The following is a 47005-nucleotide window of genomic DNA, read 5'->3' as shown; positions in this document are numbered from 1 at the left end:
GTTTTTGAATATTCACCCCCTCTTTTATATACCGTAAAATTAAATCCACAATTTTTACATTTGTATCTTTGAAGATTCCTGACGATACCGTTTTTTATTTTTTCAGACTCATGACATTTTGGACAATTCATAGGTTTTTTTAGTAAAGATAAAAAAAACTACCCTAATTTAGCAATACCGAAATTTTAATTCCCTATTAAAAGGGATATAATGATAAAAATGGTTTTTCAGGGTCGGTTAGGATAAGAGTAATTAAAAATACAAATCTTTAATAACAAAAACAAAGCTCAATACGATAGGTGATAAAATAAATCTAGTTTCTTTTTACACATTTACATGAAGCCATTACTCTAAGCACTAAATTAAGAGTATGCTGAAATCTAAAATCCTATTAAGTTTTTGTATTTTCGCGTTTTAAATTTACAATCAGCGATGAATTACGTTACTGCAGAAAATCTCACCAAATCTTATGGCGCTAAAATTCTATTTCAAAATATAGGATTTAATATTAATGAGGGGGATAAAATTGCTATTGTGGCTAAAAATGGGAGCGGTAAATCTACCCTTTTAAAAATATTAATGGGGGGCGAAATCCCGGATAGCGGTAACATCGTGATCAATAAAAATATTCAGGTAGTTTTTTTCGATCAGGAAATCACTTTTGATCCTTATGTCAGTATTGAAGAATTTATGATGAGCTTAGAATCTCCTCCGATTTTAGCCTTAAAAAAATACAGGGCTTCTCTCCATTCTACCGATACTCATTTTATAGAAGAAGCGCTGGCAGAAATGGAAGTTCATAAAGCTTGGGATTTAGAAAATGAAATGAAGCAAATTCTTTCTCAGCTTAAAATTACAGATTTAAGTGCTAAAATGGGAACTTTATCAGGAGGGCAGGTAAAGAGAGTAGCATTGGCCAAGTTATTAACAGAAACCAGGGCAGAACATCGCCATACACTTCTTATTATGGATGAGCCAACCAATCATCTTGATGTGGGGATGGTAGAGTGGTTGGAAAACTACCTCAGTAAAGCGAAACTTACACTTCTTTTAGTAACCCACGATAGGTATTTTCTCGATAGTGTATGTGATATGATTTGGGAAATAGAAGATCAAACTTTATATCTCCATCAAGGAGCATATGCGACCTATCTGGAGAATAAAATCTTAAGAGAAGATAATCTGAATGCAAATATCGATAAAGCCAATAATCTATATAGAAAAGAGCTGGAATGGATGAGACGCCAGCCTAAAGCGCGAACGACTAAATCCAAGAGCAGGATAGAGTCTTTTTACGAAACAGAAAAAATAGCCAAAACCGATACCCGAAAGCAATCTTTGGAACTGAATTTTGAAATGAAGCGCCTTGGAAATAAAATTCTTGAATTGAAAAACATTAGCAAGAGTTTTGGAGAAAAAGTAGTGCTTAAAGATTTTAGCTATCAATTTCAGCGCGCTGAAAAAGTTGGTATTGTGGGAGATAATGGTACTGGAAAATCCACCTTACTGAATATTATTCAGGGGTTAGAATTTAAAGATGCGGGTGAGATAGAAACTGGAGAAACCATAAGGTTTGGTTATTTTTCTCAGAAAGGTTTAGAGTTTAAGGAAGACGAACGTGTGATTGATTTTATTAAAAACATTTCTGAAAACTTCCCTTTGGGCAATGGACGTACCTTATCTGCAGCTCAGTTTTTACGACTGTTTTTATTTGATGATCAGACCCAGCATTCACCCATTTCAAAATTGTCGGGAGGTGAAAAAAGAAGGTTGCATTTGATGTATGTGCTTTATCAAAATCCAAATTTTTTAATTTTTGATGAACCTACCAATGATTTGGACCTCCCTACGCTTAGTGTTCTAGAGAATTTTTTATTGAATTTCCAAGGAAGTCTTATTATAGTCTCTCACGATCGCTATTTTATGGACAGAATTGTAGATCATATATTGACATTCGAGGGAGAGGGAAAAGTGAAAGATTTTATCGGAAATTTCTCCGAATACAGAGAGCGAAAAAAAAGTTTATCGGTAAAGCTTAAAAATCAAGAAGAGAAAGAGGGGGTCAAGCTTGAGAACGAATTACCTCCTAAAAAGAATACTCCTCGGAAAAAGCTCTCTTTTAAAGAGCAGCGCGAGTTGGAAATAATAGAAAAAGCCCTTCCCGAGTTAGAGAAGCAAAAAGAGAACTTACTTTTAGAATTGAATAATGAAACCCGTTATGAGTATATATCCAAGCTTTCATTAGAATTAGAAGTGTTATCTAAAACTTTAGAAGATCATGAAATGAGATGGCTGGAGTTGCAGGAAAATAGAGAAAATTAATTCAAGACCAGTCAATAAATACAAAGTCTTTATATTTGCATTAAAAAATCTATTATGAGTGTTCATATCAACGCTAAGAAAGGAGAGATAGCAAAAGTAGTACTACAACCCGGAGATCCATTGCGTGCGCAATATATTGCAGATAATTTTTTAGAAAATGTAAAATTGGTGAGTAAAACTAGAAATATTTTTTACTTTACTGGAGAATATAAGGGGAAAACTATATCGGTGGGGGCCAGTGGAATGGGAGCTCCGAGTATAGGAATTTACTCCTATGAATTATTTACGGAATATGAGGTGGATACCATTATTCGGATCGGAACATGTGGGGCTTACACTACGGATCTCAAGCTTTTTGATCTTCTGAATGTAGAAAGTACAGCCAGTGAAAGTACCTATGCTAAATTTGCGTGGGAGATAGAAGATGAAGTGTTGATCCATCAGGGAAACGCTTTCAATATGATCAATCAAGTAGCTCTAGACCAAGGTGTAGAGGCTAAAACTACCAATGTTCACACCAGTGATATCTTTTATCGTAAGGATCCGGGAGTGCCTGATATAGCGCTAAAATATAAATGTACAGCAGTAGAAATGGAGGCTTTTGCTTTGTTTGCCAATGCTCAGTACCTTGGTAAAAATGCAGCGACTATACTTACGGTTTCAGATATCATTCCTACAAAAGAGGAAATTTCTGCTGACGAAAGAGAAAAAGCTTTAAAACCAATGATTCAACTAGCATTGGAGGCTGGTATTCGATTGTAATTTAAGCTGACCTAAAATACAACAGAAAAGCAGAAGATATCTTCTGCTTTTCTGTTGTATTAATATATATCGGACAAATAAACTGTTATACAGAAACTATAGTGCCCCGTTTCGCACTTTCCAGTGCCTGATCGATTAATTTCATATTAAAAATAATCTCTTCTCCGGGTGAGGGCAGTGGCTGCCCTAAGAGAATGTGTTCATAAATCTTTTGATAGTATACCATATAGTCTCCTGCATGACTTTTTAATAAGAGGCGTTGATCGGTATTGTGATCATCCAGATAGTGAATAATACCATCCTCATTCGAAAGAGGTTTTTGCCAGTGCTGTTGAAACTTAGGTAATGTTCCGGCTAATAATTCGGCTTCTTGATGATCACTCCTTTGTTGTAGTAAACTCCCCCTATCACCGTGAAGTTTGTAGGCGAAAGTGTCTTCCTTTACAAATACCGAGGATTTTAGGCGAACTCTTAAATTCCGTGCATAATATAAAATAATTTCAAAGTAGTCATTTGCAGAAGAAGGACCTTTCATAGAAAATATGTCGGCAAATAACTTCTCCGGAAATCCAAAAAGTTGAATAGCCTGGTCTACAAGGTGAGCTCCTAGATCGTGTAAGGCTCCCGCAGCCGGTATATGTGGGTTTTCTTTATGTTCTTTTCCTTTACTTTCTGTTCTAAATCTGTCAAAACGAATTTCTACTTCTTTTATATTTCCGAGTTTTTTTTCAGATAAAATTTTTTTTACTTGGAGGAAATCCCTGTCGAATCTGCGATTTTGATAAACGCTTAAAAACAACCCCTTATCTTGAGCTATACACACTAGTTTGCGCGCTTCATATGCGTTTACAGTAAAGGGCTTTTCAACAATCACATGTTTTCCAGCTTCCAGGGCTTTTAAGGTGTAATCAAAATGAGTTTGTACAGGAGTATTTACCACCACTAAATCTATATCTGCATGTTCTAACATTTGTTCTACTGAGCGGTAGATAGTAGAATATGGATATTTTTCTTGGGACGCGTGTTTGGTTCTTTCCACGATAGCACTCATATGAAATCCTGGATGTTCATTCAGAAAGGGAGCATGAAATACTCGTCCACTCATTCCAAAAGCGCAAAGTCCTGTTTTTATCAATTGCATCTCTGTTATTTTTTTTCAAATATATTATTATTTAAAGTGATATTGATAAGGTAATCAATAATATGTTATACCTGTTGTGCATTTAGAACAGATTCACTTTTAAGCTGTTTAAACTTCTGTTAAAGACAAAAAAATGGAGGTATTGAATTCTGGTAAAAGCAGTTATTTTTGAAGCTATTCTGGAGGCTAAACCTTGAAATGTTTTTGCAAAATGGATATGAATGGAAAATTGTCCACAGAGTTGAGAAATATTGGTTTCAATTCATTTTCGAATTTTTGCTTTTGTGGTTGAAAACCGGGCAAAATGCTGTTGGTTTTACGCCAAGGCACTGAAAGACTGATGTTGGAATGATGGAATAAATCAACCTGAAGAGTTTTGCTTATTAAGCCCTGTTTCCTATTAACAGGTAGTTTTGGAAAGTTTCCTTTATATCGTGCAGGTCATTTACATCATGAACGTTTGCTGGTGAAAAATCAAACGAATGCAAGATGCCATTTTTATCACAAACTGCATGAAGTTTAAAGCTAAAGTAACCTATTTTCTATGCCACACAATATCCAAATTCGGGCTTTATTGGCTCGGTGTAACAACTTGATGAAGGTTTTGCCCGACTCATTTTACAAATTGCAAAAGGGGGTGGAATCCACTACAAAAATAGCTGTGAACCCTGAAAATTTAGAACTTAGGGTCTCTCTTATTTTCTCTATGTACCAGAAAAGTTTTCTTTTTCTTCTATTATTGTATACACTTCTTTCTATTTTATCTTCCAAATCTGTTCCTGAAATACACCTAAATAGTTGTAATTCACAGTTAATAGACCTATATTCCGCAGTAGTATTAAGAGCTACAAGCTCCAGATCAGACCATTTGGGAATCCTAATTTGCCTAGAGGAATCAATATCTGTACAGATATTGGTTAATTCTTTTAAGATAATTTTGTAGTCTTGAATAAGATTGTTCATATATTTAATATAATGGTAATCAATTAAATATACGATTTTTTAATCGGATGAACAATCTTTTTTTCTTTTTTAATTCCTAAATGCACAACAGGTTATGTTATATAAAATTTATCCTGTTTTACAGTTTAATAGAGCTCAATTATAGACTGATTAAACTTGAAATTTGAATAAAATTTACAGGTTTAAATACAGAAAGAATTGTAATAAAAGTATTTTTATACAGTAAATATTTCTTATTTTTGCCATCTAAAAATTTCAATTAATGAAGATTACGAATAAAAATCACGATGAAGTAAGTGCATTACTTACAGTGACACTAGATAAGTCTGATTATAAAGAAAAGGTGGAAAAGACTTTGCTAAACTATGCGAAAACTGCAAATATTCCAGGCTTTAGAAAAGGTAAGGCGCCTTTAAGCCTTATTCGTAGACAATATGAGGCCGGAGTTGCTTATGAAGAGATCAATAAGCAGGTTTCCGAAGCTTTAAATAATTATATTAATGAAAAGAATCTAAGGTTGGTAGGCCAGCCCGTACCGCAGCCAGTAGAAGAGTTAGATTATCATAAAGAAGAAGTAAGTGTTGCATTTGAAGTAGGCTATGAGCCTAATATTACTATTGATTTAGCAAAATATGAAGCTCCTTACTATAAAGTAGAAGCTTCGGATAAAGAAATAGGGAGGAGCATTGAAAACATGCAGAAAAGATTTTCAGAGCGTATACCTCAGGATAAGATAAGCGAGGATTCTTATATAGCCTTAAAGATTGAACAGGTTGTGGAGGAAGGAGCAGAGGGAGAACATCATCATGCGCCTAAAAATGTTACGATTAACAAGGATAATAAGGAGGCCTATGCTGTCGTAAAAGGTAAAAAAGCGGATGAGAGTATTAGCTTAACCAAAGAAGATCTTCAAAAAGATGAAGCTCTGGCCAAAGAATTAGGATTTTCGCAAGAAGAGGTGGAGCATCTTCACCATGATGAGGTTAAAGTGAGCATTACGGAGATCTATACTTTGGATTTAGCCGAACTTAACCGTGATCTTTTTGATAAAGTCTATGGGGAATCTAAGATTAAGTCTGAGGAGGAACTTAAAAATAAAGTGAAAGAAGAATTAGATGAGTACTTCCAACAAAATGCTGATGTGCATTATGTAAATAAAATGTTAGAGCAAATTGTAGAGAAAGAAGATGTTCTTTTACCTGAGACTTTCTTGATCAAGTGGTTGATGTTCAATAATAAAGATATTCAGACTGAAGAGCAAGCCAAAGAAATTCTAGAGAATGAAAAGCCTCAATTGAAATATCAAATTATTGAAGGTAAATTGATGAACGATCATGACATTAAAATCGATTATTCAGATATATTGGGGCAGGCTGAGCAGTTGGTAAGAAATCAATTGGCCATGTATGGTATTCATCATCTCTCCGATGAAGAAGTTCAGAAATATGCGGTAGAAATGTTAAAGGATCAAGAACAAGTGAAACAGATTTCTTCAGAAGTGGCAATGACTAAGCTCAAAGATGTTATCCTTGAAAAAGGTACTAAGAAAGAGGAGGTGATTTCTCATGATCAATTTATGGAAGAATTGAAAAAATAATTGATATCATTTTTCTATTTATAAAAACTCCACCTTCAGGTGGAGTTTTTTTATTAAGATTAAGAATCAAGATCTTGCTATCTCTCTAAAGAGTCAGAGCGTCTATTAGTCTTTTAATTCTTGTTTCCAGGCTATGGCTGCTTCCGTAAGAGTATTGTAGAAGGCTTCTCCATATTTGCGGATCAAAGGTTTCTTCAGGAACTGGTAAACGCTCACTTTTAATTCATCTCCTAAGCTGCAAGCGTCGCTACATATTTTCCAAACATCGTAATTTAGTGCATCAAATGTAGAATAGGAGGTAATTCTGATCGGATATAAATGACATGAAATAGGTTTCTGATAATCTATAACACCTTCCTCATAAGCTTTTTCAATACCACATTTGGTATAGCCTTTTTCGTCGAATATGACGTATGCACACTCTTTATTTTCGACCAAAGGGGTCACTAAGTCACCGTCTATATCTATCACATGAGTGCCTTGTTCTTCAATAGCTTCTACACCTTCGCTTCGCAGATAACTTTTAATTTTTGGATAAATTTCTGCTAAAATATTAATTTCTGCCTCTTCTAGGGGGGCTCCGGCATCGCCTTCTACACAGCATATACCTTTACATTTAGTCAGGTTGCAAACAAAATTTTCGGCAAACACATCTTCTGAAATAATTTTATCGTCAATTTGAATCATAATCTAATTTTTAAAAATAGTAACCTAACTTAAAGAGAATAGAGGATATGATGATTAACCATAATATAAACTCTTTCGTTTGATCGTTAGGGGTAAAGTGTATTCCTCTACTAGCAATAACACTCACTGGAAGGGCTAGCAGTAAAAGAAATTCATATTGGGTATCCATATAAAATACAAGTGTCAGCAATATGCTTACGGAATAAACTACCAACATGATATAGTTGAAATTACTGGAAGTGCTTTTTGAAAAAAAGTAAATACAGATGCTATAAACCGTAAAAAAAGCTGTAGGTAAAAAAAATATAAGCGGGTCTATACGCGAGATTAACTGATCGGATATATAGGGTATAAGTCTTATAAAACAATTGGGGATGTTCAAGATATAGAAAAAGCATATATAATTGATCAGGAGTAGTATAATTCCAAAAAATAGCCTTAAGATGTTAGCTGCAATATTGTTGGAAGTCGCAAAAATATAGATTAAAACAAATACCACAAGCGGCCATGAAGAGGGCATTATCACAAAAGAAAGGCCCGTGAGACATCCTAGTAGTAAATACGAGCTATCATGATTATGGGTGAGTATCAAAATACAAAGATTAGCAATCAAAATACAGAAAGCTAACGATACACTAAGTTGCCCGAAATAAAAAGTAAAAATTAGCAGGCTGTAAATAAAAAAAGGTAAATGCGTATGGCGGTTAAGTCCTATATGGTTGAAGAGAATATAGCCGAGAGCAATGCCTAAAAAAGCGATTATACTTGATATGATATTCAATGCGCTTAAAGTCAGTACATTAAACAGGGAAACAAACCCCAAAAGAATGCCTAAATAAATAGGGATAGAAAAAATGTTGGTTTGTTTAGAAAGTAATCGGAACATTTTTATTAAATTTGCGGCAAAGTTAATATTAAAATAGAAAAAAAATGACGTCTTTTTGGTTATTCTTGAGCAAAGTTTTCAAATGGTCATTCGGGTTTTACGAAGTCTTTGGCAATGTTCTTAACTGGATTCTATTTTTAGTGGCATGTGCATATTTTGTATATTGGTGCTGGATATTGGTGGGGCCGCTTGGAAATAATAAGGATAAACATTACCATTCGGATACAGAGGACAATAATCCATACTATAGAGAAGATTTATATAAACAAGGATAAATAATTTCCTATATAAAAATAAAAAATGCCAACCCATCAGTTGGTGTTTTTTTTATTTTACTTATGAACTGGGATTACCAGTACTGGTATAGGAGAGTTTTTGGTAATAGATTTGGTGAGACTGCCGATAAACACATCGTACATTCCACTTCTGCCGTGAGAGCCTATGACGATATAATCTGCTTTTTTTTCTTCTGCATGATCTAGAATAATGGACGCAGCTTCGCCTTGTTTTAAAATATGATCGCACTCTATTCCTCGATCCCGAACGCGTTGCTCTAAATGGTTAAGCTGTAAAAGTTCCTCTTTAATTTCCGATTTTTCTACCTCTGGGAAATACTGAAATCCCATGTCCCCAATTGCAAAACCTATGTCTAGGGGAGTGACGTGAATCAGACTTAATCTGGCCTTAACCTCTTGAGCAAACTTTATCGCTTCATCAATCAGATATTCAGATTTTTCAGAAAAATCTATGGGAAGGACAATTGTTTTCATAAGCTTACTTTGTTACTAAGATAATAAATTTAATGGATTTTAAGACTAAATAGTTTTTTATTTTCCATATATGCTTCTAAAAAATCGTTTTCTTTAACCTGGCCTACTCCGGCTGGAGTACCTGTAAAAATTAAGTCGCCTACTCTAAGGGTAAAATATCTTGAGATATAGGAGATGAGTTGATCAATGCTAAAAAGCATATCCTTTGAATTTCCTTTTTGCACACTCTTCTGGTTCTTTATCAGTTCAAAATGAATCTCGTCCATATTAAAGCTTTCAGTGGGTATAAAATCACTTACTACCGCTGAACCATCAAAACCCTTAGCTTTTTCCCAAGGTAAACCTTTTTCTTTTAGTGTTTCCTGCAGATCTCGTGCGGTGAAATCTATACCCAGTCCCATTTGTTCGTAATGTTTTTTGGCATTTTCTGCCTGGATATATTTTCCGCCTTTGGAAATTCTAATCACCAATTCTAGTTCATAATGTATATTATTTGAAAATTCAGGAATATAAAAATCAGACCCTTTTAAAACCGCAGTATCCGGCTTAATAAACAATACAGGTTCTGTCGGTGTTTCATGCTTAAGTTCCTGTATATGATTCCGATAATTTCTGCCGACACAAATAATTTTCACCTCTTTTATTTTATAAGATTAACGATTCAATGATCAGTTCTGATGATGCTTAAAGATATAAAGCTGTAAAATTTAAAATTTACTTTTTAGTTTGATAGCGGTTAATATCTTTTTTGTATAGAGCGGAAAATCAGCATTTTGTATCCAGCCGAAATAACCAGGATCTTTACTGAAAACTTCCAGTACTTTTTTTCCTTTATATTTTCCGAAAGAAAAAATTTTCTCTTCATTCTCATTATAAGTAATAAAGCCTGCCAAGTCTGCATTTTTTTTATGAAAAGAAAAATCGCTTAAAGCTTGTGTATGATTTCCCAAGCTTTCATACTTACCCACTTGTGCATCTAAAACCTCAAAGGTAGCTAAAGTATCCGCTTCGGCTGAATGGGCATGCTCTAAAGATTTCCCACAGTAAAACTGATAGGCTGCAGAGAGATTGCGAGGTTCCATTTTATGGAAAATCGTTTGCACGTCGATCGGTCGGTGTTTGGATAAATCAAAATCAAATCCTGCCCGAAGGAGTTCCTCGGCTAATAGCGGAATATCAAATCTATTCGAGTTAAATCCTGCCAGATCTGAATCTTTAATCATATCAATTATTTTGGGAGCGATATCCTTTAGGCGGGGTTTGTCCGCTACCATTTCATCTGTAATGCCATGTATATCGCTAGATTCTTTAGGTATAGGCATTTCCGGATTAATCAACCAGGTTTTGGACTCTCGTGAAGCATCAGGGAAAACTTTTAAAATGCAGATTTCAACGATGCGATCTTTGGATATATTGATGCCTGTAGTTTCAAGGTCGAAAATACATAAGGGCTTGTGTAGTTTTAAATTCATAGACTAGGTTAAACTTTTTTGAAATAATAAAGAGATCAGTACATAATAGAGAATACACAGGGGGATGCCCGTAATTCCAAGTGAAAAAAGCAAAAGCGCACATCCTAATAGCAATACTATTTTAGGGTAATTGTCCTGAAGCTTCCTGGATTTAAATTTGAAGGCAATCATTTTAATGGGACTCACCAACAGCCACGAACAAATTAATGATAAGACGGTGAGCCAAACTTTATTTTCAAAGATATAGGCAAAGGCATTTTCTTCTTTAAAGGCGTAATATAGCCCAAAAATAAATAGGGTAGTACTGGGGGTATTCAAGCCTTTAAAATAATATTTCTGCTCTTCATCAAGATTGAAAATAGCTAGGCGTATACCAGAAAAAAGGCACACCAGTAGGCCTATATATTTAAGATCAAACGTAAGTGCTAAAGGCAGTTGTATGTTTCCCGAGTCCTCTAAGGCTTTATATAAAGTTAAGCCGGGTAAAAAACCGAAACTCACCATGTCTGCAAGAGAGTCTAGCTGTACGCCCAGATTAGAGTTGGCTTTTAAGGCACGGGCAACAAAACCGTCTAAAAAATCCAATACCAGAGAGCCGATAAGACATAATGCTGTGGTTCGATAATCTCCTAGAATAAGCTGTATTGAGCCCACGCAGCCTAAAAAAAGATTTCCAAGTGTTAACACATTGGCAAGATTGTTCTGCACAAAATTCATAGGGCAAAAATAGCAAAGAAAAGTGGATTTTGATAAAAGCAGTCTATTATTTTATAAAAGACAGAGAAGATGGATATTTAATCTTAAAAAGATAAAAATACATAAAATTAAGTATAGGGGTTGTCTGAATAAGATAAATAACTAACTTTAATAGAAATTATAAAGGCATGAAAAAAATAATTTTTAGTTTTGTTACAGTACTCTTTAGTTTGCTTTCCTATGCTCAAATTGAGGGCAGATGGAAGACCATAGATGATGAAACGGGAAAGCCCAAATCCATTGTTGAAATTTTCAAAAAACCGGATGGGAAATATTATGGAAAAGTGGTTCAACTTTTAATAAAGCCCGAAAACGCCAACTGTGTCGAATGTAAAGATGATCGTAAAAATAAGCCTATTTTAGGTATGGAAGTCATCCGAGGTCTTTCCAAAGAAGGAGATGAGTTTACCAAGGGAAATATTACAGATCCTAAAAATGGTAAAACCTATAAATGTACGATTACAAAGGATGGAGAAGATAAGCTTAAAGTAAGAGGTTATGTGGGCTTTTCTATGCTCGGCAGAACACAGACCTGGTATAAAGCACATTAATCTTTTGATTGTCGAGACATCCTATTAAGCTCGGTTCTTTATTTTACTAGGATCTATTAGGGTATATATTCATACAAAGAGGTTCAAAAAATTATAGACTGAATGTGTTCTATTGTATTCGCGTAGTTTAGTTGTTGTTCAGAAATCTTTAGTAAGGCCACTTTTTTGTTGTCTCTAGCGGAGGTTTGTTTGCTGATAACCTACTAACTCTATATGATGTATACTTTTAAAGAAGAGAGGTATAGACTATTCTCTTAATTGTATATAGGCCTTTCATAAACCCTGCTGACATTAAAGAAGCAACCAAAATAGAATAAAATATGCGTAATAAAATGAAAATGGTTATTTTTGTGTCTTCAAATTAATTAAATTATGGCAGAATATACTTTTCGTGAGGTGATTGCACAGGCAATGAGCGAAGAAATGCGCAAGGATCAATCAATATATTTAATGGGAGAGGAGGTTGCTGAATACAATGGAGCTTATAAAGCCTCCAAAGGTATGTTAGCAGAATTTGGTCCGGATAGGATTATTGATACCCCCATTGCTGAGCTTGGTTTTACGGGTATATCTGTAGGAGCAGCAATGAATGGATGTCGCCCTATTGTAGAGTTTATGACTTTCAATTTTTCACTAGTCGGGATCGATCAGATCATCAACAATGCAGCAAAGATTTATCAAATGAGTGGTGGACAATGGAACTGCCCTATTGTTTTTAGGGGCCCTACGGCGTCTGCAGGTCAATTAGGCGCTACCCACTCTCAGGCCTTAGAAAATTGGTTTGCGAACTGTCCGGGGCTTAAAGTAGTGGTGCCCTCCAATCCTTACGATGCAAAAGGACTATTAAAGACAGCGATTCAAGATAATGATCCTGTTATATTTATGGAATCAGAGCAAATGTACAGTGATAAAATGGAGGTTCCTGAAGAAGAATACTATATTCCATTAGGAAAAGCTGATATTAAGAAAGAAGGATCTGATGTCACTCTGGTTTCTTTTGGGAAAATCATGAAACTTGCTATCCAGGCCGCTGAAGAGTTAGAAAAAGAGGGGATCTCCGTTGAGGTAATTGATCTTAGAACCGTGCGCCCACTAGATTACGCGTGTATTTTGAAATCCGTGCAAAAAACAAATCGCTTGGTAGTTTTAGAAGAAGCTTGGCCATTTGCTTCTGTAGCCTCTGAAATTGCTTATATGGTACAGCAAAAAGCTTTCGACTATTTAGATGCACCGATTAAGAGGATTACAACTCCAGATGCACCAGCTCCATATTCTGCTGCATTATTTGCAGAATGGTTTCCTAAGCTGGAAAAAGTAAAAGCAGAAATTAAAAATGCAATGTATGTTAGACAATAATATACTGTTGAAAAGATATCTAAAACCTTCCCTAAATAAAGGAAGGTTTTTAATTTTCTAGATTGAAAAATCACTCTATAGAGTATTTCTTATAAATTTATTATCCTAATTTTACATCTTAAAATATGTTACGACTGAATGGACATATCGATACCAATAAATTAACATTTTTAGGGGTTTTAGTCTCCTTAGGAATTGTTTTTGGGGATATAGGAACCTCTCCACTTTATGTGATGAAAGCTATTGTGAATGCAAGAAAAGAGTCGGGAACATTAGACCCTATTTTCTTAGAAGGAGCACTGTCTTGCATTATTTGGACGTTAACCATACAGACGACTGTAAAATATGTATTGATTTCTCTGCGTGCTCATAATAAGGGAGAAGGAGGAATTTTAGCCCTCTTCTCATTGGTGCGCAATCTAAAGAAAAAATGGCTGTATATCGTAGCTATTGTAGGGGCCGCAGCCTTAATTGCAGATGGTGTTATTACACCATCCTTAACTGTGATGTCTGCTATAGAGGGGCTAAAGATCTATAATCCCGATACCCCTGTTGTTATGTTTACCCTCATACTTTTGGTCGCTATATTTTTTATTCAGCAGTTTGGAACCAGCTTTATAGGTAAATTTTTTGGGCCAGTCATGTTAATGTGGTTTTTAATATTGGGTGTATTCGGGATTGTTCATATTTCCGACTACCCTCAGATATTGAAAGCATTCAATCCCTATTATGCGGTGCGCCTGATTATCACTTCGCCTTCTATCATCGTTATTTTAGGAGCGGTTTTTCTTTGTACTACTGGGGCGGAAGCTCTGTATTCGGATCTGGGACATTGTGGTGTTAAAAATATTCGCGTTAGTTGGCTGTTTGTCAAAATATGTCTGATCCTGAACTATCTTGGACAAGGTGCTTGGTTAGTCGGTAATTATCATCAAGTTTTTGAGGGAGGGAATCCTTTTTTCGCGATGATGCCAGAATGGTTTGTTTTACCCGCTGTAATTTTAGCGGCTGCGGCTGCCATTATAGCCAGTCAGGCATTGATCACCGGTTCATTTACGATATTTTCAGAAGCAATGGCCATTAATTTTTGGCCTTTTCAAGAGATTGATTACCCCTCTGGTGTCAAAGGGCAAATGTATATTCCTAAAGTGAATTGGGGATTGTTGGTATTGTGCCTTTTTGTGGTATTGTATTTCCGAGAATCAGGAAAGATGGAGGCGGCTTATGGATTGTCCATTACGGTCACCATGTTAATGACCACTCTGCTCTTAATATTTTATTTATTTAAAAAGCGTATAAAGAAAGGTCTTATCTTATTATTTGCGTTAGTTTATCTCTCCTTAGAGCTAGGTTTCTTTAGTGCGAATGTTATAAAGTTTTTTGACGGAGGTTGGATTACCGTATTTTTAGCTGGAGTGATAGGGGTATTTATGTATGCATGGTACAATGGGCGGATGATTAAAACTAAGTTTATAAAATTTGTAAAACTGGAGCATTATGTATCTACCATTCAGGATATGAAATTGGATGAGACCATCCCTAAATATGCGACCAACTTAGCCTATTTTAGTAGAGCTAAAAAGCCGCGTGATGTAGAATCTAAAATTATTTATTCTATCATTCGTTCTCAGCCCAAACGAGCGGATCATTATTTTATACTCAATATTATTAACCATGAAGATCCCTATACTTATGAATATAAGATCGACGAAATTCTCCCTGGTACCATTTACAGAATATATTTTATATTAGGTTTCAAGGTAGATCGTTTGATGAATGATTATTTCCAGCAGGTACTAAACGATATGGTCGACGAGGGAATTATTTCCGATAGGAGTAGTCATCCTTCACTCAGGGCTCACAATATTCCCCCTGATCTGAAGTATGTCGTTATAGATAATGTTTATATTAATGATTACCTGTTGACCATCCGTGAGAAAATTATTATGAATGTTTACAATTTTGTTAGAAAAATGGGGAGTGACGATTTTACTGCTTTTGGATTAGCCTCTCATAATGTGGTGGTAGAGTCTGCACCATTGTTTTATAATCCGGTACGCGAGCATAAAATTAAACAAGTTGGTTTTAACCGTTTTGGTGAAGATTAATTTTTAAGTTGTAAATTTGTAATATGATGGAGCAAAAGCAAAAAAATATAGAAACGGTAAAAAATGTGTTAAAGCAATACCTGCAGGAGAAAGGTTATCGCAATACACCCGAGAGATATGCTATTATTGAAGAGATTTATAATTTAGAGCATCATTTTAATGTAGACGATTTATATTTGCTAATGATTCAGAAAAAATATCAAGTTTCAAAGGCGACCATCTACAATACCATTGAAATTTTTTTGGATGCCGGATTGATACGCAAGCACCAATTTGGAGAAAAGACTTTGTCATCCTCGTCCTATGAGAAATCCTATTTTGATAAGCAACACGACCACTTGGTGATTTATAAAGCAGGTTCAGATAAGGAAATTGAGGAAATTATTGAGTTTTGTGACCCACGGATCCAAGGTATAAAAGATGCTATAGAAGATGCCTTTGATGTAGATATAGATCGTCATTCACTTTATTTTTACGGCTATAAAAAAAGATAATTAATGGAGTTAAGGAGATTTCTTCTCCTTGAATTCTTGAGTTTAATCGAGTTTCCCCTATTCATGAAAAAAATCCTTTTTCTGTTTCTTTTTATCTCCATTTCTGTTGCCGCACAAAAGGTTACTGATGAACCTTTAAAAAAGGATGCTTTTTTTACTACGGGCAATGTTTCTAAAGGTAAAACAGGAGATGTACCCGATAAGATTAAGCTTATCCATGCAGATAGTACTAGTGCAAGACCAGATCTTTACAATGGGAACCCTTTTTTAAAAGGGAAGGTGGAAGTACACCATCAAGGGAGTATTCTTAAAGCTGACGAAGTAATTTTGTATCAAAAGGAAAACTTTATAAAGGGTAAGGGAAATGTTGATATAACCAATCCTGATGGTACCCATCTTACATCAGATGAGGCAGAGTATGATGCCAATACTCAAAAAGCAATCGCCAAAGGCAATGTGGTTTTAACAGATCCTAAGCAGAGTATTAAAACCGAAACCTTATACTATGATAGAAAATCCAATACGGCGTATTTTAACGATGGAGGAATTATTAATGTACATCAAGATAATAGTGTGATTACGACTAAAATTGGAACGTATTATATTAAAGAGCAACGTATCGTTTTCGATTCCAATTATAAGATGGCCAACGAGGAGTATATCACCGAAGGTCAGAATGTAAATTACCTACGGGGGGAGGGAATAGCCATATTTAATGGAGCCACAACGGTTACCAATAAGCAAAACCCTTCCAACTATGTATATACAGAGAGTGGAAAGTACTTTATGAATGCAAAGGAAGTATATTTAAATAAAAACTCGCGTATTCATTATAGAGGGAAAATATTGACAGGTGATGATATGTATTACAATCAACTCACAGGTTTTGGGAAGGCTAAAGGGAATGTGAAATTAAATGATCCTGCTGAAAATAGATTTATATATGGAGGATATGGTGAAATTTTTGAAAAAAAAGACTCGGCAGTTATCACGGATAAACCCTATGCCATCAAAATATTGAAAAGCGATTCCATATATATTGCTGCAAAAAAAATTATAGCTTATCAAAAATTAGATACTACAGGAGGTAAAAAAAGCTTTTTAAGAGCTTTTAAGCAGGCCCGAATGTTTAAAAATAATGCGCAGGGACGCTCCGATTCACTGGCTTATAACGAGACTGATGGCGTGATGAACTTTGTAGGTAAGCCTATTTTCTGGGGAGGAGAGCGTCAGGTAACCGGGGATACCATCAAGGCTTACTCAAATGCGGAGATGAAACGTTTAGACTCTATTCATGTCATTGGGAATGCTTTTGCGATTAGCAAAGTGGACTCTTTAAATATGAAGGATGAATTTAATCAGATAAAAGGAAATTTGATGATGCTTTATTTTAAAGAGGGGCAGATCAGTCAGGCTAAAGTTAAAGGCAATGCTCAGGCGATTACCTATGCCGATAATGAAAATGACAAAACCAAGCAACTCGAAAGAATTGGAATAGCTTACTCTACTTGTGGTGAGATTATTGCCGATTTTGAACAGAAAAGAGTCCAGACCATCAGCTGTAACATAGGGGCTCTTACCGATTTATATCCCATGAGTCAAGTTTCACAGAAAAAAAGATTTTTCTCTGATTTTAATTGGAATACCTCCGACAGGCTTCAGCGATGGAAGGATATATTTTTAAACACGCCCAATTATCCTCAGAAAGAGTACACTTCTGACAATACATTATATGAGGTGGCCGAAAGTTTAAAAAAAATGAAAAAAGATGAAAATCAGGAAAAAGAGCCTCAGCGGAGGCGTAAAGAGTAAGAATAGTATCTTATTTTAATATGAAGAACGACTTTTTTAAATACCAAGCCCAAACAACACCTTTTGCCTCAGGATTTGAGGTTGATCGGGCAGAAGGATGTTACATTTACGGAAAAGACAGTAGAGCTTATTTAGATTTTGTAGCCGGCGTTTCCGCTAACACTTTAGGTCATTCTCACCCTAAAATTGTGCAGGCGATAAAAGATCAGGCAGATCGCTATTTACACGTAATGGTGTATGGCGAATATGCTCAGCAAAAACCCGTTGCATTGTGTGAACTTTTGGCAAAAGTCACCCCAGAGCCTTTAGAAGTTACCTATTTAGTAAATTCGGGAGCAGAAGCCATAGATGGAGCCCTTAAACTAGCCAAGCGGTATACCGGAAGAGAAGAGATAATCTCTTTTAAAGATTCTTATCATGGTAATACACACGGGGCACTGAGTGTATCTGGAAATGAAGTTCATAAGAGAGCGTTTCGACCTTTATTACCTGGGATTCATTTCATTGAATTTAATCAAGAAAAGGATCTTGAGCATATTACCCAGAAAACAGCCGGTGTAATTGTGGAAACGATTCAAGGAGCTGCGGGATTCATCATGCCTGAAAATGATTTTTTTACCAAATTAAAGCGAAGATGTGAAGATGTCGGCGCCTTACTTATTTTAGATGAAATTCAGCCTGGTTTTGGGAGAACAGGAAAACTATTTGCTTTCGAACATTTTGGCGTTGTACCCGATATATTAGTGATGGGGAAAGGTATGGGAGGAGGAGTGCCCGTAGGTGCTTTTATGGCGAGTAGGGAAGTGATGCAATCTCTGTCTCACTCCCCTAAATTAGGGCACATTACTACATTCGGAGGAAATCCGTTGATCGCAGCAGCTTCCTACACTACTCTATTAGAAGTACTCGAATCGGGTATTATGGGCAGCATTCAAGCTAAAGAAAAGTGTTTTAGAGATCTTCTTGTGCACCCTGCTATAAAAAAAATTAACGGTATGGGGCTGATGTTGGCTCTAGATCTGGGGACTCCAGAATATTGTCTCCAAGTGGCCAAAAGATGTATGGAAAAAGGGCTTATCGTATTTTGGCAATTGTATAAGAATAATTTCATGCGAATCACTCCTCCGCTAACAATTTCGGAGAACGAGATTGAAGAAGGTTGTAAAATAATAATAGATGTACTTAATGGAAAATAATTGATATTTTCTTCCCCTACTGTTGTTAAAGTTTAAACTAATTTATATATTGCGCAACCAAAAGTTGGTGATATATGGCGAAATTAAAAGTACATTTTGAGTATCCAATGCACTGTCAATCAGAGATTTTGTATGAGTATTTAGCAAGTGCTGAAGGACTAGCGGAATGGTTTGCAGATGAAGTTGTAGAAAAGGGAGATGATTTCTATTTCAGTTGGAATGGAGGCGAGCCTGAACGGGCTACCATGATTCGTTATAAGCCAGAGAGTTTTGTACGTTATAGATGGGAGGCAGATGAAGGAACTAAGAATTTTTTTGAAATGACGATAGTCATTGATGAAATTACAAACGATTTATCTCTTAATATTACAGATTTTGCAGATGAGGGAGATGAAGAGGATGTAAAGCAGTATTGGGATAATCTTATAGAAAATCTTCAGATCAAATTGGGAGCGGCTTAACACATGATTAATAAATTTCAAAATATACAAAAAGACCCGGCCAACCGGGCTTTTTTGTTCGGTGATGGGGTATGGATTTCTTTTTACGTGAGAAGAGGGCAATTGATACTTGCCGAGGAGAGCTATTTCTATCTTATGGCCTCGATGCGTAAACTGAGAATGCATATTCCACAATCCTATACATTGGATTTTTTTAAACAGCTTTTTCAGGCAGAGGTGTTAATGAAAGAAATTAAAAATGCGGTCATTAAATTTTTTGCTTATCGTGGGGGAAGAGAAGGGGACTTAGTGCGTCAGGCTGTAGAATATTATTTTGAGGTAGAAGAAGTGAGCGATGTTTTAGCCAAACGTAAAGATTATAAACTAGATCTTATTAAAGAGATACATGTTAATACTAATCTGCTGAGTAATATTCATGTGCATTCTACTGAAAATATATACGCGGGTATTTATGCCAGTGAGAATGATCTGGATGATGTAATACTCCTGAACCCCAATAAAAGAATTGCAAGAACCTCCCAGGGAAATATTCTGTTGTTGATAGGGAATACCTTTCGTATCCCTAAGCAGACTGAAGGCGCTTATATCTCTCCATTATTGGAATCATTTGCGACCTTTCTGACCAAAAAAAATCTTGGCTTTATTGAAGAAGCAGAAATTATAGCCTTTGAAACTCAGAAGGCCGAAGAAGTGCTCATGATCTCAGAAAGCCATGGTATTCATGTGGTCAAAAAAATTAGAAATAAAGAATTTTCCGATACCAAGCTGATGGCTTTTTTAGAAGCATGGCAAAAAAGTTTTGAGTAGAGAATCTTCTTATTTTAGATTTCCGGTGACAATGTTATATCATTTATTATAGAGACTATTTTTTTCCATTGTTGAATGAAGCGTGTATTATACACGATACCCCTTATTTCTCTAGTTTAGAGAAATATCTAGTGGGGCATTTGCCCACAGTAAGAACTCACCCCCAAGTCCCTTCATTATTTTTTTCCACAGGTCCTGATCATTAGATTCTGTATAATCCAGATTAATAATATCCAATACCGTCCACATTTTATTTTGGATTTCATTTTCTAATTGTTGAGATGACCAGCCAGAGTAACCACAAAACATTTTGAAATCCTCAGGAGCGAGTTCTCTATTAGCAATGAGCTCAATAATTTCCTCTATATTATCACTAAGAAAATAATGCTCATTTATAGGGGTAGCCAAGGTAAGAGCGCTTTTCCCGCGAATAATGAAAAAGAATTTATCCTGAGCTACTGGTCCACCTTCGTAAACCTCAATATTTCTTTGTATAATTTTATTAAAACGTTCGCTTAAGAAATGGTTTTTTTTATTGAGGATAAGACCAAAAGCTCCAGCCTCTCCGTGTTCAATAATAAGTACTACAGAGCGGGAAAATATATCTCCCGAAACGTCTGGTGTGGAGATTAAAACCTTACCTTTGTAGGAGTTATTCATACTCAAAAATAATATTTTTTCAATGGAAAATCTACACAATATAAGAAAAGTTTATCAAAAATCAGAGTTGGTCGAAGACCAGGTTAAAGAATCACCTTTTGAAATGTTTAAATTGTGGTTAGATGACGCAAAAAATGATGCTGATGTGGCAGAATTTACGGCGATGAATGTATCTACGATAGACGAAGATGCTTGTCCTAGGACCCGTGTTATTTTATTAAAAGAATTTTCTGAAGAAGGTTTTGTCTTTTATACCAATTACAATAGCAAAAAAGGGATATCAATAGCTTCTAACCCCAAAGCTTGTCTTCATTTCTTTTGGCCTTCTCAGGAGCGTCAGATTACCATTAAAGCCGTGTTAGAGAAGACTTCAGCCGCAGAATCCGATTTGTATTTTTATTCTCGACCTAGAGGTAGCCAGTTGGGGGCTATTGTTTCTCCTCAGAGCAGCGTAATACCTGGTCGGGATTTTTTGAGAGAAAGATTGGAGGAAGTAGAAAAAAAATTTGAAGATAAAAAAATACAAAGGCCGCCATATTGGGGAGGATATATGGCAAAGCCTTATGAAATAGAATTTTGGCAAGGGCGTCCTAATCGGCTACACGATCGCCTTGTATACTATAGAACAGAAGAGGGGGATTGGAGAATAGAACGTTTGGCTCCCTAAAAAGAAGAAAGCTGCCTCAGGCAGCTTTTTATTTTTAAGAAAACTACAAATTATTTCTTTTTCCCATTTACAGCTTCTGATAACTCAGAACCAGCTTTAAACTTAGCAACTTTTTTTGCAGCGATTTTAATTGGTTTTTTAGTAGATGGATTGATACCTTGTCTAGCAGCTCTCTCAGCTACGGAAAAAGTTCCGAAACCTACTAAAGAGACTTTACCATCTTTTTTCTTTAATGTAGCAGATACGTGCGAGATAAAAGATTCTAATGCTTTTTTCGCTGCTACTTTAGTAATATCAGCATCCTTTGCAATTGCATCGATTAATTCAGACTTGTTCATAGTGAAAATATTTAAAGTTTAATTTAACTGGTAACAAATATAAAACAAAATTTGTTTTACGCAAATCTTTAGTGTTTTTTTCGATAAAAATAGATTTATTTATATTAATATTTTGAAAATTAATAAATCTTATTTTTACCAAAAATGTAGGTTTTTCACCCACAAAAAGCCTTTTAAAAGTCTATATAGCCGCGTTTTTGTTATATATTTTATAGATTATTTTGAATTATCAAATTTTAATTTTTTTTCATTTTTGTAAGTTTTGTTGAAAAATTCCTATGAAAAGATGGTAAAATTTATATACCAGTGGTTTATAGTTTTATACACTCGGGTTAATGAATTTAGGAATAGATTTCAGGATAATAATAAATAGATGACTAAGCGGTCCATGTTAAGTATTTTGATCTGCCTTCCTTATAGTGTTGAGTCAGTTTTTTCTTTACTAAAAGCGATAATCTTACAGGGGATAGTCTTATCAAGACTACTTTTATCTGAAGAGGCATAATAAAAGTATTTTTACGCTATAATTATCTATGTAATCTTATAACGACTAGAGCATATTTTATTTTTCAAAAAAAGTAAAGTTAAATCAACCTGATTTAAGCTATCTTATATAAAGTATTTTGTCTAAAATAGAGCATCAGTCTTAGGCATAATAGGTGTTTTTTTTAAGATGATACTTTCTTTGCGGAAGTGTTTTGGCTTTTATAGGAAACCAGTAAATTTGCAGCATGTTAATAGAAGTTTTTAAATCAAAAATTCATAGGGTTAGAGTTACAGAATCTGATCTTAACTACATTGGAAGTATTACCATTGACGAAGATCTTATCGATGCTGCAGGTCTCATAGTAGGTGAGCGGGTTTACATCGTAAATGTCAATAATGGAGAACGATTTGATACCTATGTAATCAAGGGAAAAAGAAAGTCCGGGCAGATTTGCCTTAACGGTCCAGCAGCACGTAAAGTGCAAAGAGGAGATGTTATCATTATCATCGCTTATGCTCAGATGACTCCTGAAGAAGCGCAGACCTTTAGGCCTAAGATTGTTTTTCCAAATGAAGCAACGAATTTGTTGACATAAATCCATTATGGCAGAGGTAAAAAAAAAGTATATATTAAAGACATTGCTCACGCTCATAATATCCTTGGGGTGTGCGTTCTTATTCATGTGGTTGGCGATAAGGGGGCTCGATTTTGCTACCATAAAAAAAGTATTTATTAGAGCCGATTATTGTTGGGTTTTTGTGGCTTTTGTATTTGGGATTATGGCGTATGGATTCCGTGCTTTACGTTGGAATATGTTATTGGAACCACAAGGTTATAGTATAGCCTCTTCGAACGCTTTTTGGGCCATATCTTTCGGCTATTTAATCAATCTTACCATTCCCAGAAGCGGAGAGATTGCTCGAGCAACCGCTCTATATGGGGTAGAAAAAGTTCCTGTAGAGAAAGCATTTGGGACGATTATTTTAGAAAGGCTGGTGGATGTTTTTTTTATGTTGTTATTTTTGCTATTAACCGCTTTTTTTAAATACGCTGCTCTCATCTCATTTTATGATTATGTGTTGCACCAAAAAAATCATACACACAACGATCAATCATTTCCTTGGCTATTTTGTCTATTCCTATTCGGTATAATCGGTATGGGGGGATTGTTGCTCTTTCAAAAAAAAATTAAAAATTCTGGTTTATATACTAAAATTATAAAATTTTGGTGCGGGTTGCTAGAAGGTTTTAAATCTATTATTAACATAAAAAATAAATTAAAATTTTGTTTATATTCTGTGGCGATATGGTTGTGTTATTATTTAGCCACCTATTTGGTTTGCTTTGCTTTACCCGAAACATCATCATTTGGTATGGTAGATGGTTTATTTCTCATCACCATAGGTACGCTAGGTATGCTTGTACCCGCTTCAGGAGGTATAGGAGCTTATCATTTAGCATTGAAGTTGGGAATTATGGGGCTTTTTTTAGCCGGGGGTGAAAATCCAGAATTAGGAGCCCAAGTGGGATTAAGCTACGCCTTTTTATCTCATACTCTCCAATTGTTTATCATGTTGTGTATGGGGCTGATGTCCATACCCATTTTAGCCGATAGAAGGAATAACATAAAGAAATAAAAATAGCATCCAATAAAAGCGATGTATATTTTATCCTAAAACAGAAAAGGCTGTCCCTAGGGACAGCCTTTTCTGTTTTAGGAGCCGAAAGCCCGTTTTAGAAGACTTTCTATCTTAGGCTCTGTGCCTCGAAAATATTTATAGAGCTCCATAGGATCTTTGGTTCCCCCAGAGGCCAGTAAGAGCTTATATTTGGCAATAGTGTCTGGGTTAAAAAGTCCTGTTTCTTTAAAATAGGCAAAAGCATCAGCATCCAAAACTTCAGCCCACTTGTAAGAATAGTAGCCCGAAGCATAGCCACCTTGGAAAACATGTGAAAAACTAGGGCTTATCGCTGTTTCTGAATTCAAAGGGTAAAGCTGTGTAGCTTGCGTATTTTGGTCCTCGAAACTTTTAATATCTTTTATATCATCGCTATGTGTATGGTAAGCGATATCTAAGAGTCCAAAACCTATTTGTCGTAAGGTCTGATAGCCCTGCATAAAGTTTTTTGAGGCTTCTATCTTTTGTATTTTTTCATCCTTTAGCACTTCCCCGGTTTGATAATGGTGTGCAAAAGTTCTCAGAAAATCAGCCTCATAGCAGAAGTTTTCCAGAAATTGGGAAGGAAGCTCTACAAAATCCCACTTAACAGACGTTCCCGATATATTAGGATATTGGGTGTTCGCTAAAATGCCATGAATTGCATGTCCAAATTCATGAAACAGAGTGGTGACTTCCTGGAAGGTTAATAAACTCGGGATCTCTCCGTGGGGTTTATTAAAATTACAAACCACAGAAATATGAGGGCGTACATTTTTTCCTCCTTTTTTATACTGATTTTTATAGCTTGTCATCCAGGCTCCGGCTCGTTTACCCTTTCGTGGAAAATAATCGACATAGAGTACAGCTTTATAAAGCCCATTTTCCTGAACCTCATAGGTCTTCACCTCTGGATGGTATTTAGGAATATCTTTTCTCTCTTCAAAAGTTAATCCAAAAAGCTTTCCGGCTAATTCAAAAACAGCCTCTTGTACTTTTGCTAAGGGAAAATAGGGCTTAAGTTCCTCATCATTGAGATCGTATTTTTGTTTTCTCAGTTTTTCAGCATAGAAGGCATGATCATAGCTTTGCATCACCTCTATACCATCTTTTTTTGCTAAGGCTTTTAGTGCTTCGATTTCTTGTAGCGCGTGAGGAGTGGCTTTATCGAGTAATTCCTTAAGAAAGTGTTGAACTTTTTTTGGAGATTTGGCCATACGTTCTTCCAATACAAAGGTGGCAAAATTTTCATAACCTAGTAATTGGGCTTTCTGAGCTCTAAGTTTTATAATATCCTTAATCAGTTGCTGGTTATCGAACTGACCTCCGTCAAAAGCTTTTTTACCATTTGCGAGTGCTAATTCTTGCCTTAGGGTTCTGTTTTCAGCATATGTCATAAAAGGAACATAGCTCGGGTAGTGTAAGCTGACCACCCATCCCTCAAGACCTCTTTCCTTTGCTTCTTCTGCATATTGAGAAAGTACAGCTTCTGGGATCCCGTTTAAATCTTCTTTTAGGGTAATATGCTTTATGTAATCATTGGTAGCGGCGAGGGTGTTCTCTCCGAATTGTAGTTGCTTTGTAGATAAAGCTATATTGATTTCTTTTAACTTTTCTTTTTCTTCTGGTGTTAGCAAGGCCCCGCTTCTTACAAAACCTTTATAGGTTTCATAAAGTAAAGTTTGCTGTTCTTCATTCAGCGTGTAACTCTCTCTTTCCTCATATACCTTTTGGATGCGCTCAAAAAGTTTTTCGTTTTGTGATATCTTAGAGGAGTATTCGGTTAATATAGGGGAAACTTTTTGAGCAATTCGTTGGATTTCATCATTCGTTTCTGCAGAGTTTAGATTGAAAAAAATATGGGAAATGGTTTCCAAGTCCTCCCCAGCATAGGCTAAAGCTTCTATAGTATTAATAAACGTCGCGGGTTCTGGGTTCATAGCGATGCCCTCTACCTCAGCTTCCGATTTTTTTATAATTTCCTGAAAGGCGGGTAGATAATCTTCATTTTTTATTTGCTCAAAAGGAGGCGTATCAAAGGCTGTTTTAAAGGGTCTTAATAAAATATTATCCATTATTTAGAATTCAAATTTTTAGGGCTATAAATCTACAAAAATTAGCCTAATAATATAGATTTGTCTATGGGTTCTGCTTTAGGAGTCGTTTTATCCTGTCCAATTTTTGTACAAGAGAATACTTAAAAATTTATATTTTTTTAAACTTATTCAGTATATTTATAAAAAGAGCTTAGAGAATTTTTAATGTATCTATTTACGTATGCTGCTTCACGTATTAAGTTTTTACTTATTTTTGCTGGGTATTGATTGTGCTGTTCAGAAGATGCCTATAGATACATTATAATAACTAAAGAAAAAAATGATGAAGACCCCTGCGGAAGTTTTAGAAGAAATCATAAAATCGAGAAGAAGTGTTTTTCCAAAAGATTATAGTACGGAGCCTATACCTCAGGAAGTCCTGGAAAAAATAAGAGAATCTGCACAGTGGGCTCCTAGCCATAAAAAGACAGATCCCGGTAGATTTAAGCTTTTTCAAGGAGCGGAAAAAAATGAGCTGGGACAGGTATTGGCGGAACTGTATAGAGCGATTACGCCCCCTGAAGTTTTCTTGCAAAAGAAATATCAAGATATTTCCAATAAAATAGATAAGTCCTATGCTGTATTTAGCATAGTGGTCCATTTCAGTGGTAAGGTGCCAGAATGGGAGGAACTTGCTTCTACGGCTATGGCTGTGCAAAATATGTATTTGATGGCCACTGCCTATCATGTAGGATGCTATTGGAGCTCACCAGAGATAATTCAACAGATTGGGAGTTATTTACAATTAGCCGAAAATGAAAAATGTTTAGGTTTCTTTTATCTGGGCAATACCTAAATAAAAACTTAGACCAACGAAACTTCCTTTCCTGTAGAGTTTAGTTAGGGAAATAAAATAAATAGCCACATTTGTAGGGATAGATTTTAATCTAAGGTTAGTCTGTGCAATTCCGAGAGGTTACCGTTAAAAATATTCACGTCTACGTGGGTATTAACCCCGTTTATAATTCCTTTTTCGGTGAACTGCCAGAAATCCCATAATGTTTCCACTGCGGGAGTATCTACATCATTATAATTGGCTAACCAAAGAGGATAATCCTTAAAATCATCTTGAAGGTAATCTCGGTAAAAATAATAATAAGTGTAGATAATTGGTTTTTTCCCATAAGTTTCTTCCACAATTTTTAACCAAACTTTCAAATCATTTTTGAATTCTTTGAGTTTTTTAGGAGACGGAATTTTCTCAACATCTAATACTGGTAGCAGGTCGCCGGATTCTAATTTTACGGTTTCCAGGAAATTGTTTGCCTGTTGTACAGGGTTCTCCCGCGGGCGATAGAAGTGGTATGCGCCTCGGATCAATGCGCTTCTTTTAGCACTTTTCCAATATTCCTGGAAATAATGATCTTTAGCATTTTCACCCATACTGGCCCTTAGTAGGATAAACTGAATATTGATTGCGCCATTCGCCATGGTGAGTTTATGCCAATTAATATCCTTTTTACGTTGGTAATGCGAAATATCAATTCCGAAAGTTTTATCGACATGAAGAGATACAATTCTATGGATTCTATCCTCCTCTAATTTCGTGTTTTTTAAAAGGTGAATTTCCTCGCTTTTAAAATGTATAGCATAATATAAAAGCATTTGGTTTTTCATATAAAAGCCTATGGCTAACAGAGAAGTAATGAGAATAAAAAATAATACCCAAAGTTTTTTCCGGGTACTAGCGCGTTTTTTCAGCATTCTTTTTCTTCTCTTTCGGGGCGCTTTTTTATACATAATTATACTGCAAATCTATTAAAAGCATTTTGTTCTTGGAAATTAAGAACCGTATCTCTTGCTTATTTTTTCGTAAATTTGAAGCGTAAAAAACAGTGTTTTATCCTTATACTTTTATAATATGAGTGAAAAAATTCTTATAATAGGCGGAGGCTTTGCAGGTCTTCGTCTCGCGAGAAAGCTAAATCAACATCCTAATAAGCTTATTACCCTTATCGATAGGGTCAACCATCATATGTTTCAGCCCTTGTTCTATCAAGTGGCCAGTGGGCGTATTGAGCCTTCGAATATTTCTTTCCCTTTCCGGAAGATTTTTCAAAAATCAAAAAACATACAGTTTCGGATGGCAAATATTGTAAAAATTGTGCCCGAAGAAAATAAAGTAGTTAGCCGTAATGCAGAATTTCATTATGATAAACTGATTATAGCGACTGGTTGTAAAACAAATTTTTATGGGAATGATGAGCTGGAGGAACAAGCGTATGGAATGAAAAATACCCAGGAAGCAATCAGTATTCGCAATCAGGTATTGACGACTTTTGAACGATTGATTATAGAGCGTCAGAATCCTAGGGAAGGGGATTGGAATTTGGTGATTGTAGGAGGAGGACCCACCGGAGTGGAATTAGCCGGAGCATTTGCAGAGATGAAGCGTTACGTGCTTCCTCGAGACTATCCTAAAATGAATTTTGAGTCTCTGAATATTATCTTGATCAATGCTACGGATCATGTATTAGCTTCCATGAGTGAGGAGTCTCAAAAGAGATCTGAGTTATACTTAGAGCAATTAGGGGTTACTTTACTCAACAATGCAAGGGTAGATGCTTATGATGGAAAAACCATACATTTAAGCAGTGGACATAGTCTTTCCTGCAACAATGTAATATGGGCTGCTGGCGTTACTGGCAATATCATAGATGGTATAGCTTCGGAACATATTTCTAAAAATCGCTATATTGTAGATGAATACAATAGAGTTAAAGGATATCAAAATATATTCGCAATTGGGGATATTGCTTATATGGAAACTCCTGAGTATCCCCATGGCCATCCCCAGCTGGCGAGTGTAGCGATAGACCAGGGTCAGCATCTAGGGGGTAATTTACTTAGAGATAAAACCTCAGGTTGGCTTCCTTTTAAATACAAGGATAAAGGATCTATGGCAACTATAGGCAAACATCGGGCTGTGGTTGATTTACCAAAGTTAAAATTCCAGGGTAGATTTGCGTGGTACTTCTGGATGTTTTTGCACCTTATGCTTATATTGAGCGTTAGAAATAAAATAGCTATTTTTTATAATTGGGCTTGGTCCTATTTTAATAAAGATTCATCTTTAAGGCTTATTATTGTCCCATATAAAAAAAATAAAACAGAACAATGAGAATAGATATTATATCGGTTCTGCCAGAACTTATGGAAAGCCCCTTTAAGGCATCCATTCTTAAACGGGCAATGCAGAAGGAATTAGTAGAGGTATATTTTCACCACCTAAGGGATTGGGGATTTGGTAAGCACCGGCAGATAGATGATGAACCTTATGGAGGAGGTGCTGGTATGGTCATGATGGTAGAACCTATTGATCATTGTATTGCTACATTAAAGGCAGAACGGGAATATGATGAGGTAATTTATTTAACTCCAGATGGACAGACTTTAAACCAAAAAATAGCCAATGGTCTCTCACTTCGAAATAATTTGATTTTCCTGTGTGGTCATTATAAGGGAATTGACCAAAGAGTTAGAGATTTACATATTACCAAGGAAATCTCCATTGGAGATTATGTTTTGACGGGAGGTGAGCTGGCAGCTTGTGTGCTTGCCGATGCTGTCATCCGTCTCATTCCAGGTGTGCTCAATGACGAACAATCTGCTCTAACGGATAGTTTTCAGGATGATTTACTATCGCCGCCGATTTATACTCGCCCTGAAGAATATAAAGGACTTACAGTCCCTCAAGTATTACTTAGCGGGAATGCTCAAGTTATAGAAGATTGGCGTTATAATGAAGCCCTCAAAATTACACAGGAAAAAAGACCCGACTTATTGAGTAAATAAGCCTGGATATTTTAAAAATCGCGAGTCAGTTTTTCCAAAATCATCCCTTTTTTCAGGGTGCTTATAGAATTCAATATATCCCAGTGTATGTGGGAAATTGAGCTTTTATAGATGATTTGCAATCCTACTGTATACCTGTGAAGAAACCGAATATAAAGTTTGAGGTTTGCCTTTTTATTTTTGTGTTATATACTCCAAATTGGTTTTTTTTTATTACTAAAAATAATTTTTCTTTAAAATAGTAATCAATATTGGATATATGTGTATCTTTATCAAGATTAATGAATGTATTCTTTAATGGTGAATTATTGTTGTTTTACCTTTAATATAAAAAGTATTAAGTGGTTGTAAATTAAATGAAAAGGAATTGGAAGGGCTCTCTATAGCGCCGGAATTGGTAGTGTTTTACAATACGGAAAATTTTTATGCGCCTCAGCTGAAACAATACCCTAGAAGTGATATTCCGAAATCTGGGCTTAGAAATTGGAATGAGGCCCGTTACCAGAATAAACTTCTTAAGTTTACCCAAGTCTTTAACTATCTTCGTCTAGAGGAGGGGCTTTTGCCTATGCTGATAGGATTGGCGGAAATAGAAACTAATCAGGTTCTTGAGGACATAGTGAACCAGGATGTTTTCAAAGGTAATTATGCTTTTGTACATTATGATTCACCTGATCAGCGAGGGGTGGACACGGCATTGTTATATGATAAAACAAAGCTTGAATTGTTATATTCTGAAGTTTATTCCGAAATTTTTGAGGGTGAAATAGGAATGCTCCCTGTACCGAGTACCACAAGAGATATTTTATATGCCCGTTTTAGATATGGGCCCGTCGAATTGAGTATTTACGTATTGCATCTACCCTCCAAAAGACAAAAAGAGGTGGGGATGGCTAAGCGTAAAATTATTCTGGATAAGTTGCAGCGTAAAATCCGGGATAAGCTTTTGCAAAATCCTTTAGAGAATATAGTGGTGATGGGCGACTTTAATGAAAACCCAACAGAAGCTAATTTGCAAGATTTTGTAGCATTTAATAATAAAAGTGAAATTGTATTGATAAATTTTTTCGAAGAACTCTATAATAAAAAAAAATTTTCCACGTTTCATAGGAGCGAAGGATTATTGTTCGATCAAATAATCTTATCCCCAGCATTTTTGGAACAAGAAAATAGCATTGAGTTTCTCCATGCAAAGGTTTTTGACTCTAGACATCTCATCGAAAGAAGTCCTCATAACAAAAAAAGAGGCCATCCATTTAGAACATATGCTGGAACTCGATATTTGGGGGGGTATAGCGATCATTTTCCAGTTTTTATAAAGATAAAGATTAAAGTAAAATAAAATGTATATGAAAAATTTGGCTACAGAAGCTTATCATCTTGATATGATTGATAAGGAAATTATTTATTTGTTGATGGATAATGCTAAAACCTCTTTAGCACATATATCATCGCGTGTAGGGATTTCTACGACAGCTGTACATCAGAGAATTAAGAAATTGGAACAAGCTGGGGTAATTGAGAACTCAATGTCTTTCCTAAATCCAAGAAAAGTTGGCTATAAGGTAACCTCATATATGGGGGTGTACTTAGATCATCCAGGTCATTATAATGAAATTGTGAAATCGTTAAGACAGATTAATCAGATTGTCGAAGCTCATTATACAACAGGAGATTATACGATATTCCTAAAAGTATTGGCAAAAGATAATGATCACCTGATGGAAATATTAAGTCAAGTCCAGAAACTAAAGGGTGTGATGAGAACAGAGACTTTTATATCTTTGGAACAAAGCATTTCAAGACAGCTTAAAGTATAAGCTTATGAAAGATATAAAGGATTATTTGGATTCTACTTACTTGGCGCTGCCTCAGCAGTCTGGCTTTACAGAAGAACAGACGAGTAAAAGAGTTGATGAATTGGTACGAGAAGCTATAGAGCAAAAGTTTTTTGCAGTGATGCTTCGCCCAGACTATGTGAAAAAAGCAAAAAACACTATTCTCGAGCACAGATCTTCGGTAAAGGTAGGTACGGTTATAGGATTTCATGAAGGGACTACTTCCATTGAGGAAAAATTGGCAGAAGCTCAGAAAGCTATTGAAGATGGAGTAGACGAATTGGATTTTGTTATCAATTTTGAAGCTTATAAAAACGGGAATATAGAATTAGTAAAAGAAGAAGTTAAGCGTTGTACTCAGCGAGCTCTTAAAAATGCTAAAATTGCAAAATGGATCATCGAAATTGCAGCTTTGGACAATGAGCAAATAGCAGATATTACTAAACGCATAGCACTTTGGACTGAAGAGAATTTCCCTGAAAGTACAGATAAGGTTTTTATAAAATCTTCTACAGGATTTTATAAAACGCAAGATGGAAAGCCAGCCGGAGCGACGGTAGAAGGTATCCAGATTATGCTCGAAAATGCAGGACGTTTACCGGTAAAAGCTGCTGGTGGTGTAAAATCACCAGAAGAAGCCATACGCATGATAGAACTAGGGGTACAGCGTATCGGGACCTCTTCGGCCTCGTCCTTAGCGAAAGGTGATATCATTAAGGGACCTTATTAGTAGGATATTATAATTATAAAAAGAGCTGCTCCATTGATGCAGCTCTTTTTGTATGAAAAAATAAAAAAGTTATAATAAAAAAGAAATCATAAAACAATAGGTTTACCACCTCAGGATGGCTAAATTTGTTCTACAACTTTAAAGTGGTTCAGAGATGAATTTTGATAGAAATAGAAAATTGCGTAAAAACCAGTCTATTAGAGACTTATTGAGGGAAACTACCTTAACTACTGATGATTTTGTACTTCCTATTTTCGTTATGGAGGGGTCGGAAAAAAAGGAAGCTATACCTTCTATGCCAGGGGTATATAGATACTCTTTAGATTTATTAAAAAATGAAATTAAGGATCTCTATAGTCATGGTATCAAGGCGGTTAATATCTATGTTAAGGTAGGAGACCATCTTAAGGACAACACCGGTAAAGAATCCTGGAATCCTGGAGGATTAATGCAGGATACGATAAAATTGATAAAAGATACAGAACCCAATATACTGGTGATGCCCGATGTTGCTCTTGATCCTTACTCCATATATGGGCATGATGGTATTGTTCAGCAAGGTAGGGTGGTGAATGATGCTACAGTAGAGGCTTTGGTAAAGATGAGCCTTTCACATGCAGAAGCAGGGGCTGATTTTGTTGCTCCCTCGGATATGATGGATGGGCGTGTATTTGCGATCCGACAGGCTTTTGAGCAAAATGGTTTTGATCACGTAGGTATCGTAGCCTATGCAGCTAAGTATGCGAGTGCTTTTTATGGACCTTTTAGAAGTGCTTTGGATAGTGCTCCAGTGGAGGATAAAGACATCCCCATGGATAAAAAAACCTATCAGATGGATTTCTCCAATAGCCGTGAAGCAATTCGTGAAGTTCTTAGCGATGTACAGGAAGGGGCGGATATTATTATGATAAAGCCAGGGCTATCTAATCTAGATATTGTAGCCAAAGTGAGAGAGCTTATTACTCATCCTATTGCTGTATATCAGGTAAGTGGGGAATATGCCATGCTAAAAGCGGCTTCTCAGAATGGATGGTTGGATCACGATAAGATCGTCTTAGAAACGTTGCAAAGTATCAAAAGGGCAGGGGCCGATCTCATCTTTACTTATTTTGCCAAAGAGGCTTCGGTGCTCTTAAATAAATAATTAGATAATTGTATAAATAAGGCTGCTACCAATAAGTAACAGCCTTTATATTTTTATAGAACGTTCACTTCTCGTTCTAACTGAATGTTGAATTTTTCTTTAACAGAATCAATAATATCAGATGAGAAATTATAAACCTCTTGTCCTGTAGCCTTGCCGTTGCTATTGATAATAACCAAGGCTTGAAGTGGGTGGCATCCTACGTTTCCTAAAGTTTTGCCCTTCCATCCGCATTGCTCAATAAGCCAGCCTGCGGGTATTTTTATTTCCTGATGGCTAGGGTAGTTTGGTATATTTTCAAAATTTCTTTTTAGAATATTGAATTGTTCTATTGGGATAACCGGATTTTTAAAAAAACTTCCCGCATTTCCAGTGATTTGTGGATCGGGCAATTTACTTTGCCTAATGGCAATAACAGCTTCAGAAATATCTTTTATTGACGGGTTTTTTATATTCTTTTGTTCCAATTGCTGCTGGATGGCGCCATAAGATGCGGAAATCTGATGGTGGTCAGTGGTCAGTAGAAAGCTTACCTCTAATATAATATAGCGGCCTTTTTCCGAATTCTTAAAAATAGAATCCCGATACCCAAAATGGCAGTCTTCTACATGAAGCGTTTTAACACTTCCATCTAGCGTATCGAGTACTTTGCAGCTGTGGAAAGCGTCTTTTATCTCTACACCGTAGGCTCCGATATTTTGAATAGGGGAGGTGCCCACATTTCCTGGAATTAAAGACAGATTTTCCAGACCACCATAATTTTTAGTAGTGCAGTAGCGAACAAATTGATGCCAGTTTTCACCAGCTTTAGCCGTTACTACAATATGATTTTCATCTATTCTTTGTTCAGAAATCCCACTTAAGCGCAAGGCAATAACAATACCTTTAAAATCCTGTGTCAAGAGTATATTGCTTCCACCTCCCAAGATAAAATAGGATAGGTTTTTGTCTTTCGCAAAATCTAAAGCTTCCGTTAATTCCTCAAGGGTGTAAACTTCTGTGAAAAAAGATGCTTTTGCATCAACCTGAAAAGTATTATGTTTTCTGAGTGAAAAATTTTTCTGTAACTGCATTACTGTTTTATAGAAGTTCTATGAGATAAAAAATAGGAGTTTTTATTATGTAGTGAAGCTGTAGATCATAGATTTATACAGGCTAGAGGAAAAGATTTCATCTCAACCCAAATAGATAAAGAAATTTTATTTATGCAGGATACTTTTCAAGCGCGTCTTTTAAAATTTCCACAGACTTTCTAAGATCTTCCTCCTTTAATACATAAGCGACTCTTACCTGTTTTTTTCCTAGAGCAGGGTCTGAATAAAAACCTCCTCCAGGCGCTATCATAACTGTTTCTCCGTCTAGATGATAGGACTCTAATAGCCATTGAGCAAAGTCATCCGTATCTTTTACAGGGAGCTCGACCATACAGTAAAACGCACCTTTAGGATTTGGGCATACTACGCCTGGAATTTCGTTTAATAATTTGACCAAAAGGTCTCTTCGTTTGGTGTATTCCTCGCGTACCGAGCGGATATAGGCTTCATCTTTAACATGGGCTGCAGAGGCAATAATTTGTCCAATCAGTACAGGACTGAGTCGTGCTTGTGCAAATTTCATAGCTGCTTCCAAAATTTTCTGTGAACGGGTGACCATACAGCCTACTCTTACTCCGCACATACTATAACGTTTGGATTCCGAATCGATTACAACACAATGATCTCTTAGTTCAGGGAAAGAAAGCACAGATACTTGGCTTTCTCCATCATAGACATATTCGCGGTAAACCTCATCGGAAATAATAGCCAGGTCGTATTTTAAAGCTATTTTGGCAAGCTGTTCAAGTTCTTGTCTGGTATAGAGGTAACCCGTAGGGTTTCCTGGATTACAGATTAAGATAGCCTTGGTTTTAGAGGTGATTTGTTGATCAAATGCATCTATAGGAGGTAGAGCAAATCCGCTCTCAATAGAAGATGGGATGGATTTTACTTTCACGCCTAAAGCAGTGGAAAATCCATTATAATTAGCATAATAAGGTTCTGGTATAATGATTTCGTCCTCTGGATCACAGAGTACCGATAGGGTGAAATTTAAAGCTTCAGATCCGCCGTTGGTAACGATGAAATTTTGGGCACTAATATCCCCAAACCCTAGTTTATTATAATATTTTGCTAGTTGATCTCGGTACTCAATATTTCCTTCTGACAGTGAGTATTCTAGTACCTTTAAATGAATATCCTTTAGAGCAGCTAAAGCAGAATCAGGGGTCTCAATATCAGGTTGCCCAATATTGAGGTGGTAAACCTTAATACCTTTTTGTTTGGCAGCAAGGGAGTAGGGAACTAATTTTCGAATGGGTGAAGCCGGCATGTTTTCGGCTCTATGTGATAATTTTGGCATTTTTAAGATCTCATTTTAATAGCAAATTTACTAAATTCTATTAGAATATTTTGAGGGTATCATGAAATACATTTTAGAATCAAAAAATAAATAGGGGCTCTATATTTTTCCTATCTATCTATTTTATATCTTAAATAAAAAAAAGCCCACAGGCTTTTTTTAAGGAAGTTCAGTGGGCTATATTCTTCTTATGTCGGCGCCTAAGGCTCTTAGCCTATCGTCAATATTCTCATATCCTCGATCGATCTGTTCAATATTGTAGATAAGAGATTCTCCTTCTGCAGAAAGGGCAGCGATCAATAGTGCGTTTCCAGCACGGATATCTGGGGAGGTCATCGTGGTACCCCTTAAAGGAGATTCATGATTAAGCCCCACGACGGTAGCTCTATGAGGATCGCACAGTATAATCTGAGCGCCCATGTCGATTAATTTGTCCACAAAGAATAATCGGGATTCGAACATTTTCTGATGAACAAGGAGAGTTCCCTTCGCTTGTGTAGCGACCACCAATATAATGGATAATAAGTCAGGTGTAAAACCAGGCCATGGAGCATCTGAAATGGTTAATATGGAACCATCGATAAATTTATTTATTGTATAAAACTCTTGTGCTGGAACGTATATATCTTCTCCATCTTTCTCTACCTTTATACCTAACTTTCTGAAAGTTTCAGGAATAACACCTAATTGATTCCAGTTGACATTTTTAATGGAGATGGCCGATTTCGTCATCGCGGCAAGACCTATCCAAGAACCTATTTCTACCATATCAGGAAGCATGGTATGATCGGTTCCGCTAAGATGGTTTACTCCTTCTATGGTCAGTAGGTTTGATCCGATGCCGGATATTTGAGCCCCCATTCTATTGAGCATTTTACACAACTGTTGAAGGTAAGGTTCGCAGGCTGCATTGTAAATTCTCGTTTTTCCTTTTGCCAGTACGGCTGCCATTAATATATTGGCCGTGCCTGTTACCGATGCCTCTTCTAAAAGAATGAATTTACCATGAAGTTCTTTAGCTTGCAGAGAATAGAAACTTTCTATTTCATCGAAATGGAACTCAGCACCCAGCTCTACAAAACCTTGGAAATGAGTATCAAGTCTTCTCCTTCCGATTTTATCACCACCCGGAGTAGGCAGATAGGCCTCTCCATATCGGGCTAATAAGGGACCTAAAATCATCACAGATCCCCTTAATTTTGTTGCATTTTTTTTAAATTCAGGAGATTTTATGTAGTCAAAGTTAATATTATCAGCTTTAAAACTATAGTCACCTTTTCCATTTTTAGTGATGATAACGCCCATGTCTTTAAGAATATCGATCAGCTGATTGACATCTTTAATATCCGGGATATTTTTTATCCTTACTTCATCGCTCGTCAAAAGCACGGCACATAAAATCTGCAATGCTTCGTTCTTTGCCCCTTGGGGAGTTATTTCGCCGGACAAAGGTTTTCCTCCCCGTATTTGAAATGCGTTACTCATTAATTTTTGCGGTTATTTTTATGGTTTTGGAAATTTTTCCTTTTCTGTTGGTTATTTTTATGGTTTTGATTTTTATTTCTATGGTTATTGGAATGGTATATTTTACTCTTCTCTAAAGAATCTATTCCTGTTATATAGAGTTGATTTTTGGAAAGCTCTTTTAGGTGTCTAAAGATAACTTCATCCTGTACATGTTCTTTGTTATAAACATTATAGGATTTTTTCATATTGTTAGCGATCACCTGTATTAAGGTTTCTTTTTCTTCTCCTTCGGGTAGCGCTATGGCTTTATCGATGAGCTGAAGAATGCTCTTTCCATAGAACTTATACTCATTGTCATAAGAGGGGTATTCTATTTTTTTAGGTTTTTGCTGCATCTCTTCCCGAGTGGGAATAGGGTAAGGAGAATCTACATCTAAATCGTAATCCGCCAAGATAAAGAGATGATCCCAAAGCTTGTGTTTATAATTTTCTTCACTTCTAAGATGTGGATTTCTCTGTCCGATAAAAGAAATAATGGAATGAGCGATTTCATTACGTTCTTCTTTTGTGGTAAGTGTCTTGCAGTGTTCTACTAAGGATTGTATTAAGCGCCCATATTCGGGCATATAGAGGTGAGATCTTTTCGTATTGTATTCCATGAATCTAATAGGTATAAAACAGGCTCCAAAGATAGTATTTTTATTTTGGTTTTTATCGTTGTGTTACCGAGGGGGCAGGATTAAAATAAGATAGGATCGGTCAGAAATTTTTCTCGCTCCTTGTGGGTTAATATAGGGCAACTTTTAACGTTCATCTTCTTTCGATTTCGAGAGACAAAATCATAAAGTTTATCACAAATAAATCTAGGAAAAAACCTTAACCAGGATAAAGGCAGGTAAATCCCCCCAATTAAAGAGAGTATTTTAAAAATAGCGGTAGATTTTATCAAGTAATATTCGTGGGGTTTGAGTAAATAAATAGTGGTGAATTGGCGGTGATCTAAATTTCTCTTCTTCAAAAAATCCTGACCAAAATCCGATTGCAAAGTTGCAAACATAAATTTATCCTGATTGTCATGATTCAGGATAAATTTCACCCAATAGTTACAATAAGGGCAATCCCCATCATACAGTACAATATGTTTATTCTGTAAATGCATTTTCGCGGTCTTTGTATCAAAGTTATAAAAAATATTATAGTTACTCCTACTAATATATTTAATTTTACCCTAGCTTTAAGGCATAATGAGAGAAGGCTTTTATAAATTTGCGACTTCTGGAAAGGTAGTTTTTATATAAAAAAAACAAAACTTATACTATCAACTAAATTTATATCTTTGCAAAAAAAAAATTTTGGGCTCCAATCGTTGGAGTAACCCATTAATAATCAAAAATTATTAAACAAAATTTTCATGTCGAATATCGTTGCAATCGTTGGGAGACCCAACGTAGGAAAATCCACACTATTTAATAGACTTTTAGAGAGACGAGAAGCGATTGTAGACTCTACGGCTGGGGTTACCCGGGACAGGCACTATGGCAAATCTGAGTGGAACGGTATCGAATTTACTGTAATTGATACCGGAGGATATGATGTAGGTTCACAGGATATTTTTGAAGAAGAAATTCGTAAACAAGTACAATTGGCCATTGATGAGGCGACTTCTATTATCTTTATGATGAACGTAGAAGAGGGATTGACAGATACAGATACTGAAATCTATAATTTGCTCAGAAGATCCAATAAACCCATTTATATTGTGGTGAATAAGGTAGATTCTTCGAAAGAAGAACTTCCGGCGACTGAATTTTATCAGCTAGGAATTGATAAATATTATACGCTCTCCTCGGCTACAGGCTCGGGAACGGGAGATTTGTTAGATGATATAGTAAAGGAGTTTCCTACCACCGGATATAAAGATCCTTTTGAGGGGCTTCCTAAAATTACAATTGTGGGGCGTCCTAATGTAGGAAAATCTACCATGACCAATGCTTTGTTGGATAATGAGCGTAATATTGTAACCGACATCGCAGGCACGACCAGAGACAGTATTCAGAGTTTATATAAAAAATTTGGACATGAATTTGTTTTGGTGGATACCGCAGGAATGCGACGGAAAAATAGAGTTTCTGAAGATTTGGAATTTTATTCTGTAATGCGTTCTGTTAGAGCGATTGAAAATTCCGATGTGGTAGTCATTATGGTAGATGCTACCTTAGGTTGGGAGGCTCAGGATATGAGTATTTTTGGAATTGCTCAGAGAAATAGAAAAGGCATTGTGATTTTGGTTAACAAATGGGATTTGGTGGAAAATAAACAAACCAATACCATGCGTGATTTTGAGAAAGCCATTCGCCATAAAATTGGACAGTTTTCTGATATTCCTATATTATTTGTATCTGCACTTACCAAACAAAGGATTCTTAAAGCGGTAGAAGTGGTGATGGAAGTATATGAAAATCGTAAGAAGAAAATTAAAACTTCTAAACTTAATGAAGTTATGCTTCCGATTTTTGAAGGAACGCCGCCTCCAGCCATTAAAGGTAAGTATATCAAAATTAAATATTGCGTTCAGCTGCCCACCCCTTCACCTCAATTTGTGTTTTTCTGTAATCTCCCTCAGTACGTTAAGGAGCCTTACAAGAGATTTACCGAAAACCAACTTCGAAAAGAGTTTGGATTTACAGGGGTTCCAATAGAAGTATATTTTAGGCAAAAATAAAATAAAAAACCTTTCAAAGTAACCAATCTTTGAAAGGTTTTTTTTAGCCCTATAGGGGGGAGCCTATTTAAATATAGAAGTTTCTTAACTCGAGATGTCATCTTAATTTTTGTAGAGATACGAGGGGGTGATTCGGCTTTTTAATTGTATTTTTGCGCCACTCAAAAATAGAAAAACATGCTTTATATTTTATCAGAAAACTTCTCTCTTGTCAACTCGTGGATCAATGATTTAAGAGATGTTGAGGTACAGCGAGATAGGATGAGATTCCGCAGAAATATGGAACGCATCGGAGAGGTTGCTGCACTTGAGATTAGCAAGAGACTCGAGCAGAAAGAAATTGAAATTATTACACCTCTCGAATCAATTAAAGCAAAAGAAATAGCAGTACAACCGGTATTAACTACCATACTACGAGCCGGAGTGCCCTTATTTCAGGGTGTTTTAAATTATTTTGACAAAGCGGATTGCGGTTTTGTTGCGGCCTACCGTAAACATGATTCAAACGATTATTTCTCCATTAAGCAAGATTACCTCACCTGTCCCGACTTAACAGGGCGACCTTTAATTGTAGTCGATCCTATGCTAGCCACTGGAGCATCTCTTATTGAAGCCGTTAAGGATTTGCTTACCCACGGCAAACCTTCTCAAATGCATATTGTATCTGCTGTTGCTAGTGAACAAGGTATTGAAGTGATTCGAAACGCTTACCCAGATGCCTATCTATGGATAGGGGCGGTAGATGGGGCTTTAACAGACAAAGGCTATATTAAGCCTGGATTAGGGGATGCTGGAGATCTTTCTTATGGTGAAAAATTACAGCGATAAATATATTAAGATCAATCTATCGCCATTACCAGAATACTAATGCTGTTGTTGGAGGCTTCTAATATTTTCCATGCACATCCGGCCATAGTATTTCCTGTAGTGCAAATATCATCTATGAGGAGAAAATGAGTATTGCACCTAGCCAAAGGTACCGTGAAAATTTCGGTGTTGTGTTGGCGACTTAGCCTGTTTTTTCCGGCTTGAGGCTTATGATGCGTTATTCTTTTTAAATAATGATGATCAAAAGGTATTCCCCAGGCATGTGATAGCGTTTCCGTATAGAGGTGAAGTTGATTGTAGCCTCTCTTTTTCATTTTCCTGGGATGAAGAGGAATATTAATCAGCAAATCGGGTTTTATGTGGAGTTTTATTTTTTTTACAGTCCATTTAGCTAATTGCCGCCCAATATTTTCCCGGTGTTTGTACTTAAGGTGATGAATGATTTTCCTGCAAAGTCCTTGCTTTTCAAAATGCATTAGAGCATAAGTTTCCCTTACCGGAAAAAGTGTGTTGAGCTTCAGTTTTAATGGATTCTGCTTTAAGGCCTCCCAGTGAGTGAAATTGATTTGATCATAGCATTGTTCACAAATAATATCCTGATTATAAATAATATGATTACAATTGAGGCAACGGTTGGGAAATAATAGATCTGTGACAAAGTTCATAAACTTATAGATTTAGGAGGTGCTGAATATTCTGTTTTTAAGCTGTTTTAATTTTTCTTCTACCGACAGTTGTATTTCTTCGTTCAAGGCGCGTTTTTCAAGTTTTAAGGGGGCTATTTGGCGAACTTCACAGTCTTTAATCGAGCAGCATTCACAAGTAACACCTACATTTTCTCTGGGAATATTCTTTAAGAATTTTATCTGTTTTGTCGTTTCCGGATCCAGTAAAATCCCAAGACAGTAACTTCTATTATTCCCATCGGAGAAAGGATCTCTTTGTGAGGTCGAAATGACTAAATAATTAAGTCCAGAATTTTCGTATTCCGATATCTGTATGGAGGTAAGCCTTTTTGAATGGAATAGATTCTGCATGTTTTTTATTGCAATCCAACGCCGGCAATAATGTTCTTTGGCCGTATTCGCATGGGGTGCTTGGCGTCGATTAAGATGTAGTTCCTTATGAATATCTATTTTATCCTGATTCCTTGATTTAACAAAGCATATATAGAAAATATCCTTCATCCCAAAATATTCGGGAAGAATATTGGTTAGTCTGTAGAACAGCGTTTCGGGAGATTGGGTATTTCTTTCAATGAGGTAATCAAAATATTCATTAGACCATTCTTTTCTACTCAGGATGTTTTTGGTTTCCTGTATCAATTCATCTTTAGGAATTAATAAACAACCAGCAAAATAAGCCGCATAAAAATTGTTAAGCAAACTGTCGAAATTCGTAAACTTTAGCCATGTATAGGTATTGGGGCGGGGTTGTAATTGTAAAAATTCGAAGCCTATTTCTTTTGCAAGTATAAAGAGTTTTTGTTGCTCTGCCAGCTTTTGGTTGATAGAGAGGATTTTATTTTCGGAACAAAATAAAGAGCGCAGGTGCTTTAAGGGGCCTTGTCTTTCATAATCCTCATAATAGATATGGTATGCACAATCTCGTTGTAAAATATCCTCTAGCAAGGCGATATTAATGCTTTGCAGCTTGTATTTTTTAGTAAACTCAATCGCTTTATCTTCAATTTCTGGGAAATAATTATTATAGAGTTCCTGTAGTGAGCGCAGTACCGACAGATAAAAAAGATCTTTATCCAGATCGTAGGTATGGGCCACTTCTATAAGAGTGTTGATAAATGCATTGACTTTCTTGGGAGCTTCGCTTACGATATTGATAAGAGAATTCTTATTGATTCCAAACAGTTCTAAAGGGAGTTCACGAAAGAAATCTTTCCTTATCAGATCTCCTATGGGAGCTAGATTTTTATCCAGTTGGGTAGAGACCAGGTCGTTAAAACTACAGCCTAGAGCATTGGAAAGCGCTAGTATCTTGTCATGTTTGGGGTATTTTTTCCCCTTTTCAATCTCGTTTAAATAGGATTTTGACATCCCTGTTTTTTCAGATACCTCATGTAGAGACCAGTTTTTTTTTTGACGTAATTGCTTCAGTTTTACCCCGAAAATAGTGCGGATATAATCACTCTCAATATTCATGAAATAAAGATAAAAAATATAAGCTATTATTCGACTAATATTTATTTCCTAGTTTTAGCGAAAATTCGCTTTCAGTGAAAATTTATTTATTTACATTAGTGAAAAATTAAGGCATGAAAAATTTTAGTATTCAACATGCTAAAAAATACAGTGATATTTATTCTTCTGATTTACAGAATTTTTTAGTAGCTCTTCACGAAAAATTTAATGCAACACGGAGATTACTGCTCAAGCGTAGGGAATCTCAACAAAAATATTTTGATGATGGAATTCTACCTGCATTTTTGGATGAGACTAGAGAAATACGGAATGGTGATTGGATTTGCGATGCCTTACCCAAGACCTTGTGGGATAGACGGGTATAAATTACGGGCCCCGTGGATAGGAAGATGATTATTAATGCCATGAATTCTGGAGCCAATTGTTTTATGGCTGATTTTGAAGATAGCAATGCACCTACCTGGGAGAATATAATGGAGGGGCAGCAGAACCTTCGAGATCTCATTGATGGAAACATAAATTTCGAAAACGATGGGAAAAAATATAGTTTAGGTGAAAAGCTCGCTACCTTATTCGTGCGTGTTCGAGGTTTACATCTGAATGAAAAACATATTTTAATTCAGGGTGAAGAAGCCTCCGGTTCTCTGATCGATTTTGGAATTTTTTTCTTTTTAAACGCTAAAAAGCAGATTCAACAGGGCTATGGACCTTATTTCTACCTGCCTAAATTGGAAAATTATTATGAATCTTCATGGTGGAGTGAAGTCTTTATATTTTCTGAAAACTATATGAAAATTCCGCCTCACACTATAAAAGCAACAGTTTTAATAGAGACCATAACGGCTGCCTTCCAGATGGATGAAATTATTTATAGCTTAAAAGAGCATATGGCGGGGCTTAATTGCGGGCGTTGGGATTATATTTTTTCTTTTATTAAAAAATTTAGAAAGATTTCACGATTTATTCTTCCGGATAGGGATTGGGTTACCATGACCACTCATTTTATGAGTTCCTACTCAAAGCTGTTGGTGAAGACTTGTCATAAAAGAGGGGTTTCTGCTATCGGAGGTATGGCAGCTCAGATTCCCGTGAAAAATAATGAAGAGGCTAATAAAATTGCTTTTGATCAAGTACGGGCTGATCAAGAACGTGAAGTAAAAAATGGTCATGATGGCACCTGGGTCGCCCATCCTGCTTTGGTTGGTATTGCTAAGGAGACTTTTGATGCAGGGATGCCCACTTTTAATCAGATCTACAATAAAAAAGAAGAATATAAAATTTCAGAAGCCGATTTGTTGCGTATTCCTCAAGGCAGCCTTACCCAAGTGGGTATGCGTAAGAATATAAATGTGAGTATTTTATACATAGAATCATGGTTGAGTGGAGTAGGGGCTGCGGCCATTTATAATTTAATGGAGGATGCGGCTACCGCAGAAATATCGAGAACATAACTATGGCAGGTCTTTCACATGGCGATTCCCTTAGAGGAGGGTCAGTATCTAACTCAAGAAAACTACTTGAAATGGCAGGATGAAGAGTTAGAAAAAATAAAAAAATATGTAGGTGAATCCCGATATACCAGTGGAAAATTTGGTTTAGCAACTCAGCTTTTACAGAATATGGTGTTTGAGGCGAAGTTTGAAGATTTTTTAACACTTAAAGCCTATGAATATATTTAGAATATACCACTCAGCCTGGCTATAACGATAAATCAAAAAATAGAAACATGGAAAAAATTCAACACTTACAAAAAGATTGGGACAGTAACCCTAGATGGAAAGGTATTGTACGTCCTTATACCCCATCAGAGGTATTTCGGTTACGCGGGAGCTATAAAATAGAATATAGCATAGCCCATTTAATGGCAGAAAAATTCTGGCACCAGCTAAACCATCAGTCCTATGTAGCGGCATTAGGCGCTTTAACGGGGAATCAAGCTGTTCAGGAAGTAGATGCCGGATTGGAAGCCATTTATCTCAGCGGTTGGCAAGTGGCAGCGGACGCCAACCTTTCAGGAGAAATGTACCCAGACCAGTCATTGTACCCTTCTAACTCTGTTCCAGCAGTGGTAAAGAAAATCAATAATGCTTTATTAAGAGCAGATCAAATTCAGTCCGTTAACAAAGAAAAAGAAACCACATCTAGACAATATCTAGTGCCTATTGTTGCGGATGCGGAGGCGGGATTTGGGGGAACACTCAATGCTTATGAGCTCATGAAACAAATGATAGAGGCGGGAGCTGCGGCAGTTCACTTTGAAGATCAATTGTCTTCTGCTAAAAAGTGTGGTCACTTGGGAGGTAAGGTTTTGGTACCCACTCAAGAAGCGGTTAATAAATTAATTGCCGCAAGATTAGCTGCAGATGTATGTGGGGTTCCTACTATAATTATTGCTAGGACCGATGCCGATGCCGCCGAGCTATTAACCTCTGATATTGACGACAGGGACAAATCTTTTATCACCGGAGAGCGAACCTCAGAAGGCTTTTTTAAAGTAGAGGCGGGGTTATACCAGGCTATATCCAGGGGCTTGGCTTATGCTCCTTATGCGGATATGCTCTGGATGGAGACCTCTCATCCCAATTTAGATCAGGCACGGCAATTTGCAGAAGCAATTCATGCAGAATACCCCGGTAAATTATTGGCTTATAACTGTTCACCATCTTTTAATTGGGCGGCTAAATTGAACCAACGAGAGATGCAAACCTTCCGTGAAGATCTTGCGGCATTAGGCTTTAAATTTCAGTTTATCACCTTAGCAGGATTTCACGCGCTTAATCATTCTATGTTTGAATTGGCGAAATCTTACCGTCAATATGGAATGGCAGGCTATTCTCAATTGCAGGAGAAAGAGTTTGCGCTACAGCAAGAAGGATTCCGTGCTGTAAGGCGGCACCAGTCCTTTGTAGGTACAGGATTTTTTGATGAAATTCAAACGATTATTAGCGCAGGACAAGCGACAACGGTAGCCTTAAAAGATTCTACTGAAATTGCTCAATTTTAAGTTAATGAGGATAATCACCAGCAACATAAATTTACAATCATAATCTATACATGTTACATGACTCTCTGAATATACCAAGAGACTAAAATGGAAAAAATAAAGAAAGACCTGAAAAGGTTTTAATCAGTCGATTTTCATCACATTGGTGCTGTTTTCGAAAATTTTGAACCTCTGAAGATACCATCATAAACCATTTAAAAAGCCCTATCTTTTGATAGGGCTTTTTATATCAATTAGCGACTAACTCTATCCATAGTAGTTTTAAAGATTTATTTTGGAGTACAAAACTATTTAACAAATCTTTAAAAAGATCATACGGTGAATTCTAAAGGCATGAATCTGACACTTGAGAAAATAGAAGGAAAAATGTAAACACAAACCTTGTGATATTTTTCAACAAAAGGCATAATATAGAACCTTTCGAGCTGCATATTTTTTTTCCAACAGTTAAATTGATAATTTGAGTTTTAACATATTTAAATAAAACCTGTATTCGGCTTCTTAATATAGGTTTCTTTACCATAGATTTTAAGGCTTATGCTCTAATGACTATCTCCGTGATCTCACCACAAATTATCAAATTGATGTTCATCTCTTTAAAAAAAGCTTCGCGAATATCTATGATGAAGACTCCTATATCTGTAAAATGGCTATAAAACTAAAGTAACGAAGCCGCTATACCCACTTGGAAAAATCTACGGGTAACCGATTTGGTAATCCTGTCTGAACGGATAGAAAAACTTATATTAAGATCCTGTTTAAATTTTATTGATTAATAATTTTATAGCAGATAATTTGGTCATATTTTCGGAGGATTCATGTAAGAGTTGATAATTCCTGCAAAGCCTTCTATCATTATCAAACCATGAAAAGG

44 protein-coding genes and 2 pseudogenes are annotated in these 47005 nt (G+C 36.1%); 26 read left to right on the top strand and 20 right to left on the bottom strand.

Going from position 1 to position 47005, the window contains the following annotated elements:
* Positions 1–131, bottom strand: a 131-nt coding sequence (locus GNY06_RS15535) for an IS1/IS1595 family N-terminal zinc-binding domain-containing protein (RefSeq protein ID WP_449390391.1), incomplete at its 3' end; no start/stop codon positions are given.
* A gap of 301 nt (positions 132–432) precedes the next feature.
* Here GNY06_RS15535 and GNY06_RS03840 point away from each other — a divergent pair.
* Together GNY06_RS03840 and deoD are read left to right on the top strand one after the other, a co-directional pair.
* Positions 433–2322 (top strand): ABC-F family ATP-binding cassette domain-containing protein, encoded by a 1890-nt coding sequence (locus GNY06_RS03840; protein WP_166518880.1) that lies wholly within the window; start codon positions 433–435, stop codon positions 2320–2322.
* A gap of 54 nt (positions 2323–2376) precedes the next feature.
* Positions 2377–3084 carry a purine-nucleoside phosphorylase gene (deoD, locus tag GNY06_RS03835; protein ID WP_166518879.1) on the top strand — a complete coding sequence of 236 codons (708 nt, stop codon included), beginning with the start codon at positions 2377–2379 and terminating at the stop codon, positions 3082–3084.
* A gap of 85 nt (positions 3085–3169) precedes the next feature.
* On the opposite strand, the gene GNY06_RS03830 is transcribed toward deoD, so the two are convergent.
* Together GNY06_RS03830 and GNY06_RS15530 are read right to left on the bottom strand one after the other, a co-directional pair.
* The gene (locus GNY06_RS03830) at positions 3170–4225 is read right to left on the bottom strand and encodes a Gfo/Idh/MocA family oxidoreductase (protein ID WP_166518878.1); all 1056 of its coding nucleotides are present in this window, start codon (positions 4223–4225) and stop codon (positions 3170–3172) included.
* A gap of 82 nt (positions 4226–4307) precedes the next feature.
* A pseudogene (locus GNY06_RS15530) lies at positions 4308–5188 on the bottom strand (IS982 family transposase).
* Between the two features lie 262 nt (positions 5189–5450).
* Between GNY06_RS15530 and GNY06_RS03815 the strand changes: the two are divergent.
* Positions 5451–6785, top strand: a complete 1335-nt coding sequence (locus tag GNY06_RS03815) for a trigger factor (protein ID WP_166518876.1) — start codon at positions 5451–5453, stop codon at positions 6783–6785.
* Positions 6786–6890: 105 nt separating this feature from the next.
* On the opposite strand, the gene GNY06_RS03810 is transcribed toward GNY06_RS03815, so the two are convergent.
* Together GNY06_RS03810 and GNY06_RS03805 are read right to left on the bottom strand one after the other, a co-directional pair.
* Positions 6891–7472 (bottom strand): DUF3109 family protein, encoded by a 582-nt coding sequence (locus GNY06_RS03810; protein ID WP_166518875.1) that lies wholly within the window; start codon positions 7470–7472, stop codon positions 6891–6893.
* 10 nt (positions 7473–7482) lie between these two features.
* Positions 7483–8358 carry a DUF6427 family protein gene (locus GNY06_RS03805; protein ID WP_166518874.1) on the bottom strand — a complete coding sequence of 292 codons (876 nt, stop codon included), beginning with the start codon at positions 8356–8358 and terminating at the stop codon, positions 7483–7485.
* Positions 8359–8402: 44 nt separating this feature from the next.
* On the opposite strand from GNY06_RS03805, the gene GNY06_RS14785 reads away from it, so the two are divergent.
* Positions 8403–8633 carry a hypothetical protein gene (locus GNY06_RS14785; RefSeq protein ID WP_166518873.1) on the top strand — a complete coding sequence of 77 codons (231 nt, stop codon included), beginning with the start codon at positions 8403–8405 and terminating at the stop codon, positions 8631–8633.
* A gap of 57 nt (positions 8634–8690) precedes the next feature.
* On the opposite strand, the gene GNY06_RS03795 is transcribed toward GNY06_RS14785, so the two are convergent.
* The 4 genes from GNY06_RS03795 to GNY06_RS03780 all read right to left on the bottom strand — a co-directional run bounded on the left by GNY06_RS03795 (position 8691) and on the right by GNY06_RS03780 (position 11317).
* Positions 8691–9128, bottom strand: coding sequence for a universal stress protein (locus GNY06_RS03795; RefSeq protein ID WP_166518872.1), 438 nt, complete (start codon positions 9126–9128; stop codon positions 8691–8693).
* Between the two features lie 29 nt (positions 9129–9157).
* Positions 9158–9763, bottom strand: a complete 606-nt coding sequence (locus GNY06_RS03790; protein ID WP_166518871.1) for a fumarylacetoacetate hydrolase family protein — start codon at positions 9761–9763, stop codon at positions 9158–9160.
* Between the two features lie 72 nt (positions 9764–9835).
* Positions 9836–10600, bottom strand: a complete 765-nt coding sequence (locus GNY06_RS03785) for a 3'-5' exonuclease (RefSeq protein ID WP_166518870.1) — start codon at positions 10598–10600, stop codon at positions 9836–9838.
* Positions 10601–10603: 3 nt separating this feature from the next.
* Positions 10604–11317, bottom strand: coding sequence for a CDP-alcohol phosphatidyltransferase family protein (locus tag GNY06_RS03780; protein WP_166518869.1), 714 nt, complete (start codon positions 11315–11317; stop codon positions 10604–10606).
* Positions 11318–11484: 167 nt separating this feature from the next.
* Here GNY06_RS03780 and GNY06_RS03775 point away from each other — a divergent pair, with 167 nt between their 5' ends.
* From GNY06_RS03775 to GNY06_RS03740, 8 genes are all read left to right on the top strand, one after another.
* Entirely contained in the window at positions 11485–11907 is a 423-nt protein-coding gene (locus tag GNY06_RS03775; RefSeq protein WP_166518868.1) for a DUF2147 domain-containing protein, read from the top strand.
* Positions 11908–12279: 372 nt separating this feature from the next.
* Positions 12280–13263 (top strand): pyruvate dehydrogenase complex E1 component subunit beta, encoded by a 984-nt coding sequence (locus GNY06_RS03770; RefSeq protein WP_166518867.1) that lies wholly within the window; start codon positions 12280–12282, stop codon positions 13261–13263.
* Between the two features lie 125 nt (positions 13264–13388).
* The gene (locus tag GNY06_RS03765) at positions 13389–15371 is read left to right on the top strand and encodes a KUP/HAK/KT family potassium transporter (RefSeq protein WP_166518866.1); all 1983 of its coding nucleotides are present in this window, start codon (positions 13389–13391) and stop codon (positions 15369–15371) included.
* A gap of 26 nt (positions 15372–15397) precedes the next feature.
* Positions 15398–15865, top strand: a complete 468-nt coding sequence (locus GNY06_RS03760; protein ID WP_166518883.1) for a Fur family transcriptional regulator — start codon at positions 15398–15400, stop codon at positions 15863–15865.
* A gap of 63 nt (positions 15866–15928) precedes the next feature.
* The gene (locus GNY06_RS03755; RefSeq protein ID WP_166518865.1) at positions 15929–17677 is read left to right on the top strand and encodes an OstA-like protein; all 1749 of its coding nucleotides are present in this window, start codon (positions 15929–15931) and stop codon (positions 17675–17677) included.
* 20 nt (positions 17678–17697) lie between these two features.
* The gene (locus GNY06_RS03750) at positions 17698–18873 is read left to right on the top strand and encodes an aspartate aminotransferase family protein (protein WP_166518864.1); all 1176 of its coding nucleotides are present in this window, start codon (positions 17698–17700) and stop codon (positions 18871–18873) included.
* A gap of 74 nt (positions 18874–18947) precedes the next feature.
* Positions 18948–19334 (top strand): START-like domain-containing protein, encoded by a 387-nt coding sequence (locus GNY06_RS03745; protein ID WP_166518863.1) that lies wholly within the window; start codon positions 18948–18950, stop codon positions 19332–19334.
* Positions 19335–19337: 3 nt separating this feature from the next.
* Positions 19338–20141 carry an aminotransferase class IV gene (locus GNY06_RS03740; RefSeq protein ID WP_166518862.1) on the top strand — a complete coding sequence of 268 codons (804 nt, stop codon included), beginning with the start codon at positions 19338–19340 and terminating at the stop codon, positions 20139–20141.
* Between the two features lie 111 nt (positions 20142–20252).
* On the opposite strand, the gene GNY06_RS03735 is transcribed toward GNY06_RS03740, so the two are convergent.
* A complete protein-coding gene (locus GNY06_RS03735) occupies positions 20253–20801 on the bottom strand; it encodes a YqgE/AlgH family protein (protein WP_166518861.1) in 549 nt (182 codons plus the stop codon).
* Positions 20802–20823: 22 nt separating this feature from the next.
* Between GNY06_RS03735 and pdxH the strand changes: the two genes are divergently transcribed.
* Complete coding sequence (gene pdxH, locus GNY06_RS03730; RefSeq protein ID WP_166518860.1) at positions 20824–21468, top strand: pyridoxamine 5'-phosphate oxidase; 645 nt, start codon at positions 20824–20826, stop codon at positions 21466–21468.
* Between the two features lie 50 nt (positions 21469–21518).
* On the opposite strand, the gene GNY06_RS03725 is transcribed toward pdxH, so the two are convergent.
* Positions 21519–21806 carry an HU family DNA-binding protein gene (locus tag GNY06_RS03725; protein WP_166518859.1) on the bottom strand — a complete coding sequence of 96 codons (288 nt, stop codon included), beginning with the start codon at positions 21804–21806 and terminating at the stop codon, positions 21519–21521.
* 731 nt (positions 21807–22537) lie between these two features.
* Here GNY06_RS03725 and panD point away from each other — a divergent pair.
* Together panD and GNY06_RS03715 are read left to right on the top strand one after the other, a co-directional pair.
* Positions 22538–22888, top strand: coding sequence for an aspartate 1-decarboxylase (gene panD / locus GNY06_RS03720; protein ID WP_166518858.1), 351 nt, complete (start codon positions 22538–22540; stop codon positions 22886–22888).
* A gap of 7 nt (positions 22889–22895) precedes the next feature.
* Positions 22896–23930, top strand: a complete 1035-nt coding sequence (locus GNY06_RS03715; RefSeq protein ID WP_166518857.1) for a lysylphosphatidylglycerol synthase transmembrane domain-containing protein — start codon at positions 22896–22898, stop codon at positions 23928–23930.
* A 77-nt stretch (positions 23931–24007) separates the two neighbouring features.
* On the opposite strand, the gene GNY06_RS03710 is transcribed toward GNY06_RS03715, so the two are convergent.
* Positions 24008–26026: a M3 family metallopeptidase gene (locus GNY06_RS03710; protein WP_166518856.1), complete on the bottom strand. Its 2019-nt coding sequence runs from the start codon at positions 26024–26026 to the stop codon at positions 24008–24010.
* A gap of 304 nt (positions 26027–26330) precedes the next feature.
* Between GNY06_RS03710 and GNY06_RS03705 the strand changes: the two genes are divergently transcribed.
* Entirely contained in the window at positions 26331–26843 is a 513-nt protein-coding gene (locus GNY06_RS03705; protein WP_166518882.1) for a nitroreductase family protein, read from the top strand.
* An 86-nt stretch (positions 26844–26929) separates the two neighbouring features.
* On the opposite strand, the gene GNY06_RS03700 is transcribed toward GNY06_RS03705, so the two are convergent.
* A complete protein-coding gene (locus tag GNY06_RS03700; RefSeq protein ID WP_166518855.1) occupies positions 26930–27787 on the bottom strand; it encodes a glycoside hydrolase family 25 protein in 858 nt (285 codons plus the stop codon).
* Positions 27788–27908: 121 nt separating this feature from the next.
* On the opposite strand from GNY06_RS03700, the gene GNY06_RS03695 reads away from it, so the two are divergent.
* The 6 genes from GNY06_RS03695 (at position 27909) to hemB (ending at position 33554) form a co-directional block, all read left to right on the top strand.
* A complete protein-coding gene (locus GNY06_RS03695; RefSeq protein WP_166518854.1) occupies positions 27909–29168 on the top strand; it encodes an NAD(P)/FAD-dependent oxidoreductase in 1260 nt (419 codons plus the stop codon).
* Complete coding sequence (trmD, locus tag GNY06_RS03690; RefSeq protein WP_166518853.1) at positions 29165–29842, top strand: tRNA (guanosine(37)-N1)-methyltransferase TrmD; 678 nt, start codon at positions 29165–29167, stop codon at positions 29840–29842. The genes GNY06_RS03695 and trmD overlap by 4 nt, the downstream gene beginning before the upstream one ends.
* A gap of 367 nt (positions 29843–30209) precedes the next feature.
* Complete coding sequence (locus GNY06_RS03685; RefSeq protein ID WP_176589952.1) at positions 30210–31184, top strand: endonuclease/exonuclease/phosphatase family protein; 975 nt, start codon at positions 30210–30212, stop codon at positions 31182–31184.
* 7 nt (positions 31185–31191) lie between these two features.
* A complete protein-coding gene (locus tag GNY06_RS03680) occupies positions 31192–31662 on the top strand; it encodes an Lrp/AsnC family transcriptional regulator (RefSeq protein ID WP_166518852.1) in 471 nt (156 codons plus the stop codon).
* A 4-nt stretch (positions 31663–31666) separates the two neighbouring features.
* Positions 31667–32410, top strand: coding sequence for a deoxyribose-phosphate aldolase (gene deoC / locus GNY06_RS03675; RefSeq protein WP_166518851.1), 744 nt, complete (start codon positions 31667–31669; stop codon positions 32408–32410).
* A gap of 154 nt (positions 32411–32564) precedes the next feature.
* Entirely contained in the window at positions 32565–33554 is a 990-nt protein-coding gene (hemB, locus tag GNY06_RS03670) for a porphobilinogen synthase (RefSeq protein ID WP_166518850.1), read from the top strand.
* A gap of 53 nt (positions 33555–33607) precedes the next feature.
* Here the strand turns inward: hemB and murB are convergent, their stop codons facing one another.
* The 5 genes from murB to GNY06_RS03645 form a co-directional block, all read right to left on the bottom strand.
* Entirely contained in the window at positions 33608–34627 is a 1020-nt protein-coding gene (gene murB / locus GNY06_RS03665; RefSeq protein WP_166518849.1) for a UDP-N-acetylmuramate dehydrogenase, read from the bottom strand.
* Positions 34628–34757: 130 nt separating this feature from the next.
* Positions 34758–35951 carry a pyridoxal phosphate-dependent aminotransferase gene (locus tag GNY06_RS03660; protein WP_166518848.1) on the bottom strand — a complete coding sequence of 398 codons (1194 nt, stop codon included), beginning with the start codon at positions 35949–35951 and terminating at the stop codon, positions 34758–34760.
* Positions 35952–36128: 177 nt separating this feature from the next.
* The gene (murA, locus tag GNY06_RS03655; protein ID WP_166518847.1) at positions 36129–37436 is read right to left on the bottom strand and encodes a UDP-N-acetylglucosamine 1-carboxyvinyltransferase; all 1308 of its coding nucleotides are present in this window, start codon (positions 37434–37436) and stop codon (positions 36129–36131) included.
* Positions 37436–38077 (bottom strand): DUF4290 domain-containing protein, encoded by a 642-nt coding sequence (locus tag GNY06_RS03650; protein WP_166518846.1) that lies wholly within the window; start codon positions 38075–38077, stop codon positions 37436–37438. Before GNY06_RS03650 ends, murA begins: the two co-directional genes overlap by 1 nt.
* A gap of 80 nt (positions 38078–38157) precedes the next feature.
* Positions 38158–38577, bottom strand: a complete 420-nt coding sequence (locus GNY06_RS03645; protein WP_166518845.1) for a thiol-disulfide oxidoreductase DCC family protein — start codon at positions 38575–38577, stop codon at positions 38158–38160.
* A gap of 252 nt (positions 38578–38829) precedes the next feature.
* On the opposite strand from GNY06_RS03645, the gene der reads away from it, so the two are divergent.
* Entirely contained in the window at positions 38830–40140 is a 1311-nt protein-coding gene (gene der / locus GNY06_RS03640) for a ribosome biogenesis GTPase Der (protein ID WP_166518844.1), read from the top strand.
* 177 nt (positions 40141–40317) lie between these two features.
* The gene (gene upp, locus GNY06_RS03635) at positions 40318–40968 is read left to right on the top strand and encodes a uracil phosphoribosyltransferase (protein WP_166518843.1); all 651 of its coding nucleotides are present in this window, start codon (positions 40318–40320) and stop codon (positions 40966–40968) included.
* An 11-nt stretch (positions 40969–40979) separates the two neighbouring features.
* On the opposite strand, the gene GNY06_RS03630 is transcribed toward upp, so the two are convergent.
* Positions 40980–41633, bottom strand: a complete 654-nt coding sequence (locus tag GNY06_RS03630) for a ComF family protein (protein ID WP_166518842.1) — start codon at positions 41631–41633, stop codon at positions 40980–40982.
* A 12-nt stretch (positions 41634–41645) separates the two neighbouring features.
* Entirely contained in the window at positions 41646–43127 is a 1482-nt protein-coding gene (locus GNY06_RS03625) for an XRE family transcriptional regulator (RefSeq protein ID WP_166518841.1), read from the bottom strand.
* Between the two features lie 113 nt (positions 43128–43240).
* Between GNY06_RS03625 and aceB the strand changes: the two are divergent.
* Together aceB and aceA are read left to right on the top strand one after the other, a co-directional pair.
* A pseudogene (gene aceB, locus GNY06_RS03620) lies at positions 43241–44806 on the top strand (malate synthase A).
* A gap of 47 nt (positions 44807–44853) precedes the next feature.
* Positions 44854–46131, top strand: coding sequence for an isocitrate lyase (gene aceA, locus GNY06_RS03615; protein ID WP_166518840.1), 1278 nt, complete (start codon positions 44854–44856; stop codon positions 46129–46131).
* Positions 46132–47005 lie beyond the last annotated feature (874 nt).

Origin of the sequence: Elizabethkingia argenteiflava (assembly GCF_009904105.1) — a bacterium.
Lineage (GTDB): Bacteria > Bacteroidota > Bacteroidia > Flavobacteriales > Weeksellaceae > Elizabethkingia > Elizabethkingia argenteiflava.
The sequence above is the reverse complement of the archived record's forward strand: the minus strand, read 5'-3'. Positions and strand labels throughout refer to the sequence as shown.

Bases quoted from the DNA above. Each gene is read 5' to 3' on its own strand.
- GNY06_RS03755 (WP_166518865.1), top strand. From the start codon at position 15,929: ATGAAAAAAATCCTTTTTCTGTTTCTTTTTATCTCCATTTCTGTTGCC.
- GNY06_RS03680 (WP_166518852.1), top strand. From the start codon at position 31,192: ATGAAAAATTTGGCTACAGAAGCTTATCATCTTGATATGATTGATAAG.
- GNY06_RS03780 (WP_166518869.1), bottom strand. From the start codon at position 11,317: ATGAATTTTGTGCAGAACAATCTTGCCAATGTGTTAACACTTGGAAAT.
- murA (WP_166518847.1), bottom strand. From the start codon at position 37,436: ATGAGTAACGCATTTCAAATACGGGGAGGAAAACCTTTGTCCGGCGAA.
- hemB (WP_166518850.1), top strand. From the start codon at position 32,565: ATGAATTTTGATAGAAATAGAAAATTGCGTAAAAACCAGTCTATTAGA.
- GNY06_RS03745 (WP_166518863.1), top strand. From the start codon at position 18,948: ATGGCGAAATTAAAAGTACATTTTGAGTATCCAATGCACTGTCAATCA.
- trmD (WP_166518853.1), top strand. From the start codon at position 29,165: ATGAGAATAGATATTATATCGGTTCTGCCAGAACTTATGGAAAGCCCC.
- GNY06_RS03700 (WP_166518855.1), bottom strand. From the start codon at position 27,787: ATGTATAAAAAAGCGCCCCGAAAGAGAAGAAAAAGAATGCTGAAAAAA.
- GNY06_RS03815 (WP_166518876.1), top strand. From the start codon at position 5,451: ATGAAGATTACGAATAAAAATCACGATGAAGTAAGTGCATTACTTACA.
- GNY06_RS03645 (WP_166518845.1), bottom strand. From the start codon at position 38,577: ATGCATTTACAGAATAAACATATTGTACTGTATGATGGGGATTGCCCT.
- GNY06_RS03805 (WP_166518874.1), bottom strand. From the start codon at position 8,358: ATGTTCCGATTACTTTCTAAACAAACCAACATTTTTTCTATCCCTATT.
- GNY06_RS03795 (WP_166518872.1), bottom strand. From the start codon at position 9,128: ATGAAAACAATTGTCCTTCCCATAGATTTTTCTGAAAAATCTGAATAT.
- GNY06_RS03715 (WP_166518857.1), top strand. From the start codon at position 22,896: ATGGCAGAGGTAAAAAAAAAGTATATATTAAAGACATTGCTCACGCTC.
- GNY06_RS03630 (WP_166518842.1), bottom strand. From the start codon at position 41,633: ATGAACTTTGTCACAGATCTATTATTTCCCAACCGTTGCCTCAATTGT.
- GNY06_RS03650 (WP_166518846.1), bottom strand. From the start codon at position 38,077: ATGGAATACAATACGAAAAGATCTCACCTCTATATGCCCGAATATGGG.
- pdxH (WP_166518860.1), top strand. From the start codon at position 20,824: ATGGAAAATCTACACAATATAAGAAAAGTTTATCAAAAATCAGAGTTG.
- GNY06_RS03625 (WP_166518841.1), bottom strand. From the start codon at position 43,127: ATGAATATTGAGAGTGATTATATCCGCACTATTTTCGGGGTAAAACTG.
- panD (WP_166518858.1), top strand. From the start codon at position 22,538: ATGTTAATAGAAGTTTTTAAATCAAAAATTCATAGGGTTAGAGTTACA.
- GNY06_RS03705 (WP_166518882.1), top strand. From the start codon at position 26,331: ATGAAGACCCCTGCGGAAGTTTTAGAAGAAATCATAAAATCGAGAAGA.
- GNY06_RS03765 (WP_166518866.1), top strand. From the start codon at position 13,389: ATGTTACGACTGAATGGACATATCGATACCAATAAATTAACATTTTTA.
- GNY06_RS03660 (WP_166518848.1), bottom strand. From the start codon at position 35,951: ATGCCAAAATTATCACATAGAGCCGAAAACATGCCGGCTTCACCCATT.
- GNY06_RS14785 (WP_166518873.1), top strand. From the start codon at position 8,403: ATGACGTCTTTTTGGTTATTCTTGAGCAAAGTTTTCAAATGGTCATTC.
- GNY06_RS03770 (WP_166518867.1), top strand. From the start codon at position 12,280: ATGGCAGAATATACTTTTCGTGAGGTGATTGCACAGGCAATGAGCGAA.
- murB (WP_166518849.1), bottom strand. From the start codon at position 34,627: ATGCAGTTACAGAAAAATTTTTCACTCAGAAAACATAATACTTTTCAG.
- deoD (WP_166518879.1), top strand. From the start codon at position 2,377: ATGAGTGTTCATATCAACGCTAAGAAAGGAGAGATAGCAAAAGTAGTA.
- GNY06_RS03750 (WP_166518864.1), top strand. From the start codon at position 17,698: ATGAAGAACGACTTTTTTAAATACCAAGCCCAAACAACACCTTTTGCC.
- GNY06_RS03775 (WP_166518868.1), top strand. From the start codon at position 11,485: ATGAAAAAAATAATTTTTAGTTTTGTTACAGTACTCTTTAGTTTGCTT.
- GNY06_RS03830 (WP_166518878.1), bottom strand. From the start codon at position 4,225: ATGCAATTGATAAAAACAGGACTTTGCGCTTTTGGAATGAGTGGACGA.
- deoC (WP_166518851.1), top strand. From the start codon at position 31,667: ATGAAAGATATAAAGGATTATTTGGATTCTACTTACTTGGCGCTGCCT.
- GNY06_RS03840 (WP_166518880.1), top strand. From the start codon at position 433: ATGAATTACGTTACTGCAGAAAATCTCACCAAATCTTATGGCGCTAAA.
- GNY06_RS03725 (WP_166518859.1), bottom strand. From the start codon at position 21,806: ATGAACAAGTCTGAATTAATCGATGCAATTGCAAAGGATGCTGATATT.
- aceA (WP_166518840.1), top strand. From the start codon at position 44,854: ATGGAAAAAATTCAACACTTACAAAAAGATTGGGACAGTAACCCTAGA.
- GNY06_RS03760 (WP_166518883.1), top strand. From the start codon at position 15,398: ATGGAGCAAAAGCAAAAAAATATAGAAACGGTAAAAAATGTGTTAAAG.
- upp (WP_166518843.1), top strand. From the start codon at position 40,318: ATGCTTTATATTTTATCAGAAAACTTCTCTCTTGTCAACTCGTGGATC.
- GNY06_RS03695 (WP_166518854.1), top strand. From the start codon at position 27,909: ATGAGTGAAAAAATTCTTATAATAGGCGGAGGCTTTGCAGGTCTTCGT.
- GNY06_RS03810 (WP_166518875.1), bottom strand. From the start codon at position 7,472: ATGATTCAAATTGACGATAAAATTATTTCAGAAGATGTGTTTGCCGAA.
- GNY06_RS03735 (WP_166518861.1), bottom strand. From the start codon at position 20,801: ATGAATAACTCCTACAAAGGTAAGGTTTTAATCTCCACACCAGACGTT.
- GNY06_RS03710 (WP_166518856.1), bottom strand. From the start codon at position 26,026: ATGGATAATATTTTATTAAGACCCTTTAAAACAGCCTTTGATACGCCT.
- der (WP_166518844.1), top strand. From the start codon at position 38,830: ATGTCGAATATCGTTGCAATCGTTGGGAGACCCAACGTAGGAAAATCC.
- GNY06_RS03740 (WP_166518862.1), top strand. From the start codon at position 19,338: ATGATTAATAAATTTCAAAATATACAAAAAGACCCGGCCAACCGGGCT.
- GNY06_RS03785 (WP_166518870.1), bottom strand. From the start codon at position 10,600: ATGAATTTAAAACTACACAAGCCCTTATGTATTTTCGACCTTGAAACT.